Below are 57671 nucleotides of genomic sequence, written 5' to 3'. Positions count from 1 at the left end.
TTAGCACATATCTTGGCACACACAGAAGTGGCGATTGACCCGCATCGCTTCCCGGAAACTCCAGGAATCGTCATCAACGAGTTATTGAAGAAAACAGGCAAAACGCTCGACGACATCGATTTGGTGGAAATCAACGAAGCATTCGCAGCAGTAGCTTTGGCCAGTTCGCAAATTGCAAATCTGGATGCGGAAAAAGTGAATGTCAATGGCGGTTCTGTAGCCTTAGGTCACCCAATTGGGGCCAGCGGAGCACGCATCATTTTAACACTGGCATACGAATTGAAACGCCGCGGAGGCGGTGTCGGCGTCGCAGCTATTTGTTCAGGCGGCGGTCAAGGCGATGCAATTATGATCGAAGTTCCAAAACAGGAGGCAAACTGACAATGGCGATTCAAAACGTGATGGTGATCGGAGCCGGCCAGATGGGTTCCGGCATTGCACAAGTGTGTGCACAAGCAGGCTTTACTGTGAAATTAAATGATATGAAACAAGAAGCATATGATCGCGGCATCGCGGCAATCTCAAAAAATTTAACACGCAATGTGGAAAAAGGACGCATGGTGGAAGAAGAAAAAACGGCTGTTCTTGGCCGTATTTCTTCTTCCCTTAACTTGCAGGACGCTCATGACGCCGATATCGTCATTGAAGCGGCAGTCGAGAATATGGAAGTGAAACATACTATTTTCAAAACTTTGGACGAAGTTGCACCGAAACACGCGATTTTAGCATCCAATACATCATCGCTTCCGATTACGGAAATCGCCGCGGCAACAAACCGCCCGGAACAAGTGATTGGCATGCATTTCATGAATCCGGTGCCGGTTATGAAATTGGTAGAAATTATCCGCGGCCTTGCAACGACTGATGAAGTTTATAAAACCGTTGAAGAAATGACGGTGAAATTATCTAAAACTCCTGTGGAATGCAACGACTTTCCTGGCTTTGTTTCAAACCGCATTCTGATGCCGATGATTAACGAAGCGATTTTTACTTTGCAAGAAGGCGTAGCCACCAAAGAAGCGATTGATGACATCATGCGTCTTGGGATGAATCACCCGATGGGCCCGCTCGAATTGGCGGATTTTATTGGACTTGATACATGCCTTTATATCATGGAAGTGCTGCACGATGGATTTGGCGACAGCAAATACCGCCCAAGCCCTCTTTTGCGCCAATATGTGAAAGCCGGTTGGCTCGGCAAGAAAACAGGACGCGGATTCTATGAATACAGTTAAATTAGGAGGCACCACGATGGATTTGCGTTTTACTGAAGAGCAGTCGATGATGCGAAATATGGTCCGTGATTTTGCAAGAGAAGAAATCACTCCGTTTATCGACCGGATGGAACAAGGGGAATTTCCAAGAGAAATTATGAAGAAGATGGCAGAGTTAGGCTTGATGGGAATTACCGCTCCTGAAAAGTACGGAGGCTCGGAAATGGATTTTACTTCTTATATTATCGCGATTCATGAATTATCCAAGGCAAGTGCCGTAATCGGCGTAATTCTTTCAGTGCATACCTCAGTCGGGACTAACCCAATCTTGAATTTCGGAACAGAAGAACAGATCCGAAAATATATTCCGAAACTGGCATCTGGTGAATATTTGGGGGCTTTCGCTCTGACGGAGCCTTCGGCGGGATCGGATGCAGGAAGCTTAAAAACAAAAGCTGTTTTAAATGGTGACCATTATATTTTAAATGGCTCGAAAGTGTTTATTACCAATGGTGGTGAAGCTGATACATATATTGTGTTCGCTTCAACAAAACCGGAAGCGGGAACACGCGGGATTTCTGCTTTTATCGTCGAGAAAGACTTCCCGGGTTTAATCATCGGCAAAGATGAAAAGAAAATGGGGCTTCACGGTTCAAGAACGGTGCAGTTGACTTTTGACAACCTGAAAGTGCCGGTTGAAAATCTGCTGGGCAAAGAAAACAAAGGCTTCAGCATAGCGATGGCGAATTTAAATGTCGGCCGTATCGGAATTGCCGCACAGGCTTTAGGGATTGCAGAGGCAGCATACGAATATGCTGTGGCTTACGCAAAAGAACGCCAGCAATTTGGCAAATCGATTGCGCATAACCAGGGCATCGGCTTTAAACTGGCAGATATGGCGACGCAAGTGGAAGCGGCAAAACTGCTCGTCTACAACGCAGCCGACTTATATGCAAAAGGCAAAGACTGCAATAAAGAAGCATCTATTGCGAAGCTATTTGCTTCAAAAGCGGCAATGGACAACGCCATCGAAGCTGTTCAAGTATTCGGCGGCTACGGCTATACAGAAGATTATCCGGTTGAGCGTCTGTTCCGGGATGCCAAAATCACCGAAATCTACGAAGGCACAAGTGAAATACAGCGAATCGTTATCAGCAAGCAACTATTAAAATAATAGGGGGAAATGACAGATGAATTTTCAATTGAGCGAAGAACATGAAATGATCCGCAAAATGGTGCGCGATTTCGCAAACAACGAAGTGGCACCGACTGCTGAAGAACGTGACGAAGAAGAGCGTTTTGACCGCGAAATTTTCGATAAAATGGCGGAACTGGGCCTGACAGGAATTCCTTGGCCAGAAGAGTACGGCGGCATCGGCTCTGATTATTTGGCTTACTGCATCGCAGTGGAAGAATTATCACGCGTCTGCGCATCGACTGGTGTTACGCTATCAGCCCACACCTCACTTGCCGGATGGCCTGTTTATACTTTCGGTACAGAGGAGCAGAAGCAAAAATACCTGCGCCCGATGGCCGAAGGAACAAAAATCGGCGCTTACGGCCTGACTGAACCGCAATCAGGGTCTGATGCTGGCGGCATGAGAACGAACGCCAAAGAAGACGGCGACCATTACATTTTGAACGGTTCGAAAATCTTCATTACAAACGGCGGCATCGCCGATATCTACATCGTTTTTGCCGTAACAGATCCGGATTCAAAACATAAAGGCACGACAGCTTTTATTGTTGAAAAAGATTTTGAAGGCTTCTCAGTCGGCAAGAAAGAGAAGAAACTCGGCATTCGTTCAAGCCCGACAACTGAAATCATTTTTGACAATTGCCGCGTACCGAAAGAAAACGTGCTGGGTGAATTGGGGCAAGGCTTTAAAATCGCTATGCAGACTCTTGACGGCGGACGCAATGGCATTGCAGCCCAAGCGGTGGGCATCGCACAAGGCGCTTTGGATGCATCCGTGAATTATGCGAAAGAACGCGAACAATTCGGCAAGCCGATTGCAGCAAACCAAGGCGTTTCATTCAAGCTTGCGGACATGGCGACTTCAATCGAAGCTTCACGGTTACTCACGTACCAGGCGGCATGGCTTGAATCGAACAAACTGTCTTACAGCAAAGAATCGGCGATGGCAAAATTGATGGCCGGCGATACCGCGATGAAAGTGACCGTTGAAGCGGTTCAAGTTTTTGGCGGCTACGGCTATACGAAAGATTATCCGGTTGAGCGTTTTATGCGTGATGCGAAAATCACACAAATCTATGAAGGCACTCAGGAAATCCAGCGTTTGGTCATTTCCCGGATGGTCACTAAGTAACTGGAGGGATCTGCCCATGAGCAAAAAGCGTGAAATACAGTCATCCGTGAAAGACGAAAGCCTGATTGAGAAGCGCCGTGCGCAGATGATCCGGGGCGCTGTCACGCTTTTTAAAGAAAAGGGCTTTCACCGGACTACCACACGGGAAATCGCTAAAGCTTCGGGTTTCAGCATCGGCACTTTATATGAATATATACGCACAAAAGAAGATGTCCTGTACCTTGTTTGTGACTCGATTTACGATGAAGTCAATGCAAGGCTTGATGCTCTTGATATCGAAAAAGGAACGCTGGAAGTGCTCATAACCGCACTCGAACATTATTATGGTTTGATCGATGATATGCAGGACGAATTTGTGGTCATGTACCAGGAATCGAAATCTCTGCCGAAAGACGCGCTGCAGTATGTGCTGAAAAAAGAAATTGAAATGGTCTCTTTATTTGAGCGTCTGCTGACAGAATGCGCCGATAGCGGTGAAATAAAACTGACGCCGAAAGAAATCAAACTGGCAGCCCATCATTTATTCGTACAGGGCCAGATGTGGGCGTTTCGGCGATGGGCATTGCGGGATTTCACCATTCAGGAATTCACCCAGCTTCAAACTCAATTTCTGCTGCAGGGGATGGCAGGAGAAAAAATCACGATACAGGGGGCTTAATATAAAATGGCGATTTTACAAGAAGAAACAAAGTACAAGCCGAAAAACCACGTTCGCTTTGTAACCGCATCGAGTCTTTTTGACGGCCATGATGCATCGATCAATATCATGCGCAGAATTTTACAGGCTGCCGGAGCGGAAGTGATCCATCTTGGACACAACCGTTCAGTGGAAGAAGTCGTCAATGCGGCGATTCAGGAAGACGTCCAAGGCATCTGCATTTCTTCATACCAAGGCGGACACATGGAATACTTCAAGTATATGCATGACTTGCTAGAGGAAAGAGGCGCAGGCCATATCCGCATCTACGGCGGAGGCGGAGGCGTTATTTTGCCGCGCGAAATTCAGGAACTGGAAGAGTACGGCATCGCCGGCATTTTCTCTCCTGAAGACGGCCGGAAATTAGGCCTTGAAGGAATGATCCAGGAAATCGTCAAAGAATGCGATTTTTCTACGGTGAAAGAAAACCAGTCTTTTGAAGGGATCTCTGCAGACAAGCCGGTTGCCTTGGCAAATCTGATTACGGCTGCGGAAGAAGCCCATACACGTGACATTGATACGGATGACTTGCTTCAAGCTGTCCGTGCCCAGACGAAAAATACGCCAGTCCTTGGGATTACAGGGACAGGCGGAGCAGGAAAAAGTTCACTGACCGACGAGCTGATCCGCCGTTTCTTGTCGGAATTACCGGACAAGAAAATTGCCATCTTGTCAATCGATCCGACCAAACAAAAAACCGGCGGCGCGCTATTGGGCGACCGCATCCGCATGAATGCCATCTTCAATAAACGCGTTTTCATGAGAAGTTTGGCAACACGCGGATCTAGAACGGAAATTTCAGGCGCTTTAGGCGATGTTCTGGATGTGGTAAAAGCGGCAGGGTTCGACTTGATCATCGTGGAAACGAGTGGAATCGGGCAAGGGGATGCGGAAATCGCTAACTTCGCTGATGTATCGATGTATGTCATGACAAGCGAATTCGGTGCACCGACACAACTTGAAAAAATCGACATGATCGATTACGCAGATTTGATCGTCATCAATAAATTCGAACGCAAAGGCTCTGAAGATGCGCTTCGGCAAGTTCAGAAGCAGTATCAGCGCAGCCATTTGTTATGGAATAAAGAACTCGATGAGATGCCGGTATTCGGCACAATCGCCAGCCAGTTCAATGACAAAGGCACCAATTCCTTATTTGCGGCTTTGGTTCATACGGTAAATGAAAAATGCGATACAGAATGGACGACAACTTATGACCAGTTCATCAAAACGCAAAAAGAGAACTTGATTATTCCGAATGACCGCCGTTATTACTTGCGGGAAATCACGGATACTGTACGAGGCTACCATGCGAAGGCAAAAGAACAAGCCGCATTTGCACGCCGCTTGTTCCAATTGGAAGGAGCAATCGAAGCGGTCAAAGAAAAAGCGCCGGATGACGCCTTAGTGGCGTCTCTCCGATCACTTGCTTACGGCGTCCGCGATGAGCTGTCAGCTGAATCAAAACGCATTCTCGAAAACTGGAAAGCGCTGAAAGAAGCTTATGCCGGCGATGAATTCGTCACCACGGTACGAGAAAAAGAAATCCGGACGATTTTACGGACTGAAAGCCTTTCCGGCCTTAAGATCCCGAAAGTTGTCTTGCCGAAGTTTGAAGATTACGGTGAAATTCTCAAATGGGTTTATTTAGAAAATGTTCCTGGTTCATTCCCTTATACAGCTGGGGTATTCCCATTCAAGCGTGAAGGGGAAGATCCGAAGCGCCAGTTTGCTGGAGAAGGAACACCGGAACGGACAAATAAACGCTTCCATTACCTGTCGAAAGACGACGATGCAAAACGCTTATCAACAGCGTTCGACTCAGTGACGCTTTACGGGGAAGATCCGGATCACCGCCCGGACATTTACGGAAAAGTCGGCGAATCAGGCGTATCAATTTGCACACTCGATGACATGAAGAAACTGTATGACGGCTTTGATCTTTGTGCGCCTTCTACGTCGGTATCGATGACGATCAATGGACCAGCACCGATCATTTTGGCGATGTTTATGAACACTGCCATCGATCAGCAAGTGAAAATCAACGAAGAGAAATTCGGTCGTCCGTTAACGCTCGAAGAGTTCACGGAAGTGCGCGAATCGACGCTCCAAGTCGTGCGTGGAACGGTGCAGGCAGATATTTTGAAAGAAGACCAAGGGCAAAACACTTGCATCTTCTCAACGGAATTTGCGCTTCGCATGATGGGCGATATCCAGCAATACTTTATCGACCACAAAGTGCGCAATTATTACTCCGTATCGATTTCGGGCTATCATATTGCGGAAGCAGGGGCCAACCCGATTTCACAGCTGGCGTTCACTTTATCGAACGGCTTCACATATGTTGAATATTATTTGAGCCGGGGCATGCACATTGATGATTTTGCTCCGAACTTGTCATTCTTCTTCTCGAATGGCCTGGATCCGGAATATACGGTAATCGGCCGTGTAGCACGCCGCATTTGGGCAGTGGTGATGCGCGATAAATACGGCGCCAACGACCGCAGCCAAAAACTGAAATACCATGTACAGACATCCGGCCGCAGCTTGCACGCCCAGGAAATCGATTTCAACGATATCCGGACAACCTTGCAGGCATTGATGGCGCTTCAGGATAACTGCAACTCGCTTCATACCAACGCTTATGATGAAGCAATCACGACACCGACAGAAGAATCGGTGCGCCGCGCGATGGCCATCCAGATGATCATCACAAAAGAGCACGGCTTATCGAAAAACGAAAATCCGCTGCAAGGCGCATTCATTGTGGAAGAGCTGACTCAATTGGTGGAAGACGCAGTACTTGCAGAATTCGACCGCATCAACGACCGCGGCGGCGTTCTGGGAGCAATGGAAACCCAGTACCAGCGGGGCAAGATCCAGGAAGAATCGATGTTCTATGAAATGAAGAAACATACGGGTGAATTGCCGATTATCGGGGTCAACACGTATTTAAACCCGAATCCGCAAAGTGACGAAGATATCAACGCGATGGAAATCGCACGTGCTACCACTGAAGAAAAAGAAACGCAAATCGCTAATTTGCGCGCTTTCCAGGAGCGCAACGCTTCCGATGAAGCATTGGCTCATTTGAAACATGTAGCGAAATCAGGCGGCAACATCTTTGAAGAACTGATGGAAACCGTGAAAGTCGCAAGCCTTGGCCAAATCACCAGAGCTTTGTACGAAGTAGGCGGACAATACAGAAGAAATATGTAACTAGAAAAGCGGAGACGGCCATCTAGCTCCGACTCGAGAAAAGCGGAAGTGCCTGCTCAGCTCTGACAGGCAAGATATGGTCCAAACTGCATTTAGACCATATCTTTGCGACGAAGCGCAAAGCGCTGCAACGTACTTTTATGTCTCGAAGCTAGCGCAGCGATGCAGAGACAGGAGCAATAAGGTTTTAGACAGACCAATGGAGTGGCGGGTTTTGCCGCGAAATTGGGCGGGCCTATGTCTCGAAGAGCTAGGCACTGGAGGCCAGACAAGCGCATGAGGACTTGAGGAAATGGCGTTCTCTGCCATTTTCCGAGAGACCGGCGCGACCTCGAGGAGCTGGCCGCCGGAGCTGGACAAAGAAAAATAAAATCAGCCGTTTGTGGAGCTTCCGCAAACGGTTTTTTTCTGGAAATGGGAAGACCAATAAGCGATATTTTCGCAAATATGGCTTTAGCGGGCAGCAAAAGTGATTTTTGTCTGCGTTCAACCAGATCTGTTATCAAATCCACAATTTTGTCAGCGCAAATGTAAAAATCAAAACCCGGTGAGTCGCGTTAAACGTCAATTTTCTGTATAATAGAAGAAAGTTCAATGTAGCCACAGCAAAGGATGATTCTCCATGTCGAAATATATCCACTACATAATCATCATCCTCTGCATCGTACTTACTTTATTTCTGTACAATAAAGCACTTGCATCCATTCCTTTTTTGATCTTGTCGCTTTATTTATTTTATTTTGGCTGGACACAGCTTAGTGGCAGAAAAAAGAAAACACGGTAGCGGAGTGCACCTACTTTGTATATAATGAATAAAGTTGAAGATAGAAGAAGGGACGTGCACAGATTGAATATCCGTGAATTATCACAAGACGAATTAGTGGAAGAGTCGTTTGTCGACTTAGCCTATGCCATTTTAGAAGAAACACATGAAACTAAAACTTACCCGGAGATTGTTTCAGCAATTGAAGCCTTACTCGGTTTATCGAAAGAAGATATGAAAGCGCGCCTTGTCCAGTTTTATACAGACATGAATATTGACGGCCGATTCTTGATACTTGGCGAAAATCGTTGGGGCCTCCGTGAATGGTATCCGGTAGAGCAGATTGAAGAAGAATCTGCACCAACAGTTAAAGCACGCAAGAAGAAAGCGAAAGTATCCAGTGATGATGACTTTGATGACATGGATCTTGAACTTGAAGACGAATTGGAATTTGACGACTTTGATGAAGTGGATGACGAAGACGATGATGAAGACGACGATGACGAGGTATTGATCATTCCACCAGTCGAAGATGAAGAAGTGGAAGTCATTGATTTCGATGTTGACGTGGACGACGATGACGATGATGAGGTAGACGTAGATGTATTGGTTGAAGACCTGGACGGCAACATTATCGACGATGAAGAAGAAGAGGACGATTTAGAAGACGACCTTAAGTAGTCTGAACAATTTTTTACCTTGACTTATACGACTCGACTGGATAAGATTTTATTGGGCTCCTTAAAAATAGGAGAGATGAATCGTACAGTTTACGCGCTCCCTCTGCACAATGCAGACGGGGCGCTTTTTATTTTTTAAAATTGAAGGAGGAAACAAGCATGACTAAGTATATTTTTGTAACTGGAGGCGTTGTGTCGTCTTTGGGCAAAGGAATTACCGCAGCATCACTTGGCCGTTTATTGAAAAACAGAGGGTTGAACGTCACTATCCAGAAATTTGACCCCTATATTAATATTGACCCAGGCACAATGAGCCCATACCAGCACGGAGAGGTTTTCGTAACGGACGACGGCGCGGAAACGGATTTGGATCTTGGCCACTATGAGCGTTTCATCGATATCAATTTGAACAAATACTCTAACGTAACGACAGGGAAAGTTTACTCCACTGTTATTAAAAAAGAGCGCCGCGGCGACTATTTGGGTGGAACTGTCCAAGTTATTCCGCATATCACAAATGAAATCAAAGACCGTTTGCTGCGCGCTGGGAAAACAGCGAAAGCAGATGTAGTCATCACTGAAATCGGCGGAACTGTAGGCGACATCGAATCCCTTCCATTCCTTGAAGCTATCCGCCAAATGCGTTCAGACCTTGGCCGCGATGAAGTCATGTATATCCACTGTACGTTGATCCCTTATCTTGGTGCTGCTAAAGAAATGAAAACAAAACCGACACAGCACAGCGTAAAAGAGCTTCGCAGCCTCGGAATTCAGCCTAACTTGATTGTTGTCCGCACAGAGCACCCTGTACCTCAAGACATGAAAGATAAGATTGCTTTGTTCTGCGACATCAAGGCAGAAGAAGTAATCGAATCACGCGACGTTGATGTGATTTATGAAATGCCGCTTCGTTTGAAAGAACAGAACATGGACCAAATCGTTCTTGACCATTTTGGAATTGAAGCTCCGGAAGCCGATATGACAGAATGGACGCAATTGGTAGAAAAAGTTCAATCCCTATCTAAAAAAGTGCGTATCGGACTGGTCGGAAAATACGTTGAGTTGCAAGATGCTTATATCTCAGTTGTAGAAGCCTTGAAACATGCTGGATTCGCATACGATGCTGACATCGAAGTGAATTGGATCAACGCTGAATATATCAACGAGGAAAATGTTGCTGAGCAATTGGGCAACTGCGACGGCATCCTGGTTCCTGGTGGATTCGGAGACCGCGGTGTAGAAGGCAAAATTGTCGCAACGAAATATGCCCGTGAAAACAACGTTCCATTCTTCGGCATCTGCTTGGGCATGCAATTGGCTTCTGTTGAATTTGCACGCAGCGTCATGAACTTTGAAGACGCACATTCTTCTGAATTAAACCCGAAAACGTCTTATCCGGTTATCGACTTATTGCCGGAACAAAAAGATGTTGAAGATTTGGGCGGAACACTTCGCCTCGGTTTGTACCCTGCAAAACTGGAAATCGGTTCAAAAGCACATGAAGCATACGGTGAAGAACTGGTTTATGAACGCCACCGCCACCGTTATGAATTCAATAACGATTACCGTGAACAGTTTGAAGCAGCTGGCTTTAAATTCTCAGGCACTAGCCCGGATGGCCGTTTGGTTGAAATTATTGAGCTTGCTGACCACCCTTGGTTCTTGGCTTGCCAATTCCACCCGGAATTCATTTCACGCCCGAACCGCCCGCAGCCTTTGTTCAGAGAATTTGTGCATGCTTCATTGAAAAATGCAGAAGTGCCTGTTCAATCTTAATTCAGATTTTTAAACCAATGAGCTTTGCAATTGGATGATAAATAATCACGTTAAAAAACCTTCCTGCTATTATTGCAGGAAGGTTTTTCTTTTAGATTCAGCTTTGATTCATCGAGCGAAAGTGAATTTTAAATCACCTAAATTTTTAGGTCAGTTTGATAAAAACAAAAACCATTTACAGTTTCACTCTGTAAACGGTTTGCTAGAATTTCATTACTCAGCCAGCATTTCATCGATGGTCATTTTAACAGCATGGTAAACAAATAACGCGCCCATTGCATGGGGCACCACGGTTCGGCTGCCATCTTCTGCCGGCAGCAAGCCTTTATCGATGTTTAGTGAAATATAGGCATCCGCTTCCAGTTCATTATCACGGGCCTCGGCCACCAGCATAGCAAATGGCAAGTTGGCATCATTCAAACGTCCAGCAAGTTCATCGCCTTCATGATTTTTAGCGAGAATCCATACGCGGTCCGCACTGGTAATAATGCTTTCCGGCTGCCACGGGGCACAGCTTTGAAGCGGCTCAACTCCTTCAATGGCACTGGCAGCTACTGCTTTCATTTCGCCAAATCCGGCAATGAAAATAGTTCCTTCTCCGACAGCGGCTTGGGCAAGAACACGAGCTGTATCTTCAATGGCTTCTTCTTGCTTGGAAATCCGTTGAAATAAGCCGCTTAATTGTGTTGTTAACATCTTCATTTCCTTCACCTCATAAACAGATTATAGCAGAAGGCATTGAGATGTAGAAAAGAGTGCTATTGTCTAGTAGAATGAGAAGGTACGTTGAAGCTGGAAAAAAGAAGGGAATGGCTCCTCTTGAAAACGATTTTGATCGTAGATGACCAGATAGGCATCCGACTTTTATTAAATGAAGTGTTTAAAAAAGAAGGTTTTGACACCTTATTGGCTGCAAATGGCAAAGAAGCCATACAAAAAGCGGTGGAAGCACGGCCGGATCTGGTATTGCTGGACATGAGAATGCCAGGAATGGATGGCATTGAAATTTTGAAAAGCTTAAAGAAATTACAAAAAGAGATAAAGGTAATCATGATGACAGCTTATGGTGAACTCGATTTGATCGAGGAGTCCATTCTCAGCGGAGCAGCCCGTTACTTCACTAAACCATTTGATGTATTTGAAATACGGGATGCTGTAAAACAATTGTTAAGAGACTGATACACACGAAAGTAGCGAAAGCATACTGTTTTTGGTATAGTAAAAAGGATATTTGGGTAAGATATAGTTAAGGAGGAATTTTGTAATGCCGTTAGTTTCAATGAAAGAAATGATGATAAAAGGGAAACAAGAAGGATATGCAATCGGACAATTTAATTTAAATAATCTTGAGTTTACTCAAGCGATTTTACAAGCAGCACAAGAAGAAAATTCTCCTGTAATCTTAGGAGTATCTGAAGGGGCAGCTCGATATATGGGCGGATTCACTACAGTGGTACATATGGTGAAGGGCTTAATGCACGATTACAAAATTACAGTTCCAGTGGCCATCCATTTGGACCACGGCTCCAGCTTTGAAAAATGTAAAGAAGCAATCGATGCTGGATTCACTTCTGTCATGATCGATGCATCACATCACCCGTTTGAAGAAAATGTGGAAATTACAAAACAAGTTGTGGAATATGCACATAAACATAATGTGTCTGTGGAAGCGGAATTAGGAACTGTTGGCGGACAAGAAGACGACGTCATTGCAGAGGGCGTAATTTATGCAGATCCACAAGAATGCAAACAATTAGTGGACCAGACAGGAATTGATTGCTTAGCGCCAGCTTTGGGTTCTGTCCATGGACCATACAAAGGCGAGCCGAATTTGGGCTTTAAAGAAATGGAAGAAATTTCTCAGCTTTGCGACGTGCCTTTAGTATTGCACGGAGGAACTGGGATTCCATTGAAAGATATTCAACGTTCTGTTTCACTTGGAACAGCGAAAATCAACGTTAACACTGAAAACCAAATCGCTTCTGCAAAAGCAGTCCGCGAAGCTTTGGCAAAAGACGCCGAAATGTACGATCCACGCAAATACTTGACACCAGCTCGCGATGCCATCAAAGCGACAGTAATCGGCAAAATGCGTGAATTCGGAAGTTCAGGAAAAGCATAATAATTACAACAATAATGGATGAAAGAGAGAAGCGTCCGGTGGGTCTCTTCTCTCTTTTCCACATAACTAGGAGGAAAAAAGATGAAATTTTTTATTGATACAGCAAACTTCGAAGAAATCAAAGAAGCACACTCATGGGGTATCCTTTCAGGGGTAACAACAAATCCATCTCTAGTAGCGAAAGAGAAAAATGTTTCTTTCCATGACCGTTTAAAAGAAATCGCAGCACTTGTTGATGGCTCGATCAGTGGAGAAGTTATCGCACTTGATGCTGAAGGCATGATCAATGAAGGCCGTGAATTAGCAGCTTTGGCTCCTAACATCACAGTGAAATTGCCAATGACTCCAGACGGATTGAAAGCTTGTTCAGTTCTTGCAGCAGAAGGCACAAAAGTTAACGTAACATTGATCTTCAGCGCGAACCAAGCACTTCTTGCAGCACGTGCAGGTGCATCTTATGTTTCTCCTTTCCTTGGCCGGTTGGATGATATTGGACACAACGGTATGGACTTGATCGCGACGATTGCTGATATCTTCGCTATTCATGATATCAAAACAGAAATTATCGCAGCGTCAATCCGCCATCCTCAGCACGTAACAGAAGCAGCATTGAACGGAGCGCATATCGGAACAATGCCGATTAAAGTAATGCAGCAAATGTTCAAGCACCCATTGACTGACAAAGGAATCGAAGCATTCCTAGCAGACTGGGAAAAACGCTCTGTTGAAGAAGAAGTAAAATAATCATTTAACGTAGCTGAAAGCTAGTTGAACCAATCAGACTTTTAAAGACAGTAGACTTTCGCGAAAGCGGAAGTTGTACGGTCATTTAAAGTGGGATACAGTGAAACTGAGTTCAGCTTGGCTGAACACTAGTTGAACCAATCGGACTTTTAAAGACAGTAGACTTTCGCGAAAGCGGAAGTCGTACTGTCATTTAAAGTGGGATAAAGGAGAAATTAAATCGAATGGATGTATATAAAGTAAAAGGCGGTAAACGCTTATCCGGCACGATAAAAGTGAATGGAGCAAAAAATAGTGCGGTAGCATTGATTCCTGCATCCATTTTAGCGAATTCACCTGTGCAAATTGAAGGTTTGCCGGGAATTTCCGACGTCTGGACACTGAAAAGTATTTTGGAAGAAATCGGAGGCGAGGTGTCATTTGAAGATGGCACGATGAAAATCGATCCGACTCATATGATTGATATGCCATTGCCGAACGGCAACGTAAAAAAATTGCGTGCTTCGTACTATATGATGGGTGCAATGCTAGGCCGTTTCAAACATGCGGCAATCGGGCTTCCAGGCGGATGCTTTTTAGGACCTCGCCCTATTGACCAGCACATCAAAGGTTTTGAAGCGCTTGGCGCCAAAGTGACGAACGAACACGGAGCGATCTATTTGCGTGCGGATGAACTGCGCGGTGCTAAAATCTATCTGGATGTTGTCAGCGTAGGAGCTACCATTAATATTATGCTGGCGGCAGTTCTTGCTAAAGGCCAGACAGTCATTGAAAACGCAGCGAAAGAGCCGGAAATTATCGATGTGGCGACGCTTCTTACAAACATGGGAGCAAAAATCAAAGGTGCGGGTACAAACGTAATCCGTATCGATGGCGTTGAAGAATTGCATGGAACAAACCATACAATCATCCCGGATCGCATAGAAGCCGGAACGTTCATGATCATGGCAGCTGCAATTGGCGATGGCGTATTGGTTGATAACGTTATTCCATTCCATATGGAAGCTTTAACAGCGAAATTGCGTGAAATGGGCGTCGATGTTCAAGAAAACGAAGAATCCATTTACATCCCGAAATCGGGCCCGCTTCAGGCAATTGATGTGAAAACGCTGGTATATCCAGGGTTTGCGACAGATCTGCAGCAGCCATTTTCGGTATTAATGACCCAAGCGACTGGATCTTCGATGATTACGGACACGATTTACTCGGCCCGATTCAAGCATATTGATGAATTGCGCCGCATGAATGCAAGTGGCCGTGTTGAAGGGCGTGCAGCGGTAATTACCGGACCAACTCCATTGACGTCCGCAACTGTTGTGGCTTCAGATTTGCGGGCAGGTGCTGCTTTGATTATTGCCGGCTTGCTTGCAGAAGGTGAAACAGAAATCCGTGAAATTTATCACATTGAACGTGGATATTCAGATATTGTGCAAAAGCTCCGAGGGCTTGGTGCAGATATCCGAAGAGAAACCATCGATCCAGTCACTACTGCGAAGTCTGACCTTGGACATAGCGCAAACTGACTTCTTTTCAGCTCGTTGATATATGCTACAATTATGAAGGATAGATTTACAGCTGAACGGGAGGAAACAAACTATGGAACGAAGTTTATCAATGGAACTTGTGCGTGTTACAGAAGCGGCTGCAATTGCTTCTGCAAAATGGATGGGCCGTGGCCTAAAGATTGAAGCAGACGACGCGGCGACTACAGCCATGCGTACTGTCTTTGATACCATCCCGATGCGCGGTGTGGTAGTGATTGGTGAAGGTGAAATGGATGAAGCGCCAATGCTTTATATCGGTGAAGAGCTCGGGACTGGCCAAGGGCCTGAAGTGGATGTTGCGGTAGATCCTTTAGAAGGAACGAATATCGTAGCAGCTGGCGGCTGGAACGCACTTGCAGTTCTTGCAATTGCGGACCGCGGCAATTTATTGAATGCACCTGATATGTATATGGATAAAATTGCGGTAGGACCTGAAGCAGTCGGTAAAATCGACATCAATGCACCAGTAATTGATAATCTTCGTGCAGTCGCGAAAGCGAAAAACAAAGACATCGAAGACGTAGTAGCGACTATTTTGGATCGTCCACGGCATCAGCACATTATTGAGCAAATTCGTGCAGCTGGAGCTCGCATTAAATTGATCAATGACGGAGACGTGGCAGGAGCAATCAATACCGCTTTTGAAAAAACCGGTGTTGATATTTTATTCGGTTCAGGTGGAGCCCCTGAAGGCGTAATCGCGGCTGTTGGCCTTAAGTGCTTAGGCGGCGAACTTCAAGGGAAGTTGATGCCTCAGTCAGAGGAAGAAGCAGCGCGCTGCTTGAAAATGGGCTTGGATGTCAACAAAGTACTTAAGATGGAAGACCTTGTAAAAGGTGATGACGCAATCTTTGCGGCAACAGGCGTTACGGACGGTGAACTGCTTCGAGGCGTTCAGCTAAAAGGCGGTTTTGCAGAAAGCCATACATTAGTAATGCGTGCCAAATCAGGCACGGTCCGCTTTGTCGAAGGGCGTCACAGCATGAAGAAAAAACCAGATCTCGTTATGCATGATTAATGATCAAACTTCAAAATTGAGTCCGGTAGCTTTGCCGGGCTCCTTCTTTAAAGATCTTTCCAATCAAATCAACGACTGATCCTCAAAACACAAAACCCTAAAAAAAGAGTAAGAGTGGTGTCCAATAAATGACAACAATAACAATTTCCGCTTTGGAAAACATGACGCTAAGAGAGCTTTACACGTTGGCGAAGGAATATAAATTGACCAATTACAGCAAATTAACAAAAAAAGAATTGATTTTTGCTATTTTAAAAACCAGAGCTGAACAAGAAGGCTTTTTCTTCATGGAAGGCGTCCTTGAAATCATCCAATCGGAAGGTTTCGGTTTCTTGCGTCCTATCAACTATTCACCAAGTTCACAGGACATTTACATTTCGGCTTCCCAGATACGCCGATTTGATTTGCGGAATGGCGACAAAGTTTCAGGAAAAGTGCGTCCCCCAAAAGAAAATGAACGCTATTTCGGCTTGTTGCAAGTAGAAGCGGTAAATGGGGAAGACCCGGAAGTCGCCAAAGAGCGCGTCCATTTCCCTGGATTGACACCTCTCTATCCGGACCGTCATATTCGTCTGGAAACAACACCGAAACACCTGTCTGCACGCATCATGGATTTAGTGGCGCCGGTCGGATTTGGCCAACGCGGATTGATTGTTGCTCCGCCAAAAGCCGGTAAGACGATGCTGCTAAAAGAAATTGCCAACTCGATCACCACAAATCATCCGGAAGCAGAACTGATTGTTCTGTTAATCGATGAGCGGCCGGAAGAAGTGACGGATATTGAGCGTTCAGTTGACGCAGATGTCGTTTCTTCAACTTTTGATGAAGTACCGGAAAACCATGTAAAAGTGGCGGAACTTGTTTTGGAACGCGCCATGCGCCTCGTTGAGCATAAACGGGACGTCATTATCTTGATGGATTCGATTACACGTCTAGCCCGAGCATATAATTTGGTTATTCCGCCAAGTGGCCGTACACTATCAGGAGGAATAGATCCTGCAGCTTTCCACCGCCCGAAACGCTTTTTCGGAGCAGCCCGCAATATTGAAGAAGGCGGCAGTTTGACGATTTTGGCCACTGCTTTAGTCGATACCGGATCTCGCATGGACGAAGTAATCTACGAAGAATTTAAAGGGACCGGCAACATGGAACTGCATTTAGACCGCAGCTTGGCAGAACGCCGCATTTTCCCGGCATTGGATATTCGCCGCTCTGGTACAAGAAAAGAAGAATTGCTTCTTGATCCGGCTCAGTTGGAGAAACTTTGGGCAATCCGCAAAACCTTTTCGGATTCACCGGATTTTGGAGAGCGCTTCTTGAAAAAATTAGGTCAGACGAAGACAAACGAAGAGTTTTTCGAGCAATTGAACAATGAAATGAAGGCACATCGCAACAGCAAAAAGATGATTTAAATAGTTGCAATGCATCCTAAATTTTGTTATGATTATGAGAGTGAATTAAAACAGTGCTATTGCATATATGGCCTAAAGAGCCATGTAAGGCAATAGTAAAATAGATTATTAAACTCTGTTCCAGATGGTTCAGGGCGGGAGGAGAAAAAATTATGAAAACAGGTATTCATCCAGAGTACAAACAAGCGACAGTAACTTGCTCATGTGGGAATTCTTTCACTACAGGTTCTGTAAAAGAAAACATCAACGTTGAGCTTTGCTCAGAATGTCATCCATTCTACACTGGACGTCAGAAATTTGCTGCAGCAGATGGCCGCGTAGACCGTTTCAACAAAAAATACGGCATAAAAGAAGAAATTACGGAGTAATTGATAAATATACCTGCTTTGCGCGAAAACGCCAAGCAGGTATTTTTTCGTTTAATAGCCATTTAATTCATTTTACATATTAGAAAAAAGCAGTATTGCTGTCCGATTTTGGGTATGATTATAATGATAAAGCGTTTGAAAGGGGTCTCACTATGTACGTCATGAAACAGTCAGGCTGGGTAGAGCTGATTTGCGGAAGTATGTTTTCAGGAAAATCGGAGGAATTGATCCGCCGGATTCGGCGCGCTCAATTCGCGAAACAAAAAATTGCTGTATTCAAACCGAAAATTGACGACCGCTATAGCGAAGAAGCGGTTGTTTCCCATAATGGCACTACGGTTATTGCGTTGCCAATTGAGCGATCAGAGGAAATGTGGCAGTTCATCACAGATGAATATGACGTCATTGCCATTGATGAAGCTCAATTTTTTGATGAAGAAATTATAGACAATGTCCAAAAACTGGCGAACCACGGATTCCGTGTCATTGTAGCGGGCCTGGATCAAGATTTCAGAGGACGTCCTTTTGGCCCGATGCCGACGTTATTGTCCATTGCTGAACAAGTCACAAAACTTCAAGCGGTCTGCACCGTCTGCGGATCGCCTGCAAGCCGCACACAGCGTTTGATAGACGGCAAGCCAGCTGGCTCTGACGACCCGACGATTTTAGTAGGTGCCTCAGAAGCATACGAACCGCGCTGCCGCCATCACCACGAAGTTCCGGCCGGTGTGACGATTTCGAAATAAAGAAGTTCATTATATAGATTGGTTTGAGAAACTAACTTCTAATATCGCTTCGGCCGCTTTGGGCTTGGCTCCCGCAAGAAGCCAGGAAGACCGCCTGTCTTCTTGCTTCGCCTAGCCCCTGGACGCGCCTGCGCTGGATAGATTTTCTAAAAAAGAGAGGATCGTTGATATAGCTTTTTGATGGTTGCTTGCTTAGATATGGAGCCAAACAGCGAAGACGCCTGCGGGAAAGCGAGATAGCCGAGACCCCGCAAGACGCGAAGCGGCTGAGGAGGCTTGGCGCTCGCCCGCGGCAAGCGAAGCTGTTTGGCGGAATATCGACTTATTCAAAAGAAAACAGAAAAAAGAGGTGATATGGGAATGTTTGATCGATTACAAGCTGTTGAAGATCGCTATGACCGTTTAAATGAACTGTTGAGCGATCCTGAAATTGTCAGTGATACCAATAAACTTAGAGAGTATTCCAAAGAACAATCCGATTTGCAGGATACTGTGGAAGCTTACCGTGAATATAAAGAACTTACCTCGCAATTGAGCGAGGCTAAAGCGATGTTTGATGAAAAACTGGACCCTGAAATGCGTGAAATGGTCAAGGAAGAAGTAAATGATCTGGAAACGCAAGTGGCTGCAGTTGAAGAACGCCTTCGTATCTTATTGATTCCAAAAGATCCGAATGACGACAAAAACGTCATCATGGAAGTCCGGGGCGCAGCAGGCGGAGATGAAGCGGCATTATTTGCCGGCGACCTTTACCGCATGTACAGCAGATATGCTGAATCAAATGGCTGGAAAGTGACCATCATGGATTCCAATCCAACGGGCCTGGGCGGCTTTAAAGAATTGGTATTCATGATTGCAGGAAAAGGCGCATACTCGAAATTGAAATACGAAAACGGCGCTCACCGGGTACAGCGCGTTCCGGAAACTGAATCGGGCGGACGCATCCATACATCTACGGCAACCGTTGCGTGTTTGCCGGAAGTGGAAGAAGTTGAAGTGGAAATCCACGACAACGATATCCGGGTAGATACGTATGCTTCATCTGGAGCAGGTGGGCAATCCGTTAATACGACCATGTCGGCGGTGCGCTTGACGCATATTCCGACAAATACGGTCGTAACCTGCCAGGATGAAAAATCCCAGATCAAAAACAAAGCCAGTGCTATGAAAGTCCTGCGTGCACGCGTTTACGATAAATTCCAGCAAGAAGCGCAAGCTGAATATGATGCAGTGCGGAAATCAGCTGTCGGAACCGGGGACCGTTCTGAACGGATCCGGACGTACAACTTCCCGCAAAACCGGGTAACAGATCACCGCATCGGCTTAACAATCCAGAAACTCGACCAAATCATGCAAGGCAAAATGGATGAAATCATTGAAGCTTTGATTGTGGAAGAGCAATCTGCAAGAATGGAAAGCTTGAACAATGACTAAAAGCAGACGACTTTATGAGGCCCTTAACGGGGCTTCTTCTTTTTTAAAAAACAATGGCCGTGAAGAAGCTGTGGCGCGCATCCTATTGCAGCATGAACTGGGTTTATCACATGCAGGCCTTTTGTCGGCAATGCGTGATGAAATGGATGAGGCGGCATTTGATCGGTATTGGAGCAAAATTGAAGAACATGCAAAAGGAATTCCGGTTCAGCATTTGACCGGGGTTGAGGAATTTTATGGCAGAAGATTTCAGGTCAATCAAAACGTATTGATTCCAAGGCCGGAAACTGAAGAGCTGGTGGAGGAAACATTGGAGCTAGTGAAAAAAATGTTTCCTGGAAAACATCCGTCGATTGCGGATATTGGAACAGGAAGCGGCATCATTGCCATTACGATGAAATGTGAATTGCCCGAGGCGGATGTCACAGCGACTGATATTTCGGAAAAAGCGTTGGAAATGGCTGCACAAAATGCAAAGCAGCTAGGGGCGGAAATCCATTTTAAGCTGGGAGACCTGACTGAGCCAATCAATGACCGGAAATGGGATATCATTTTATCGAATCCACCTTATATCGGATATGAAGAAGCAATAGATTTAGCCGATACTGTCCGCGACTTTGAGCCGCATAATGCGTTATTTGCCGATAATAACGGCCTTGCCTTGTATGAAAAAATGATAGAGCAGCTGCCGGATTTATTGAACAAACCTGGGATTGTCGGTTTTGAAATTGGTTATAAGCAAGGGCCTGCTGTGGAGAACTTATTGAAAAATGCTTTTCCTGATGCAAAAGTTTATATTAAAAAAGATATCAACACCCAGAATCGCATGGTTTTTTGCATAATCAACTAACTTGCTAACAATTTGTGAGCGATTTATTTTGAATTATCCACAATTTGTGGATAAAATTATAAAAAAGAAGTAAAACTAGGAGATGTTCACATGGAAACGGAAACTATACTTGTGGATAGAAATGTGAATAAAGAAGAAACTTATTCACAGGCTGTGGAAATCCTCCGGAATGGGGACATCGTCGCCTTTCCCACTGAAACCGTTTATGGCTTAGGCGCTGATGCCACTAATCCGCAAGCCGTTGAAAAGATATTTATCGCAAAAGGGCGTCCATCGGACAATCCATTGATTGTCCATGTTGATTCTAAGGAAAGCGCCTTGAACTGGGTTCGGAACGTTCCTTCAAAAGCACTTCAATGCATGGATGTTTTTTGGCCGGGAGCATTAACCATCATATTGGAATCAAAACCGGGAGCGTTTGCTGATAACGTTACGGCAAACCTTCAGACTGTTGGCATTCGCGTGCCGAATCACCCAGTAGCTTTGGAATTGTTGAAACGGGTAAACGTGCCAATCGCTGCCCCAAGTGCCAATACAAGCGGGAAACCAAGTCCGACACTGGCAGAGCATGTCTACCATGATATGGCAGGCATCATTCCGCTGATTCTTGACGGAGGGCAGACTACCATCGGCCTTGAATCGACCGTTCTTGATATGACAAGTGAACCGCCGGTCATTTTACGTCCGGGAAACATCACTAAAGAAGATCTTGAACGTGTGATTGGAACGGTACGGCTGTCTTCTGAAATTCAGGGAAATGCGCCGAAATCTCCAGGGATGAAATATATTCATTATGCACCTGATGTGCCTGTTTACTTGATCGAGAACGATGAAGCTTTAGTTGGAAAAGCGATACAGCATGTACAAAAAGAAGGAAAGAAAGTAGCGGTTCTCAGCACAGCCGATTTTCCAGTGGCAGATTATCATTTTCCTTTATCTGCAGAAACTCTTTATGATAGTTTACGCAAATGCGATCAAACCGATGCCGATTTGATTTTGGCCACTGTTTCCACCGCTCCGAACCGGAGCGATGCCATGATGAACAGATTAGAAAAAGCGGCTGACCACAAATGGTTCAGCTAAATCATTCTGAGGGTGGGGATACAATGAAGATTTTCTTTGTATGCACAGGCAACACATGCAGGAGTCCGATGGCAGAAGCCATATTGTCAGCTAAAAAATTTCCGGGAATCGAAGTTCGGTCAGCTGGAATATTTGCTGGAGAAGCTCCTTTGTCATTCAACGCCCAAACCGTATTGGATGAAGAAGGAATTTCATTTGAACATACTTCTAAACAGCTATTGCCAGGAGATATGGAGTGGGCAACATTAGTTTTGACGATGACAGGATCACATAAACAATTCCTGCTGCAAAACTATCCGGAATATGCTGGCAAACTATATACGTTGAAAGAATTTGCCGGTGAAGCGTCAGCAGATGTCAGTGATCCATATGGCGGATCCTTGTTTACGTATCAACAGACATTCAATGAATTGAGAAGATTGATTGACCGGCTGGTGGAAAAGCTGGCTGAAGAAGAACAGGCAGAAAAGACATGAAAATTCTAAAAACCCATTTGCGGACACGCAAATGGGTTTTTTATAGATTAAAAAATATTGGCTTTTTTGGCTGGAAACCGGATGTATCTTTAGCATACAGCGGGTTTGTAGGATTTTTTGGGTATTGATGTTAGAATGAAAGAAAAGTGAATAATGCGTTTAGCACGCATTTCGCTTCATCAGAAAATAGGAAAGAGGGCTTTTCATGAAAATTGCTATTACATCAGATCACGGCGGGAATAACCTGCGTAAAGAAATCGTTAATTTATTAAATGAAATGGGAATGGATTATCAGGATTTTGGGCCACACACAGATGATTCTGTTGATTATCCGGATTATGCAAAACCGGTAGCAGAAGCAGTGGCAAAAGGGGAATTCGATCGTGGCATCCTCATTTGCGGAACGGGAATCGGTATGTCGATTGCCGCAAACAAAGTAAAAGGCATCCGTTGTGCATTAGTGCATGACGTATTCAGCGCTAAAGCGACAAGAGGCCACAATGATTCCAACGTATTGGCGATGGGTGAACGGGTAATCGGACCCGGTTTGGCCCGTGAAATTGCACGAACATGGTTGACTGAAGAATTCGAAGGTGGCAGACATCAGACGCGCGTACAAAAAGTGACAGACCTCGAACAATAATATAAGGAGTGGTCGACATGCAAACCTTATGGCAACTGCAGCTTGAAGAAACGTTAAGTGAATTGGAACAGCAAATTCAATTTAAAAAGGGCCAGGTGTTTGTAGTCGGCTGTTCTACTTCGGAAGTGGCAGGGAAACGGATCGGCACAGGCGGAGGCCTGGATATTGCAGAAAGCCTTTATGAACCGCTTGAAAAATTTGCGGCACGCCACCGTATTTTCCTGGCTTTCCAAGGCTGCGAACATATCAACCGGGCACTCACCATCGAACGCCAGGCAGCTGAAAAATACGGCTGGGAACCGGTTACGGTCATTCCAGTAGCTAAAGCCGGCGGCTCCATGAGCGCTTATGCCTTCTCCAATATGAAGGATCCGGTAGTAGTTGAAGAAATTCAAGCACATGCTGGAATCGACATTGGACAGACAATGATTGGCATGCATTTAAAAAGAGTCGCCGTTCCTGTGCGAACTTCTGTTAAACTAGTAGGTGAAGCGATTGTGTCAGCTGCAACTACCCGTCCGAAACTTATTGGCGGGAAACGCGCAAGTTACGATCGTGAGCTTGTCCAACTACAGGAGGGATACATTGATGGAATTGATTAAAACGCAGGACTCGGCAGTTTTTGAAGCAATTAAGGCAGAAAAAGGGCGTCAGGAAGCGAATATTGAACTAATCGCCTCTGAAAACTTTGTATCGCAGGCAGTAATGGAGGCACAGGGTTCAGTCCTTACTAACAAGTATGCTGAAGGCTACCCTGGAAAACGCTATTATGGCGGATGTGAATTTGTAGATGTAGTAGAAAACATTGCACGTGACCGCCTGAAAGAAATTTTTGGCGCTGAACATGCGAATGTCCAGCCGCACTCAGGATCACAAGCCAATATGGCAGTTTACACAGCAGTACTTGAAAAAGGCGACACAATCCTAGGGATGAATTTAAACCATGGAGGACACTTGACGCACGGCAGTAAAGTGAACTTCAGTGGAATGCAGTATAATTTCGTTGAATATGGAGTAAATGAAGACACGCAATTAATCGATTATGATATCGTGCGCCAAGTTGCGCTTGAGCATAAACCGAAAATGATTGTTGCTGGTGCTAGTGCATACTCCCGCGTTTTGGATTTCGCGAAATTCCGCGAAATCGCTGACGAAATCGGAGCTTATCTGATGGTTGATATGGCACATATTGCAGGATTAGTTGCTGCTGGAGCTCATCCGAATCCAGTTCCGCATGCACATTTTGTAACATCGACTACCCATAAAACGCTTCGCGGCCCTCGTGGAGGATTGATCCTTTGCAAAGAAGAATTTGCGAAGAAAATCGACAAAACCATTTTCCCTGGAATTCAAGGCGGCCCTCTAATGCACGTTATTGCTGCAAAAGCGGTAGCATTCGGAGAAGCGCAACAGCCGGAATTCAAGACTTATATTGACCAAGTCGTAAAAAATGCACAGGCGCTTGCTGAAGGATTGAAGGCAGAAGGCGTTGATATCGTTTCAGGCGGAACAGACAACCACCTCATGCTGGTTGATCTTCGTTCTCTAGACTTGACGGGTAAAGTTGCGGAACACGTACTTGATGAAGTGGGAATTACGACAAACAAAAACACGATTCCTTTTGATCCGCAAAGCCCATTTGTTACTTCAGGAATCCGTCTAGGTACACCAGCGGTAACTTCCCGAGGATTTAAGGAAGCGGAAATGAGAGAAATTGCTTCAATCATGGCCAAGCTGCTGAAAAATCCGGAAGACGAAAATGTGAAAAAAGAAGCTGCAGAACGGACGGCTAAGCTAACAGCTAGTTTTCCATTGTACAAATAAGGGAATACAGCTGCCAGAGGTTTAATCTAGGCAGCTGTATTTTTCTCGTATACATAAGAAATCTTGGGGGACCCGCGTATGCCAACATATCAATTAAGGAAAGAAAAGCGAATAATCATTAATTGGCTGCGCCGTTTGGGGGTAGAATTTCAGACTGGTTTTGTTGTTTTAAATCATGAGGCAGAAGACACGCCAATCATATATGCAAATCAGGCTTTTTATGAGTTAAGTGGCTACTCAGAAAAAGACATTATAGGGAAAAACGGAAGATTTATGCATGGTCTGAAAACAGATCCGGATATTGTCCGCAAAATAAGGGCCTGCATAGATTCCCGTTCGGCGTGTACATACGAACTTATTAACTACCGGAAAGACGGCAGCCCTTTTTGGAATGAAATTACCGTGCAGCCCATTAACGTCCGCCAACAAGAAGTGACTTATACATTGATGCTTCAGCGGGACATCACGGACCGAAAACGGACGGAAGCTCTGATTAAATTGCAACAGGAAACTTACAATGATATTGAAAAAGGGTATATGCTGAGTGTTCTTTTACAAAAAGCTTGTACAGCAGTTGAATCTTTTTTCCAAGATGGCGCTAAATGTACAGTCATGCTGGTGGATGACAGCGAACGCTTCCGGATCGGCGCAGGAAACTCTATGCCAAAAGAGTTCTATGAAAAAGTAGACGGGGTTTTAGCAGAAGAAACTATCGGAACTTGCGGAGCAGCTTTTTATCGCGATAAACCTGTAGTGGTGGAAGATATGATGACCGACCCTTTATGGGAGAGCCAACGGGAACTGGTGAAATCTTTGGGCCTGGTTTCAAGCTGGTCCGTCCCAATTCATGACCTTGAAGGCAAAGCCATCGGTACGTTCGGCATTTATTTTCCAACACGCACTCTTCCAGCTCCCGAAGAACTGGAATTCATAGAACAAATGGCGCCTGCAGTGGCGTTGATCATCAAATATTCCCAGCAGCAAACCGACATTCTGGCACTGGCTTATACAGATAAGGAATCGAATTTGCCGAACCGGAACTTCTTTATTAATGAAATAAAAGAAATGCTAAAAGAGCAAAAAGAAGGTTTTATAGCCTTTCTGTCGGCTGATGAATATGTAAAAGTGGTGGATCGGTACGGACATCGGGCAGGAGATTCACTTGTCCGTGAAGTCGGGAAACGATTTCTTCGGGCGAAACTGCCGTCAGATCATGTGATTGCCCGTTTTTCTGATTCGACCATTGCGTTGTTTTGCCTGACTCCACTCGCCAAAGTGCCGGATTATTTAGAGATGCTGGTCCAGCTGGATCCTGTCAGCATTCAAGACATGGAGCTGTTTCTGACCTTGAAAATGGGAGTAGCTCTCATTACGCCAAATCAGCAAAACCCTGATGAGCTGATTCGCCATGCAGACAGCGCTTTGTCCAAAGCGAAACTGCGGGCAGGGGAGTCTATCTGTTATTACGAGAACGAACATGATGAATCGATGATGAAAGATTTGCGGATTGCCAATGAGTTAACAGCAGCAATCAAGCGTGAAGAAATTGATGTTTATCTGCAGCCGAAAGTAGAATTACAATCCGGGAAGATCTTAAGCTTTGAAGCTTTGGCCCGTTGGTCTTCTCCAGAGCTTGGCGTTATTGCACCCGATGTTTTTATTCCTGTTGCCGAAAAAAACGGCAAAATAAGGGTCTTGGAGCAAGTGGTGCTGAAACGAGTTCTGTCATGGCTGAAAAAACGGCAAGACCAAGGCCTCGAATTAAGCCAAGTGGCAATCAATATTTCTACCGATCACTTTTTCCATCATTCCTTTATTCCATATCTTGTCGATAAGACGGCTGAATATGGCATTGAACCGAAGTGGCTTCAATTGGAAATTACGGAACGCATCGGATTTGTCGATATTGACACAGCCTATAAAGTTTTCAAGCAGCTGAAGAATTATGGTTTTACTAGTTCAATTGATGATTTCGGCACAGGCTATTCTTCTCTGAGTTATTTGCAGAAATTGCCTGTGAGCGAAATCAAAATTGATCGATCCTTTATTTCCAATATGCAAGAAACTCAAACTTTAGCAATCGTACGCACAATCGTGCAGTTGGCAGATAACTTGAATGTGCGTGTCGTAGCGGAAGGGATCGAAACGGATGAGCAGCGAAGGGTGCTGATATCGCTCGGATGCCGGATCGGCCAAGGCTATTTCTATTACCGTCCAATGTCACTCGATGAAGCGAATTTACTATAAACCGAAGCCACTGAGCTTCGGTTTTTTCGTTCCCTGATTCTTTTGCAGGAATGAAAAAACTGAAAAGTCGCAATGCTATCTACAGCAACTTTCAGCAGAAAAATTCTGTTATACTATATAAGATAAATGTATGAAAAGGAGAGATATGCCTTGGGGAAAGTATATGTATTTGATCATCCGCTGATTCAGCATAAATTGACGTATATCCGCGATAAGTCGACGGGAACGAAAGAATTCCGTGAATTGGTCGATGAAATTGCAACGCTGATGGCTTTTGAAATCACTCGGGATTTGCCGCTAAAGGAAATTGAAGTGGAAACGCCGGTTCAGATGGCGACTTCCAAAGTGCTGGCAGGCAAAAAATTGGGCATCGTGCCAATTCTGCGCGCGGGCATCGGCATGGTCGATGGCATTTTGAAATTGATTCCTGCTGCTAAAGTGGGCCACATCGGTTTGTACCGGGACCCGGAAACTCTGCAGCCGGTTGAATATTACTTGAAATTGCCATCCGATGTACAAGAACGTGAGTTTATCGTAGTAGACCCGATGCTTGCGACAGGTGGATCAGCGATTGAAGCGGTCAACTCCTTGAAGAAGCGCGGTGCAACGAAAATTCGTTTTATGTGCATTATTGCAGCACCGGAAGGCGTAGAAGCTTTCCAAGCAGTTCATCCGGATGTAGATGTGTATATCGCGGCATTGGATGAAAAACTGAACGAACATGGATATATCGTTCCTGGTCTCGGTGACGCAGGGGACCGGTTATTCGGAACAAAATAAGGAATAAAAGCAGGCAATCTAACTCTTGGATATAAGCCGTTCTGAGGGTTTTCGCCAGAGTCTAGATAAATAAGAAGTGAGGGATTAGTTTGTCGAAGAAGTGGAAAGTGATGACAATTTTTGGCACGCGGCCTGAAGCGATTAAAATGGCGCCGCTTGTACTCGAACTCCAAAAGTATCCTGAAACCATTGAGCCTCTTGTTGCGGTTACCGCCCAACATAGAGAAATGCTTGATCAAGTGCTGGAAACGTTTCAGATTACACCGGATTTCGATTTGAATATTATGAAAGACCGCCAAACATTAAGTGACGTCACTACTCGGGCACTTATCGGATTGGATGGCATCATGAAAGAAGCAAAACCGGACATCGTACTTGTACACGGGGATACGACAACGACTTTTGTAGCAAGCCTTGCCGCTTTCTACAATCAAATTGCTATCGGCCATGTAGAAGCTGGGTTGCGTACGCATAATAAATATTCTCCATATCCGGAAGAAATGAATCGTCAGTTGACAGGTGTCCTTGCTGACATTCACTTTTCACCGACGGAAAAATCCGCCCAGAACTTGCGGTTGGAAAACAAACAGGAAGCAAGTATTTATATCACGGGCAATACGGCCATCGATGCATTGAAAACGACCGTACGTGAGACTTACAGCCATCCGATTATTGAAAAAATCGGTTCAGACCGCATGATTTTGCTGACTGCCCATCGCCGTGAAAACTTGGGGCAGCCGATGCGCAATATGTTCCGGGCCATCAAGCGCCTTCTTGCTGAACACGACGATGTCCAAGTAGTTTATCCAGTCCACATGAATCCGGCAGTGCGTGAAGTTGCGGATGAAATCCTTGGGCGCGATCCGAGAATCCACTTGATCGAACCCTTGGAAGTTCTGGACTTCCATAATTTCGCTGCCCGTTCATTCATTATTTTGACGGATTCTGGCGGGATTCAGGAAGAAGCGCCATCACTTGGCAAACCGGTCCTTGTATTGCGGGACACGACTGAGCGGCCTGAAGGCATTGAGGCCGGAACGCTTAAGCTGGCAGGGACAGATGAAGAAACAATTTATGGCCTGGCAAAAGAATTGCTAACCAATGATGAGACTTATAAAGCGATGTCTCAAGCTTCTAACCCGTACGGTGACGGACAGGCTTCCCGTCGAATTGTTGAAGCTTTAATTGAATATTTTTCTGCTAAGTAAAGAATTAAGTAAGTGGTGAGAAAAAACTTTTTGGAAATTTGTCGACAATATGACAGATGAAAATCGCTTGTGAACAATTTCACTTCTAGTAATTGACATGATTTTACCCCTATTGTATGCTTACAAAGGGTATGCATGAGAAGGTTTTCATACATAGAAGATGTTGTTCTGAAAGCCTGATGCGACTGCTCTTTTTAGGGGTAAAATGTCAAATCAAACGAAACTCGAGGGGTTTATCATGCGCCCAACAAAAAGTCCCTTACAAGCGATGGCACTCTACAGCGCCATCCTCTCACAACTTGTCGGGTCCGTACTCATCGGTACATTCACAGGTATGTGGCTCGATGAACAATTCGGAACCGCCCCGCTTTTCTTGATCATTTGCCTATTTACAGGATTAGCCGCCGGTATATGGGCAATGCTTCAAACTATCCGAAAATTCGACTCAGGAGACTAGTAAAAAATGGATGGACTAAGGGAGATTTATACAAGGCTTAAAAAGATGATGTATTTCATCCTTGCGGCATTCGTTATTGGTTGGGGGTTTACCTCTTATCAAGAAGTTTTCGCAGGCCTGATCATCGGTTCCTTGTTCGGCATTTATAATATGTGGATTCTGGTTCGCCGGATGGAAGGATTTGACCGGGCGGTGGCAGAAGGCTCGAAAGTTCGTTCGCTTGGAACGGCATTACGGTTTGCATCAGGTGTTGCAGCGGTGGCGATAGCAATTCTTTTCGCTGAGTACATTCACTTGGTCAGTACGGTAATTGGGTTGATGATCCCCTATGTTCTGTTATTGGCAGAACGGATTGTTTATCATGTGAAACACCATTAATAAAGTGGAAAGAGAGGTGAAACTATCGTGGATCATGGCGCACCAATGTATGAATTGTTCGGGATTTGGTTTAACTTATCGAACGTTATGATGCTTCTTGTAGCAGCTCTTATCGTTTTCCTAATTGCATTTATCGCTACTCGGAATCTGCAGCTTAAACCAACGGGCATGCAAAATTTCATGGAATGGATCATGGATTTCGTTAAAGGTCTGATAAAGAGCAATATGGACTGGAGAGATGGCGGACGATTCCATGTTCTTGGAATTACGTTGATCATGTTCATCTTCGTGTCGAATATGCTGGGATTGCCTTTTGCAATAGTTGTCAACGGAGATCTTTGGTGGAAATCACCAACTGCTGATCCAACGGTAACTATGACATTGGCTGCCACAATCATCGTTCTAAGCCATTATTATGGCATTAGATTGAAAGGATTGGGCCAGTATAGCGCAGGATATTTAAAACCGATGCCATTTTTATTCCCGCTTAAGGTTATTGAAGAATTTGCAAATACGCTGACACTCGGTCTGCGTCTTTACGGTAACATCTATGCAGGTGAAATCTTGCTGACTTTACTAGCAGGGCTTGCATCAGCAAGTGTATTTGGATTTGCGGCCGCTATCCTTCCAATGATGGCATGGCAAGGGTTCTCGATCTTTATCGGGGCAATCCAAGCGTTTATTTTCGTTATGTTAACGATGGTTTATTTATCGCATAAAGTTGCCGACGACCATTGAGTATAAATTGCTCATCTTGAGCAAAAAAACAAAAAAACAACTATCCTGAGGAGGACATATCAAAATGACAGGTTCATTAGGTTTATTAGCAGCAGCAATCGCAGTAGGTTTAGCAGCACTAGGCGCAGGTATTGGTAACGGTCTTATCGTTTCAAAAACAGTTGAAGGAATCGCTCGCCAGCCAGAAGCACGTGGCGTTCTTCAAACAACTATGTTCATCGGGGTAGCATTGGTTGAAGCATTACCGATCATCGCAGTAGTTATCGCGTTCATCGTAATGAACCAATAGTATCGTCTCTTATACATTAGGCAGAATGGCGGGAATGCTTCGGCAGGTTTTTCGCCATTTATGTTTGTAAAGACCTTATGATTTCGAAAAACTATTCTTTTACATTAAAAGATCTTATTATAGAAGAAACTGAACTTTAAGCTCTTGAAGGGAGTGAAACAATCGTGTTTTTTGATCACCTCGTACTCGGCGCGGCCGGGGAATTTTTAAACATCGGAGATATCTTGGCAACTCTCGTAATTTTCATCTTATTGATGTTGCTATTGAAAAAATTCGCATGGGGCCCATTGATGGGCGTAATGCAACAGCGTGAAGATTTGATCGCCAGTGAAATCGAAACGGCTGAACATAGCCGCCAGGAATCACAGAAATTGCTTGAAGAACAGCGCAGCTTGTTAAAAGAAGCTCGTACTCAAGCACAGGAAATCGTAGAAACAGCTAAAAAGCAAGGCGAAGTTTCGCGTCAGGATATTATCGCGACAGCGCGTACTGAAGCTGGCCGCATGAAAGATTCTGCAGTTCAAGAAATCGCTAACGAGAGAGAAAAAGCTCTAGCGGCAGTACGCGAAGAAGTTGTGGCATTGTCAATGCTCGCAGCATCTAAAGTACTGAACAAAGAAATCAGTGAAGAAGACAACCGCCAATTGATTAATGAAACGATTGCGAAGGCAGGCGACATACAATGAGCCAAGCTTCGGAACGTTATGCATTAGCATTATTTGAAATTGCAAACCAGCATGGCACTTCTGAAGAAGTGGAAGCGGATTTGCGTGAAGTTAAAAAAGTTTTCGTTGAAAACCCGGAATTGCTGAATCTTTTAGGTTCACCAAAATTGGCAGCTGAAAACAAAAAAAATATTATTTCCGAACTTTTCGGCCAAGGGAATGGATATGTCGTCAACACATTGCAGTTGCTGACAGAACGCGGACGCTTAGAGGAAGTCACGGACGTAGTAGACCAATATATTGGATTAGCTAATGAAGCCAAAGGAATTGAAGATGCAAAAGTATATTCGGTGAGTCCATTGACTGAAGAAGAACGTGCATCCATTTCTGCTACATTTGCCAAGAAAATCGGTAAACAATCTTTACGAATTGAAAACATCATCGATCCATCTTTGATCGGCGGATTGCGTCTTCAAGTCGGAACCCGTATTTATGACAGCAGCATTTCTTCTAAATTGGAGCGTTTGCAGCGTCAATTGATCGGTTAATTTACGAAATTATGAGAGGGTGACACACATGAGCATCAAAGCTGAAGAAATCAGTGTCCTGATTAAACAGCAGATTGAAAACTATCAATCTGAATTGAAAGTAGATGATATTGGTACGGTAATCACAGTCGGTGACGGTATCGCTCGTGTTCATGGCCTCGACAACGTCATGGCTGGAGAACTTATTGAGTTCTCAACTGGTGTATTGGGTATGGCGCAAAACTTGGAAGCCAACAACGTTGGTATCATCATCCTTGGGCCATTCACAGATATCAAAGAAGGCGATGAAGTACGTCGAACTGGCCGTATCATGGAAGTGCCAGTAGGACCAGAACTAATCGGACGCGTAGTAAACCCACTTGGACAGCCAGTTGATGGTTTAGGTCCAATCAACACAACAAAAACACGCCCAATCGAAAGCCCTGCACAAGGGGTTATGGCCCGTAAATCGGTTCATGAGCCACTTCAAACAGGAATCAAAGCGATTGACGCTCTAGTGCCAATCGGCCGCGGACAGCGCGAATTGATCATCGGTGACCGCCAGACAGGTAAAACTTCTGTAGCGATCGATACAATCTTGAACCAAGCTGACCAAGATATGATTTGTATCTATGTTGCAATCGGGCAAAAAGAATCTACAGTACGTAACGTAGTTGAAACTTTGCGCAAAAACGGTGCACTTGATTACACAATCGTTGTTACAGCTTCTGCATCACAACCAGCTCCATTATTGTACCTAGCACCTTACGCTGGTATCTCTATGGCTGAAGAATTCATGTTCGAAGGCAAGCACGTCTTGATCGTCTATGATGATTTAACAAAACAAGCATCTGCTTACCGCGAACTTTCACTATTGCTTCGTCGTCCTCCAGGCCGTGAAGCTTATCCAGGGGATGTCTTCTACTTGCACTCACGCTTGCTTGAACGTGCTGCGAAGTTGAACGAAACTCTTGGAGCAGGATCAATCACAGCATTGCCGTTCGTTGAAACGCAAGCTGGCGATATCTCTGCATATATCCCAACAAACGTAATTTCGATCACTGACGGACAAATCTTCCTTCAGTCAGATCTATTCTTCTCGGGTGTACGTCCAGCAATCAACGCAGGTCTTTCTGTATCACGCGTAGGTGGTTCAGCACAGATTAAAGCAATGAAAAAAGTTGCGGGTACTTTGCGTCTTGACTTGGCTGCATTCCGTGAGCTTGAGTCGTTCTCCCAATTCGGATCAGACCTTGATGCAGCGACTGCAGCAAAACTTGAGCGCGGGAAACGTACTGTTGAAGTATTGAAACAAGATTTGAATAATCCGATTAAAGTTGAAAAACAAGTTGTTATTTTCTATGCATTGACTCGCGGATTCCTTGATGATATTGCAATCGAAGACATTCGCCGTTTCGAAGCGGAATTGACAAGCTGGCTGGATTCCAACCACACAGAAATTTTGGACACTATTCGCAAAACTCAAGGTTTGCCTTCTGATGAAGCATTTGGAGCAGCAATCAACGATTTCAAACGCACATTCGCAAAATCAGAGTAAGAGAAACTGGATTCAATGGGGTTTCTTAATCCCGTTGAATGCAAGTTGACCTAACCTGTCACTAAGGCAGGGCAAGAACTTTGTTCGAATATGAAGAAAAAATAATAAGGTGGTGAAATACCAGTGGCATCTTTACGCGATATAAAAAACCGAATTACGTCAACCAAGAAGACAAGCCAAATCACACGGGCCATGCAAATGGTTTCTGCATCTAAGCTGAGCCGTGCGGAATTGAATGCGAAAGCATTCGTCCCTTACATGGATAAAATTCAGGATGTCGTAGCTTCTATTGCACAAGGTTCCAATGAAACTCATCCAATGATGACGACACGCCCTGTTGCTAAAACAGCTTATCTAGTGATTACATCGGATCGCGGTTTAGTCGGCGGATACAATAGTAATATTCTTCGTACAGTAATGGCGAGAATCCGTCAGCGCCATACATCCAATGACGAGTTTGTTATCCTCAGCGTTGGTCGTAAAGGTCGGGATTTCTTTGCTAAGCAGGGAATGACGATTCTTGAAAGTGCGATTGCACTGCCGGATCACCCAACTTTTGCTGATATTAAAGAAATTACGCGCAAAGCTGTTGGTATGTTCTCAGATGGTACGTATGATGAAGTTTATATGTACTACAATCACTTTGTCTCAGCTATTCAGCAAGAAGTTACTGAAAAGAAAGTTTTGCCATTAACGGATATTCAAGCGACTGGAGCAACTGCTTCTTACGAGTTCGATCCATCAGCTGAAGCGATTTTGCAAGTGCTTCTTCCGCAATATGCAGAAAGCTTGATTTTTGGTGCCGTTCTTGATGGCAAGGCAAGTGAACACGCTGCGTCCATGACCGCAATGAAGAGCGCAACCGACAATGCGTCTGACTTGATCGATGGATTGACACTTTCATACAACCGGGCACGCCAAGCTGCGATCACTCAGGAAATCACTGAAATCGTCGGCGGGGCAGCGGCTCTTGAATAGAAATTATAAGTTGAATTAAAGAATTATCTTTTTACACATCGCTTCGGCCGCTTTGGGCATGGCTCCCGCTAGAAGCCGAGAAGAACACTCGTCTTCTAGCTCCGCCTAGCCCTTGGTCGCGCCGGCGCTAAGAGATCTCTTGATATGGAGCAAAACAGCGGAGAAAAACTTGTGCTCCTGCAGCGCTATGCGCTTCGTCGCAAAGCTTATTGACCGAAGTAACTTCGGCCAATAGCTTCGCAGCTGTTTTGCGGAATATCAACGTTATATAGTAAAAACAGTAAGACAGGAGGGAACAGCATGAACACAGGACACGTTCTTCAAGTTATGGGTCCGGTTGTAGATGTTAAGTTTGCCAATGGCCATCTTCCAGAAATCTACAACGCCCTAACTGTACTCATTGATCGTCCAGGCCAACAACAAGTGAAATTAACACTTGAAGTGGCTCTACACCTAGGTGATGATTCCGTTCGCACAATTGCAATGGATTCCACTGACGGATTGCAACGCGGTTCAGAAGTAACCGACTTGGGCAGCGCTATCACTGTTCCAGTTGGAGATGTAACATTAGGCCGTGTATTTAACGTACTCGGAGAAGTAATCGACTTAGGTGAAGAAATTCCATTGTCTGAACGCCGTAACCCGATTCACCGTTCGGCTCCGACATTTGAACACCTTTCCACAGAAGTTGAAATTCTTGAAACAGGTATCAAAGTTGTTGACTTGCTTGCCCCTTACATCAAAGGCGGTAAAATCGGTCTCTTCGGTGGTGCCGGTGTAGGTAAAACAGTTCTTATCCAGGAATTGATCAACAACATCGCTCAAGAACACGGTGGATTATCCGTATTCGCTGGTGTTGGTGAACGTACACGTGAAGGAAATGACTTATTCCACGAGATGAGCGATTCTGGCGTTATCAAGAAAACATCAATGGTATTCGGACAAATGAACGAGCCGCCTGGCGCACGTATGCGTGTAGCTTTGACTGGTTTGACGATGGCTGAATATTTCCGTGACGAACAAGGCGCAGACGTTCTTTTGTTCATCGATAATATCTTCCGTTTCACTCAAGCAGGATCTGAGGTATCAGCACTTTTGGGCCGTATGCCATCAGCGGTTGGTTACCAGCCGACACTTGCTACTGAAATGGGTCAATTGCAGGAACGTATCACAACAACTAGCACAGGTTCAGTAACTTCAATCCAAGCGATTTATGTACCAGCCGATGACTATACGGATCCGGCTCCGGCTACAACTTTCGCTCACTTGGACGCGACGACTAACCTTGAGCGTAAACTTTCTGAGATGGGTATTTACCCTGCGGTGGATCCTCTTGCATCGACTTCACGCGCTTTGTCGCCTGAAATCGTGGGAGAAGAGCATTATGCAGTTTCCCGTCAAGTTCAAGAATCGCTTCAGCGCTACCGTGAACTTCAAGATATCATTGCAATCCTAGGGATGGATGAGTTGAGTGATGAGGACAAGCTAACGGTTAACCGTGCGCGCCGCATCCAAAACTTCCTATCTCAAAACTTCCACGTAGCTGAACAGTTTACGGGCCAAAAAGGTTCATACGTTCCAGTACAGGAAACAATCAAAGGATTCAAAGAGATTCTTGCAGGTAAATACGACCACTTGCCGGAAGATGCTTTCCGCTTAGTTGGCCGCATTGAAGATGTAATTGAAAAAGCTAAAAGCATGGGCGTAGAAGTCTAAAACAAGGGACCAGGAGGGAAAAAAATGAAGACCATTACAGTCAATATTGTCACTCCCGACGGCCCTGTATACGATTCAGAAGTTTCTATGGTAATAGCAGTTACAGCAACAGGCGAGATGGGAATCCTGCCTGGCCATATTCCGACAGTAGCTCCTCTTGGAATCGGCGCAGTCCGATTAAAGAAAGAAAACTCGACGGAATTAGCAGCTGTAAGTGGCGGATTCTTAGAAGTTCGTCCTGACAAAGTAACAATTCTAGCCCAATCAGCAGAGCTAGCGACAGACATTGATTTGGCGCGTGCACAAGAATCTGCAAGACGTGCAGAAGCGATGCTTCAGGCGAATAAAGATGAAGTGGATTATCAACGAGCAGAACTAGCGTTAAGACGTGCGAAGAATCGTATCAACGTTTATGAGGGTAACATTTAAAGAGAATAGCGAAAACGGCCGTTCAGCTCCGGCAGACTTAAGATGGACTTCCGAAGCGGCGTTCTTTGCCGCACAGGAGGGGCAGCTTAAGGCCGAGGAGCTGGCCGTTGGAGTCTGGACAGTGAAAAGCGCAAGCGCCCATCGAATCTACACGGGCGCTGGAGCTGGACACTAAATGAAACGATAAAAAATATCTTTAAAAACGGGCAGAAGGGCAATTGACTTTTGCCCGTTTTTTTTACTAAAAGGAGTGAGCTGCATGGAAGCTATGATTGGCCAGACTGCCTTAATTTCGATTTTCAGCCATATCTTTTTTACCGGTGTAGCATTTTATGCGCTGCGGGCAGTGATGTTTGAAAAATGGATCCGCAAACAGCACGTGCTTCAGGCACAGATTTTATATATTTTCCTTAGCATTGCGATAGGCACAGGAGTCTCTACATTCTTTTTGAATATCTCCTCGTGGTCCAGACAATTGCCATATTTATTCTAATTTGCTTTTTTGCCATGAGAACGATTTTCGTGCACATGGCAAAAGGGCAAATTTTTTTGCCTGAATTCTGCTCTTTAAACAGCTGGTTTAATTGGAAACTGACAGCTGAGAATCCAATAGGCAAAAGAAAGTTTTTCGGCTGAAAACTAGGCTGGAAATAGAGCTTAATTTTTTTATTTCCCGGGAAATAAAGTTGAGTTTCCAGGTTTACCAGTGGTAAAAAAGGGAAAATTAAGTCTGTAATGAAAATGTAATATAAAGTTATACATACAGCGAGACTAGACAGTTATACTTAAAAATAGGTCCAACGGACATAAATTGTGAACTTCTTTCGAAACATATAGCAGCAAAAAGAATAAAATAATAGAAAACATTGGATAGATACTTGTTATATTAGTATAAAACAGGTATTATTAAAAAGGTTTTGTTTCTAATTTATGACATTGGACTTTAAATTTTGAAATTACATATAGATGTATGAATACTTAACAGATGGAGGGCATATCAGTGGATCAGATTATAGTAAGAGGCGGCCAAAAATTAAAAGGGAAAGTAAGAGTAGAAGGGGCTAAGAACGCGGTGTTACCCGTTCTTGCCGGATCACTTCTCGCTTCAAACGGAAAGAGCATTATTAAAGATGTACCTAACTTGGCGGATGTTTATACGATTCAAGAAGTACTGAAAAGTTTAAATGCTACGGTTGAATACTTCCCGGAAAAAAATGAAATGGTGATTGATTCATCACAGACATTATCAAGCGAAGCGCAGTTTGAATACGTCAGAAAGATGCGCGCATCAATCTTGGTAATGGGGCCGTTGCTTGCACGTAATGGATTCGCTCGTGTTGCTTTGCCAGGGGGCTGCGCAATTGGGTCACGCCCAATTGAACTGCACTTAAAAGGATTCGAGGCAATGGGTGCAAAAATTACTTTCGGGAACGGTTTTGTAGAAGCGGCAGTTAATGGCCGTTTACGCGGTTCGAAAATCTATTTGGATTTCCCAAGTGTCGGAGCTACTGAAAACATTATGACAGCTGCAGCCTTGGCTGATGGAGTAACTATTATCGAAAATGCTGCAAAAGAACCTGAAATTGTTGATTTGGCGAATTACATCAATGAAATGGGCGGCCGGGTTGTCGGTGCTGGAACAGACACATTGCGCATTGAAGGCGTCAAAGAATTAAACGGAGCTGAACATTACATCATTCCGGACAGAGTCGAAGCTGGCACATTTATGGTAGCAGCAGCTATTACCCAGGGAGATGTGGTCATTGAAAATGCAGTGCCTGAACATATGACGGCATTGATTTCTAAAATGGGTGAAATGGGTGTAGACATCAAGGAGACGGAAGAAGGGCTTCGTATCCGCTCAAACCATCCATTGCGTTCTATTGATATCAAAACAATGCCACATCCAGGATTCCCGACAGATATGCAATCGCAAATGATGTCATTGATGCTGACGGCTACTGGAAACGGGATTTTAACTGAAACGGTTTTTGAAAACCGCTTTATGCACGTCGAAGAATTCCGTCGCATGAATGCTTCTGTTAAAATTGAAGGACGCTCAGTGATCATGGAAGGCCCTTCTAAGCTGCAAGGAGCTGAAGTGTCAGCAACGGACCTAAGAGCGGCTGCGGCGCTGATTTTAGCCGGTCTGGCAGCTGAGGGCATTACACGTGTCAATGAATTGTATCACTTGGATCGCGGTTATGTGGACTTCCACTTGAAACTGGCTTCATTAGGTGCTGATATCGAACGTATCACCACTGCAGAAACAGAAGTTAAAGAAGAACAAATGGCCTAATATCATAATTCCAAGCCTGCCAGCAATATTTGGCAGGCTTTTATATTGTCTGCCGATCGGGAAAAGAAGAAGAGGGCCATATGATAGGAATAAAGCGAACAAGGCGTAAGCTGCGCCATTAAAGAAGATATAGCACTAGGGTATATTCTTTGAAAATTGCAAAACAGGTCTTTTATCCCTTAGAATTCTTTTTCTTTTCTACTCGTACTATGCTAAAATGTTCATTTAGGAGAGTGTATTTACAACTCGCATATTTTGTGTGTTATTGGTGGAAGGGGAAACGGATAAATGTTCTCAAAAGATATCGGGATTGATCTCGGGACAGCTAATGTCCTGATTCATGTTAAAGGAAAAGGAATCGTCTTGAACGAGCCGTCGGTGGTCGCACTGGAGCGAAAGACAAACCGGGTTATAGCAGTTGGGGAAGAAGCAAGAAAAATGATTGGCCGTACACCCGAAAACATTGTGGCAATCCGTCCACTTAAAGATGGAGTAATCGCTGATTTCGATGTTACAGAAATTATGCTTAAATACTTTTTGGATCGTTTAAAAGTAAAAGGCTTTATGACCAAACCTCGTATTTTAATTTGCTGCCCGACAAACGTCACAAGCGTTGAACAAAAAGCGATACGTGAAGCAGCGGAAAAATCAGGCGGTAAAAAAGTATTTTTAGAAGAAGAACCAAAAGTGGCAGCAATTGGCGCTGGCATGGATATTTATCAGCCTAGCGGCAATATGGTGATTGATATCGGCGGAGGAACCACGGATGTTGCTGTCTTATCAATGGGGGATATTGTCACAAGCGAATCCATCAAAGTAGCGGGAGATGTCTTTGACAACGATATCCTTCAATACATCAAACGCCAATATAAACTAATCATCGGTGAACGTACTGCTGAGACCATTAAAATAAAAATCGGTTCGGTTTACTCAAACGGAAGAAAAGAGGAAATGGAAGTGCGCGGGCGTGATATGGCCACTGGGCTGCCGCGTGTCATTACCGTCCATTCTGCAGAAATTGAGGAAGCATTAAAAGAATCCGTTAACATGATTATTGCTGCTGCTAGAAATGTATTAGAAAAAACCCCTCCGGAACTTTCTGCGGATATAATCGATCGCGGCGTGGTGCTGACAGGTGGAGGAGCAATGCTAAGTGGCATTGATCACCTTTTAGCGGATCATTTGAAAGTTCCTGTGATGGTGGCAGAACAGCCGATGAACAGTGTCGCTCTTGGAACAGGAATCTTGTTGGATAATATGGACAAACTATCTTCCCGAAGACAAGGATTTTTAAAGAATTTCCAAACGCAGGCCAGTGAAGAGAAAAAGATCACCACCGAGTGAACTTGTTTTACTATATGACGATTGGCATATGGCATTGATAAAATTATTTAGTATAATGACAACTAATGCAGATGCAAGTTCAGTTCAGCGCCAATAGTTGATTTCCGGGCAATAAGCAAGAAGCTTTGGCCACGGGAATCTTCTGTTGTTCGCTGATTGATCTATTCTATTCAGGCTTTACTGCCGGTGAACTCCCAATTGGCGTTGCGGGAGCTTATTGACCGTTAAAGTGTGATAAAACTTGGTTCAATAAGCGGCTTGCATCGATGGAAAGGTTGACTGAACGAATGGTTGATTCAAAAAAAAAGGTAAGTCTTCGGCAACAGGAGCGCGAACAAAAAGAAAATGCTGAAAAAACGGAGCCGAAACAGCGCAGATGGGTACAAATCCGTCTGTTTCCGATTTGGCTTCGGATTTTGATTGTCACTGCTTTGTTAGCCTTAGCAATAGTTGTGGGAGTCATGGTCGGATATGGCGTTATTGGAGACGGAAATCCGAAGGATGCGCTGAAATGGGAGACATGGCAGCATATTATTGATATTATTAGTGGAAAGAAATAACTTCTTTCTGTTTTGATTATCATTTTAAGGAGCTGAAACGATGTTAACGGTTGAACAAATTCAAGCGATTTTGCCGCACCGCTATCCGTTCTTAATGGTAGATCGGATTTTAGAAATTGAAGAAGGCAAAAGAGCAGTCGGATTAAAAAATGTAACGGCAAATGAAGAATTCTTTAATGGCCATTTTCCAGGCTATCCGGTTATGCCAGGAGTATTGATTGTTGAAGCACTTGCACAGGTAGGAGCTACGGCGGTTCTGCAAATGGAAGCAAACAAAGGCCGTTTGGCATTTTTTACAGGAATCGACAATTGCCGCTTCAAGCGCCAAGTGGTTCCGGGTGATCAGCTAAGGCTGGAAGTTGAATTGACGAAAGTCCGCGGTTCCATGGGCAAAGGGCATGCAATTGCTTCTGTGGACGGAGAATTGGTTTGTGAATGCGATATCCTTTTTGCATTAGGGCCAGTAGCAGCAAAATAACAGAATGATGGTAAAAGAGTTTCAGTCATTGGGTATTATTTAAAGAAGAGTGGTAAAGTTATTACTGCTTTTCTTGCAAATGCAGGAGGAATTGAATGTATAAAACATTACCAGCCGGTATTAAAAGCAGCATAACTAGATCCATATCTAAAATGTTCGAAAAATACATGGCAGACATTGAGTGGAAGGAAGACCGCTTTAGTCTGGAAGGTTTCATGAAGGTTTGGCAAGATTATATTCAGACAAGCGCGCCATGGTATGACAAAGTTCCATTAGAAGTAAAATTAAGTCCCGACTTTCATAAAGAACTGGCAGACAAGATAAATGACATTATCGAAAAGATTTTAACGGAAGCGCCTTCAGAGGAACAAATCGACCGTATTGAAAAAATGCAGCGATCTCTTGGGGTAGATTTCTCTTATTCTTGCAGAGCTGAAGCTACATACATAGAAAAAAAGCTTTTAGAAATGAAATAGCAGCAGGAACAGCTGAAGCAAGCCGGAAAGTATATTTCAAAACATAATAAATAGCCATCAAAACAAAAACAGACAGAGCCACCATGGCTCTGCCTGTTTTTTGTTTTGTGTACTATGATTTGGCTTCATCTTTCCGGAGGCCTGGGCGTGTCCGCATATCCTGTTCAAAGCGTTCCAGCAACTCCGCACCTTCAAAGCCGTCTTCCAATAGCTCAGATAGCAGTGATTCCGCGTATTTGCGGCGTACCCGTTTCAAGGTGCCTTTCATCAGCACCGAAATTTGGTCACCCATGACTTTGACGCCGTAAATGGCGACTTCGAATGTAGCAGGCTCGTTGTCCGGATAGGAGATGACCACTTTCACATCGTATATATCACCGGTGTTCATCATTTTTTGGAAAGTTTCCAGATACTCGAGGTCCATCAGCATTTCGAGCACCCATGAACGATGGCTATTTTCCTGGTTAATGATTATGCCGTCCTGTAATGGATAATTAATCACTTCTTGGCCGTTTACAACGCCCAATGACAGCATTTTAAATGTCTTCACGGAAATCCCTCCAAACATCGCTTTTTTACAGTATATCATAGCCATAATTTCTCAGGCTATCAGCGCAAAAAAATCTAAAAATATGCGAAAAACTATTTTTCAATGCATGGAGAAAGCGTGCCAAGAGTGTAATTGGTCCTGTTGCGTGAATGAAAAAAATATTGTAAGCCATCCAAAAATAAAATATTATGGGCAAAAATCGGGCAAATTTAATTTTTCGATGTTTGCGCACTATTTACTTTCCTTAGTATGCTGTCTGTAATTCCAAAGGAGGTGAATAAATGAACCAAGTCGGAATTGTAGGGCGTTTAACAAAAGATCCAGTAAGCCGGGCAATGAGTGAAGGCCGCGTACATACTTCTTTTATTGTAGCGGTGTCCCGGAATTACAAAAACCAGAAAGGAGAAGTGGAAACAGATTTTGTGCTGTGCTCCTCGTGGGGACGGCCAGCCCAGAACATTTCAAAATACTGCGTAAAAGGGTCTCTTGTCGCTGTAACAGGCAGACTGCAGTCGCGGCATTACGACAAAGAAGATGGCACGCGAGTGTACGTAACGGAAGTATTAGGTGATCAAATCCGTTTTTTGGATAAAAGGAAAGAAAAAGAAGAATCCGTCCACAAGCAGCCGGAGCCTGAGTCTGAAGCAGACTTTGACTTTCAGCCGCCTGGGACGGATGGAGTAAACGTATAGCAATAAATAAAGGAGGCACTTAGGAATGCCAAAAGACGCGCAGTTGCAATTGGAAGTGCATATGGAGCAATTGATCAAAATGACGGCTCAGCTTCATCGGCGATTGGCAGAGGCGGAGCGGGAACTAAGTGAATTGAAAGCAATTTTCCGTTCCGTCCAAAAGGATGATGGCGTTTCCGTCTAAAAAGGGAATTCGGCCAGGTGGGGGCCTGGCCGAATTAGTTATAAATTATACGAGAACAATTCTTTTAGTTCGTGATCTGACAGTTCCGTCATCCACTGGCTGGATTGGATAAACTGTTCGGACATCGCTTGCTTCTGTGTCAGCAGCGAGTCAATTTTCTCTTCGATGGTTCCAATGGTCACAAATTTATGGACATGGACAAATTGCGTCTGTCCAATGCGGTAGGCACGGTCGGTTGCCTGGTTTTCAACGGCAGGGTTCCACCATCTGTCGGCATGCAGAACATGAGTGGCAGCGGTTAAGTTAAGTCCGGTGCCGCCTGCTTTCAATGACAGGATGAATATCGGGAACTTACCTGCTTGGAAAGAAGCGACGAGTGAATCCCGCTGATTTTTTGGCATGCTTCCCGTCAAGAACGGAACTTCGTGGCCATACAATTCATTGATGGCTTGCTGCAGCAAATGGCCCATTCCAATGTATTGCGTAAAAATCAAACACTGTTCCCCGCGCTCTGCAATTTCCCCGGCGAGAGTCACAATACGCTCCAGCTTCTGAGATCTAGGCAGTATTTCTTCAGCGGAACTATAAGGTTCTTTCAAATACAACGCTGGATGATTGCATAGCTGCTTTAATTTGCTGAGCATTTTCAGCACTAATCCTTTTTTCTCGAAGCCTGTGAGCGTCTCCATTTTCTGCACGGTATCTTGGACCAAACCTTCGTATAGAGCGGCTTGTTCCGGCGTCAGCGGGCAGTATTCCAATTGCTCTTGCTTTTCCGGTAAATTCAGCTGCAAATCAGGATCTTTTTTCGTCCGTCGCAATAAGAAAGGCTGAATGCGTTTTCGCAGTTTTTCCTTATGTTCTTCTGAATCATCGCGTTCAATTGGAATCATGAAGTTTTCCTGGAATTGTTTGATGCGATACAAATAACCTTTATTGATAAAGTCGAAAATCGACCATAATTCCGATAGCCGGTTTTCAATCGGTGTACCAGTCAGCGCAATATGATGGTCACCTTTAAATTTACGGATGGTCCGCGACTGTTTCGTGTACATGTTTTTGATGTTTTGGGCTTCGTCGAGAGTGATGCTGGTCCAATGGATCGCTTGTATTTCAGCAGCATCAGATGAAGCGATGCCGTAAGTCGACAGCACGACATCCGGCTTTTCTTCCTTCAAGAAGTGTAAGAAATCCGCTTCTTTCGGGCGTGTGCTGCCGTAATGAGTGACAACTTTCAAATCAGGGGCAAAACGCTCCAGCTCTTTTTGCCAGTTGCCAAGTACGGAAGTCGGGCAAATGATCAGTGACGGCTGCCCTGGATTTTTTTCGTGGACATGAAGAAGATAAGCGATCAGCTGCACCGTTTTCCCAAGCCCCATATCGTCAGCCAGGCATAGGCCAAATCCTTCTTCTCTCATAAAGACCAAATAATCGAATCCGGTTTTTTGGTACGGTCGAAGTTCTGTTAATAAATTCGAAGGAATCGGCGTTTCCGGCAAGTCGCGCTTATCAAGCAGCTTATCAAGCAGCAGGCGAAGCGACTTGTTCAGATGGAATTCAACCAATGGGTCGTCATCTTCTTCGGCTCCTTCATCCATCATGATTTCCGGCACATTCTGGAACAGCATATCTTTGATGGTCCATTCCGCATCATCGGCTTCTTCAATCATTTTCCGCAATTGCATCAGCAAATTGGAATCCACACGAACCCATTCATTGCCGATGCGGATAAATTCTTTGTTTTCAGCGACAAGCTGCTGGAAATCCTGCATGCTCAGTTCATGGCCGTTCAATGAAAATTGCCAATCAAAACGGACAATCTGATCCAGTCCCACCACCGACGCTTTTTTGACAGGGGAGTGGATATTTGCCCGTACTCGGACTTTTGATTCCTGGACAGCTTTCAGCCAAGATGGAATGGAGACTTCGATGTTGAATGCCTGCAAGATTTCGGCGTCATTGCGCAAAAACTCAAGCACCTGGGCATCTGTCCATTCTGCATGGTAAAGACGGCTTTCATCATAATTCTCCACCGATGGACATAGGCTCAGCAACAGCGTCTGCTGTTGGCCGATTTCCCGGGAATAGGCTTTCCATTTCTCCGGAAGGACCTTTTCAATCGGTTCATCTGCACGGCGTTTTGAAGGAGACCAGTAGACAGTGCCGCGTTTTGAGCGGAGCACCACTTTAAAAGACCAGAAAGCATCTGTATCCGGTTCGCTCAATTGGGCAGCTAAGACGTAATCGTCAGCAACAGGGAGTCCCTGCCACCCGGCATGCTGAACAAAATGCTGGATAAAAGGCAACTGTGCTGGAGTTAAGCCCTTTTGCCGTAATTGATGGTGGATGGTATCGGTAAGAAACGCTTGAATCTCCGGATCGCCATAACTGGAATCGAACAGTATATCTTCACCATCCACTGATACATGGTTCCATAAATCCGGATCGTTCAGCGAATCCGCCACTTTCCCGGCTAATTTCAGCCATGCCTCATCTTCGGCACGCTGTCCCAAAAATGAAACATAATGATGGGGTTCCTGTTGAAACAAACGGACAAATTCAGCTGGCGTCAAAAGCAGGTCCAAGCCATCGATTCGCGCCGTCAATCCATAAAAGCTTTCTTTATCAAGGAAATACAAATAAGGTTTCCAAATTTCCGGAGGTATACGGTTTCCCAGTTCATTTGTTGCCTGAATGCGAAAATCTTCTGTGCGGTTAATTTTCAAGTAATAAGTGCGGCTTCCTTCTATTTGGAACTGATTCATACAAGATGTCCTTTCTCGATCTCTTCCTGGAGTGCCCGCAGACGTTTGTTTTGTGTACGTATCTCAGTCATATAGGCTTTCCAAAACTCCATTTGACCGCTTTTTTTACAGGCGGCTTTCATTCTCTTCCAAATCCGGACCGCTTGTTTATAGCCGGGCCGGGTGCGTTCTTCCAAGTAATCCATCGCATACCGGTGGAAAAGCGGCAATACGTAGTCTGGAGAAGCTTCCTGAACTTCCTTCAGTCCGCATTCTTCAGCAAAATACAGCGGCGAATTATGGAGATGATGCAATTCCGCCCATTGCTTATAAAGCTGTTTCTCAATGAGGTAAGTTGAATAAGCAGGCAGCCCGTAATGGCCGAATTGCTTGAACAAATCTTCCCAATCCGCTTCGCTCAAATGGATTTGTGAGAAAAGGCGGCTCAAAACGCGGACATATTGATGGCGGTATTGTGTGTATAACCCGTCGAACAGGAAGGTTTTCACATTCGGTTTTACGGCCATTAAAATGGCGGCCAACGCCTGTTCATGCTGTTCTTCTTCTGCCAGGATGGCCAGCTGCACCCAATCCGGCGTCTCATCAGGCGAAATTTTCTTCACGGAGACATCGTCATGCAGAAGGATGGCGAAAAATGCCTCGATCCGGTTTTCAGGCCGGTCAAAAGCGGATATTTCTTCCACCCGCAGTTTATTCGTTGTGAAAAGAGTGGTCCAAAACAAGCGGTAAACAGTAAATCGCTGCGAAAACGAACCGTCTTTCACTTGCACAAAAGAACGGACCAGCATCCGCAGATGTTTCAAGAAATCATCGGCTTCGAATGTACGGTGCTGGACACGCAATTGTTCGAGCAGATCACGAATCGCGTGCAGTTCATCTTCAAACCAAGTTTTGAAGAAAGAATGATGCACTTCTGTCGTGCCGGCAATATAGGTATTCCAGACTTCCATAAGCGAAATCAGATGGGCGTAAGTGCGGTAAAACACTTTCCATTCCCGTTCCAGGGGCACAAAGGAAAGCGCATTTTTCAGGCGTCCTTCATACATTTGTTCAAAATAAAAATAATTGCGTGTCGTGTAATCCGGAACCGGATCACGCCATGCATTCCGGATGAGCTGTGTCCATTGGGCAGGAGAGCGTTTGCCAGTGAGGAGACTGAGGGAATCAGAAGGGCGGGAACGCCAGTCGGCTACCCATTCTGAAAGAGAGCCGATTTTCTGATAAAGCGCAAAAATCACGGCCAATTTGTGGCGGCACATCTCTTCCTGCGGACATGCGCATGCAGCGTTTAATTTATCAAAATTCAATAGGACTTTGACTGTATGGGCATCTTTGACGATTGCTTCAAGCAATAGCCGTTCTTCGTTGAACGACAAAATCTGCACTCCGTCATGGCGCACTAAAAAGACTGCTTTTCGAACCATTTCCTCATCCTGCTCACGCGATGGATTGAGTGATTTTTCGATAGCAGCCATATAATTGTGAATCGTATCATCGAACCGTTTTGCTAGGGATTGAACCGTAGCCATATGCATCGCTCCAAAATAAAAACTTTCCTTCTATTATACGGGTTTGAGAGAGCCCCGTAAACGTTGAAGAAAATTTAATGCCATTTTTGATGAATCTATTTGGTTTATTTCGCTATTTTCATTTGCCGTTTTCATAAATAGGCTTGTTTATTGAATTAAATAAGAGGGATTGAAGAACTATCCTTTCACATACCGCTGCAGACGCTTTGGCAAGAGGGAGACGATTGCTCTTGTCTCTGCAATGCACCTGTCTATGTCTTGGCACCGCTGGGCTAGATTTCCTCCAAACTCAGCTACAGAGCTGTTTTTCGGTAGATCGAATGCAATCACTCACTGCGTTTAATAAACCTGAAATTTAGATTGAAAGGAGAATGAATTTAATGGAATCATATGTTTTAGAAATTCCTGATTTAGGGTATGTAATTACTCCAGAGTCAATTAGCCAGTGGGAAGTTTGTCTTCGCCAAACAGATAGCAGCTTCCAGAAAGTTGAATGGCAAGCCACTTCGTCGCATAACCGTGTCGTGTTCGAGAATAAGCGGTTTCCTCAGATGCCTTTAAGAGAAGCCCAGATTGATTTCAACTCCAATTGCCTGATCTTCCGAAAAAGCGAAGCAGAAGCGCAAGAATTCGAAACTTATCTCCACTCCTTAATGACTTCCTTGCTAATTCGAATCCACTCCAGCCACATGCATTTTATCGTGTTGCGCAGATAATTTCCCTGTCACAATTTCGGCATATGGCTTGAATAATCCTTGTGCTTTTTTGTATCAGAAATGAGAGATATATGATATTATAAATGTAGTAAGAATATTCTAATTTTTTGAAAAGGGGGGGAGTGTCATGCTGCATGTTAAATTGATGAAACCTTTTTATACAAAGAAAGAAGATCATCTTGTAAGGTTTGTTTTTGCCTATCAATACTTCTCAATTCTTAAAGACGATGAACTGTTTCATTTTATTCCAGTAGAAGGCAAAGAGATAGTCGTCAATTTAAACACATTTCAAGTAGAGAACCTATCTGAAGTGTTCGTTTTCCAAAAAGGCAATAGATTTATCCGGCTGCCATTGTATCAGCTGCTGCTAGTGTCCGATATTCACATGCACCTGCAAGCAATACTGCAGGAAGAGAGAGAAGGGCTGCTTGAAGTGAACGACCAGGCAAAACAAGAAGCGGAAGAAGCCATTCATTTTCTGGAACAGGAAAACTTTAACCGCATGATTGACTATGCTTTGTCCATACACGATGAAGCGATGTTCAATGATTTGATCAAACAACAACAACAAAATGGAGGTTTGTAAAGTGAATTTAGCCTATGGATAAAACGCCTGCCCGGATTAATTGAGAGCAGGCGTTTTTGTATGCAAAAAAACGCTTAAAAGCCCTTTTCCAGCTATCCGGAAAAGGGCTTTTAATATACTCCGATATGCATAAGTCACCTCTTACATTAAAGTAAAGAAATTCAGGAACAACATTAAGGCTGTTGAACCGGCTAACCCGATGGCAAGATCTTCCCACTCTAGTTCCAGTACTTTGTCAAAATTCATACCTATCCACTCCTTAAGCATTCAGTTTGTATAAAAGAAGATCTTACTTATTAAGTTATAAGAATTTGGCCAGCCGTTTTATAACTTGTTTTCAATCATAAAGCAATATCAGATTCTTATCATGGACCAAAATAACTAAAAATTCTAAATTTTATACCGATAAATCTTTAATTATCATTTTTAACTTGGTAAAGTCTTCTGTGAATGAAGCGGTTGCTATTAAGAAAGTATATTGCTAGATTAAATTTAAAGAAGTTTCCGAAAACAAAAGAAGAAAGGAAAATAGCGGATATGAAAATTTATTTGTCCATGGACATGGAAGGCGTTACCGCTTTGCCGGATTATACATATGTAGATTCAAAAGAATTGAATTACGAACGGGGACGCCGCTTGATGACCGAGGACGCTAACGCCATCATTAAAGGCGCATTTGAACAGGGAGCGGGGGAAATTCTGGTCAACGACAGCCACTCCAAAATGAATAATCTGATTGTGGAAGAATTGCATGAAGAGGCTTTGCTGATCAGCGGTGGAGTAAAGGCGCTTTCCATGGTGGAAGGGCTTGACTCTTCTTATGAAGGGGCAATTTTTGCCGGTTATCATGCAAGAGCGGGACAAAAAGGCGTAATGTCCCATGCCATGGTTTTTGCGGTACGTTCAATGTGGATCAACGAAACAGAAATCGGGGAATTGGGTTTTAACGCGTATGTTGCCGGTTTTTACGGAGTGCCCGTTATAATGGTGGCGGGAGACGACGGTGCATGCCGGGAAGCCGAAGCGCTCATTCCGAATATCGTGACGGCTGCTGTCAAAAAATCACTGACACGGTCGGCTGTCCAAACGCTGCATCCGAAAAAAGCGCAGCAGCTGTTGAAGGAAAAAACCAAACAGGCGATTGTGAACCGTGCAAATGTCCAGCCGCTCGTTCCGCCGGATGCGCCGCTCTTAAAAATCGAGTTTACCAATTACGGCGAAGCAGAACTTGCAGCACTCATGCCTGGCTGTGAGATAGAAGAAGGAACAACAATTGTCCGTTACCAGGCGAAGGACATTATCGAGGCTTACCGTGCCATGCTGGTGATGACGGAGCTCGCCATGACCGCAAAATTCTGCTGAAGTTTTACTTTCCAGCATAAAGCGGTATGCTTGAGTATATGGACTAAAGTTGAAATAGGAGTGAATATATGTGCGAAACAGACCAAGGCGTTTGAAAAAAGGGGATACGGTAGGAGTGATTTCACCGTCAAGCCCGCCAAATTTAGAGAACTTGAAAAAAGCCTTGCCATTTTTGGAGCAGCTTGGGCTGAATGTGAAAATGGGAAAATCCGTTGAAGCGAAAAATGGCCATTTGGCTGGAACAGATGATGAGCGGCTCGCAGATTTGCATGCCATGTTCGAAGACCCGGAAATTTCAGGCATTATCTGTGCAGGCGGAGGATATGGAGCAGCACGTTATGCCGAAAGCATCGATTTTCAAATGATTAAAGAAAACCCGAAAATTTTCTGGGGATATTCCGATATTACGTTTTTACATACAGCAATCGGCCAATACTCGGATTTGGTGACATTCCATGGCCCTATGCTTGCATCAGATGTAGGGAAAGAGGAATTCCATGAACGCAGCGCACGGATGTTCGGCCAATTGTTCGGGCCTTTCGAATTGCATTATTCCGAAGAAATTTCTCCGCTGACAGCGCTCAGCGGGGGAGTGGCGCAAGGGGAACTGGTCGGCGGCAATTTATCGCTGCTGCGCAGCGCCGTCGGCACGAAATTCGATTTAGATGTGAAAGGCAAGATTCTGTTGATCGAAGATATCGACGAAGAGCCGTATCAAGTGGATGAAATGCTGAATCATCTGCGGATGGCACGAAAATTTGACGAAGTGGCCGGAATTGTCATCGGTGATTTTAAAAATTCGGAACCGAAGAAAAAAGAACGGTCGTTAACATTGGACCAAGTATTTGATGATTATTTCAGCGACTTGAAAGTTCCCGTTGTCAAAGGCTTTAAAATCGGACATTGTGAACCGCATTTTTCGGTTCCGCTTGGAGTGGAAGCCCGGCTGGATGCAGATGCGAAAACCTTGACCATTTTGCCGGGAGTCGAATAAAAACCATTGGGCGAATGAAGATCCTAGGGAAGAACATGCTATCAGATGCTGGTGCCATTACTGATAATTGCTCATGAAATCTGTGCAGCTTAAGAGGTGAAACTCTGTCTTATTTGTGATATAATAAATAGATATTGTTTCTACTAAGGAGAGGCGAGGATAACGATGGCATTTCAACCGCATGAAAAAGAAGTATCGGAATTTGTAGCAGCCCGCAGAATTGGTGAATGGATTTCTTTCACTCGCAACGGAGTGGAAGTCAACGGAACTATCTTTAAAATTATGGACAACTCGGTGATTGTTGAAATCTCACCGGAAGATGCAAAAGAAATTGGTGCAGCATCCAACATGACCGTAATTTCACATAAGAAATATAAAATCGTTTAATACAGAAACAAGAGCTGTCCCCTAAGTCATCCTCAATGACTTGTAGTGGCGGCTCTTTTCTTTTACTCAAACGGTTTGAACGATTGCCTATGGGCAGGCGCTTTTCAGGGAGAATGGATGAAAAACCTTTGCTTCTTATGGACGCTTCAAACGATGAAAAAAACTAAAGTGATAATTTTCTGCTTTATTTCATACGGAATAAACTTGCGTCTTTTGACCCAATGATGTAAATATTGAAAAATGTGGTAGCTTTACCGTTTCAAAGCTTTGTTTTTTTTGGTAAAGTAAAGAAAGCAGAACCATCATTTGCGCCGAAAGGAAATTACATACATGATATTTGACTTTAAATTCTGGCGTTATTTTACTCGCCAAGGAGAATTAATACATAAAATACAAGAAAACGAAATGCGGAAATTTAACCAGCGGCTTGCCTGGATTTTTGCTCTGGGCGTGCTGCTTTTTGCGCTGCGCGAAATTTGGGGAATGAATACACGATCGCTGACTCCTTACTTAGCAGAACCGTCTTGGGATGCCTATACGCTTGCCCGCTGGACGTCTCTTTTTGGCACCTTGATTTGGGCGGGATTTTATTTGGCATTCCATTCGTATGGAGTGGCTTTTTTATTCAGCAAATTGACGAAAATGACTTTTCGGGCAGCGCTCGTCATGCAGGCATATGTAGTGGCTGTATTGCTCATTGAAAAAGCGTTGACGTTTTTCCTGTTCGCCGTAGCAGGCTACACGATGCCAGTATCGCTTTTCTCGTTTGGTCCTTTGGCCATGACTTTTTTGGACGACACCTTAATGAACCACACTTTCTTGATCTTTTTCTTTAATCAATTAACTATTTTCACGTCATTGGTCATTGCCATTCAATATCGTTTTGTCCGCAGCTTTACCGAATTCTCACCCAAACTGATTTTATTGCTGCTGATTTTGATTCATCTTGCGGTGGCAGTGGTTATTGGCTTATTCAGCGCTTATGTGCCGCTTGATGAGATGCTGAGCGATTTTACGAGAGGGGGAGCTTCCATTGAATAGATTCTTTTTCATCGGCCTCTCCATCGCATTAACTGCTTTTATCGCCGCCAATGCCTTATTGCTGTTCGGGGAGAAAAGCATCGTCTATAAAAACGTCTATGTCAGTGAATACGAAAAGGCGTATGCCAATACCTATACAAAAGAATTGCCAAAAGAGTCCATCGTGGCTCCTCGGCTCAGTACACAAATTTATGTACAGGATTCAGATGCGATTGAGCAATGGACGGTCAACGAAGGCGACACTGTACAAGCCGGCTCTGAACTTGCCTTGCTGAATGAAGCGGAATCTGAAGGGCAACGGATGATTTGGGAATCCGAGAAAAGCGCATTAGAAGCTGAAAAAAGCGAAGTGCAAAGTTCGTTGAGCGCACTTGAATCGGCCCGAGCCAGCCAAGGCGGCAAGGAATCTGAAAATACTAAGGACCGCTCAACCGAGACCAATGAAGACGGCGACGTCATTGAATACAATTTCGATTTTTCTGTTGGCGTGCAAGTGCCTCAAGACGGTTCATTTGCCGCAGGAATTGCCCAAGCCGAACAGCGCCTGGCAGCAATCGAATCCCAATTGGCTGTCATCAATGCCCAATTGAATCAGAGTTTGGCAAACCCAGCACTGATTAGTCCGGTAGAAGGAGTAATAGCTAAAGTTAATCGGGATTCTTCACCGCTCAGTGTTGAAATTTATTCGGAAGAAAAAATATTTGTCACGTATGTAAAGGAAGATGAGTGGCAGGACGTCGCTGCCCAGGACCGTGTAATGGTCCAGGCGAAAGGATTGGACCAAGCCGTTCCCGGAACAGTCATGAGCGTTTCACGAATTCCGGCTGGAGATTCCAGATGGCTGGAAGCTTACAAGGAGCTTGATCCGAAAGAGCAGGCCAATCCGATTGCATTTTATGAAGTTCAAATCATGGCAGACGAGCCGTTCAGCGGCGAACTGCCATTTGGCAGTTCGGCGAATGCGGAAGTGATCACCAATGAAGCTGCCGACGCAGTCGCAATGCCAAATCCTTGGATTTTCGACCGCTACGACACCACCGGATCCGCCTATGTCTTAGCTGAACAAGGCAATGCGGCAATGGTTCCGGTCACGATCGATTTTGAAGTGAATGGCAAAGCTGTCTTAAGCGAAGGCATTGCACCAGGATCCTTGATGCTGAAAGATGATACATTGAGGGACTTCAAATCAGCTCCAAAAGTCTTTGTGCCTTTCCCGAGCGAACGTCCGGATTACGAATTTGCTAAAAATACCAATTGGCGCAAGTATGTCGAGTTTTTACTGGCAAGATAGTAATTGACATAATCAACCTGGAAGCTGCTGCTTCCAGGTTTTTTTGTGGCCAAAAGCCGGTCACGTAATTTGTAAGAGTGACAGTTCACTGTTCAATTGATAGGATTAAGAAAAACTCAATCAGTAGAATCATGAGAATAAAACAAGTGGAGATTAATGGAAAGGAGTGAAAACAGATGAAAGAAACGGACTGGCGTTTTAGAATCGCCAATCGGGAAGCGATGATCGGGCTCGGACTGGCACTTTTCAATTTTGTCTGGTGGTTTGGCTTTGCTTATGGAATGGGCTCACGCCCTGTAGAGGAATACACGTATATTTGGGGGTTGCCGGACTGGTTTTTTTATAGTTGTGTATTGGGCTTTTTGCTGACTGTGGTGCTGGTGATCGTCATTGTGAAGTTTTTCTTTGTGGAAGTGCCGTTTGAAGAGGAGGAAGACGAACGATGAATATAGCAGTAATCATCCCGATGATCGTCTTTTTGCTGATCATTTTTGCAATCGGCTATTGGTCCAGCACCAAACTGGCTGCTCACTCTAATTTCATCAATGATTATTTTCTGGGAAGCCGGGAACTCGGCGGGTTTGTGCTGGCGATGACGATGGTTGCTACATACGGCAGCGCCTCCAGTTTTCTCGGCGGACCCGGTACGGCTTATACACTGGGCTTCGGCTGGGTGTTGCTGGCGATGACGCAAGTCGTGACCGGTTATTTTGTGCTGATGATTTTAGGGAAGAAATTCGCCATCATGGCACGCCGTTATGAAGCCGTGACGATGATCGACTTTTTAAAAGCTCGCTATAACAGCACTTGGGTCGTTATTTTGTCTGCACTGAGTATCATCATTTTCTTATTCTCCGCAATGGCAGCACAGTGGATCGGCGGTGCGCGGCTTGTGGAATCGCTGACGGGCCTGCCTTACAATACGGCTTTGTTTATCTTTGCGGTCAGCGTTCTCGTTTATGTGACAATCGGAGGGTTCCGCGCGGTTGCCGTGACAGATGCAGTGCAGGGGGCCGTCATGTTTATCGGTACCTTGGTCTTGTTGATTGCGGTTATTATCGCCGGTGGCGGAATTCCGAATATCATGGCCGATTTAATCAATGAAAACCCGAGACTCGTGACACCTTTCGGAGCGGATGGCAGTTTAAGTGCTGCCTATATATCTTCTTTCTGGATTTTGGTGGGAGTCGGTGTGGTCGGGCTGCCGCAAATTGCAGTGCGGGCGATGTCATATAAAAATTCCCGTTCGATGCACCGGGCACTGATCATCGGCACAGTGGTGACCGGGTTTATAATGCTGAATATGCATTTGATCGGCATTTTCGCACGCCCTATCTTGCCGGGCATCGACATCGGAGATAAAGTCATTCCGATGATCGCATTGGAGACCTTGCCGCCATGGGCCGCCGGGATTGTCCTTGCCGCACCGATGGCCGCCATCATGTCGACGGTGGATTCATTGCTGATCCTGGTGTCATCGACGATTGTGAAAGATGTTTACTTGAATTACATAAAACCGGATGCCGATATAAAAACCATCAAACGGATTTCCTTTGGCATCACCGGCGCACTCGGGGTTATTGTTTTCCTGCTGGCGCTTGATCCGCCGGAACTGCTGATTTTCCTGAATCTGTTTGCTTTTGGCGGATTGGAAGCGGCATTTATCTGGCCGGTAGTGCTCGGGCTTTATTGGAAATGGGGCAATAAATACGGCGCCATCGCTTCCATGATTACGGGCATCAGCAGCTATGTCGCATTGCATTTCTATAACAATGCAAACGGCATGCTGTTCGGCGTCCATACGGTGACGCTTCCAGTGATCATGTCATTGGCAGCATTTATCATATTCAGCTTAGTGATCAACCGGAAAGCCTACGATTATAATGTAAGAGCTGCTAAATAGCCGCAGAGGCGTTTACTTTTCATTGGAACCGGCGTAAGATAAATGGGTAATTCGGAACTCGAAAGAAGGCTTGACCTGATTGAAACAATGGAAAATTTATATCATCTTAACGCTTGTTATGCTCGTCTGGGGCTTCAATTTGCCTTCAGTGAAATACTTGGTTAAATTTGTCGACCCCGTGACTTTGACGACATTCCGTATACTGACGGCCGGCATTACCGTTTTCATCATACTTGCCGGCATGAAATTGCTTCGTTTGCCAAGGAAACATGAATGGTCGTTTATTGTGCTTGGCGCACTACTAAACGTTGTGGGACATCATTATTTCCTATCCAGCGGGCTGGCCATTACATCCGGTTCAAACGCGGGGCTGATTTTAGGGACAGGGCCGATGCTGACAGCAGTTCTCGTTTCATTGATCCTTAGAAGCTACCCTTCAAAACTGCAATGGCTCGGCGTGGTGATCGGGCTTGCCGGCGTATCAGCGACGGTGATGGTAGGAAGCGGGGCGGCAACCGGCATGAATATCGGCGACGTTTTCGTCTTTCTTTCAATACTCGCCCAAGTACTCAGCTTTCTCGTCATTTCAAAATCGGTGAGCTCCATGGACCCCCGCTTGCTGACAGCTTACATGTTCATCGTAGGAGCTGCTATTTTATTCATCATTTCCCTCATCCAGGAGCCAGGGGAAATTAAGGCTTTCGCAGAGGTGCCGTCTAATTTCTGGCTGGCGTTCTTCTTTTCTGCTGTACTGGGCACTGCTGTCGGGCATATGCTCTACAACTATTCCATCGGACAGGCCGGACCGACAAAAGCAGCGATTTTCATGAATTTGAACACGTTTTTCTCTCTGGTCGGCGCCGCGGTCATTCTTGGTGAAGTCATCACATCCCGTCATATATTCGGGCTTGTGCTGATTGTAATCGGGGTATTGTTCGGATCCGGTGCGGCGGAAGATTTATTGAAGAAGCGGAAAAAGCGGCTCAGCGTTTGAGCCGCTTTTTTGTCTATGCCGGGTTTATTTTCCGGATATTTGCAATATAATAGAAAAAAGCCGAAAATAGATATAAGTCGAAATATGAAACGGAGTTTTAATTCATGCCATTAACATTGAATCCACGTGCAGAAGCGCTAAAAATCTCAGGCATCCGCCAGTTTTTCAATCAGCTGCCCAACTATCCGGATGCCATCAACCTAACAATCGGCCAGCCTGATTTTCCAACGCCAGAAAAGGTGAAAGAAGCCGGAAAAGCTGCCATTACTGCTAACCTGACCGGCTATTCCCATAATGCAGGGCTGATTGAACTGCGGCAGGAAATCTCCGCATTTTTCAAAGATACTTATAACCTGACATATAATCCGCAAACTGAAATTATTGCAACGAACGGGGCAAGCGAAGCGCTTGATGCCGTTTTCCGCACCATCCTGCAAGAAGGTGACGAAGTGATTCTTCCTGCACCTTGCTTTGCCGGATATGAACCGATCATTGAACTGAATGGCGGAAAACCGGTTCTGCTCGATACATCCGCTACTGGTCTTGTGCCGACAGTAGAAGCGATCAAAGCGTTGATTACCAATAAAACCAAAGCGATTTTATTTAA

Annotated in this window: 59 protein-coding genes (2 of these 59 cut by a window edge); 55 read left to right on the top strand and 4 right to left on the bottom strand. The window is 44.7% G+C overall.

Translation table 11 applies throughout. The features are described 5' to 3' along the window. The 8 genes from AC3AQ9_RS08685 to pyrG form a co-directional block, all read left to right on the top strand. Window positions 1-381: the final stretch of an acetyl-CoA C-acetyltransferase gene (locus tag AC3AQ9_RS08685; protein WP_488307067.1), read on the top strand. Its footprint begins 816 nt before the window's first position; only the last 381 of its 1197 coding nucleotides appear in the window; its start codon lies beyond the left edge, outside the window; it ends in the stop codon at window positions 379-381. A gap of 2 nt (window positions 382-383) precedes the next feature. Further along, a complete protein-coding gene (locus AC3AQ9_RS08680; protein ID WP_488307066.1) occupies window positions 384-1235 on the top strand; it encodes a 3-hydroxybutyryl-CoA dehydrogenase in 852 nt (283 codons plus the stop codon). Between the two features lie 16 nt (window positions 1236-1251). Continuing rightward, on the top strand, window positions 1252-2388 hold the full coding sequence (locus AC3AQ9_RS08675) for an acyl-CoA dehydrogenase (RefSeq protein ID WP_488307571.1): 1137 nt from the start codon (window positions 1252-1254) through the stop codon (window positions 2386-2388). 16 nt (window positions 2389-2404) lie between these two features. Further along, a complete protein-coding gene (locus AC3AQ9_RS08670) occupies window positions 2405-3544 on the top strand; it encodes an acyl-CoA dehydrogenase (protein ID WP_488307065.1) in 1140 nt (379 codons plus the stop codon). A gap of 16 nt (window positions 3545-3560) precedes the next feature. Next, a complete protein-coding gene (locus tag AC3AQ9_RS08665; protein WP_488307064.1) occupies window positions 3561-4202 on the top strand; it encodes a TetR/AcrR family transcriptional regulator in 642 nt (213 codons plus the stop codon). Between the two features lie 6 nt (window positions 4203-4208). Then, window positions 4209-7460 carry a fused isobutyryl-CoA mutase/GTPase IcmF gene (icmF, locus tag AC3AQ9_RS08660; RefSeq protein WP_488307063.1) on the top strand — a complete coding sequence of 1084 codons (3252 nt, stop codon included), beginning with the start codon at window positions 4209-4211 and terminating at the stop codon, window positions 7458-7460. Window positions 7461-8307: 847 nt separating this feature from the next. After that, complete coding sequence (gene rpoE / locus AC3AQ9_RS08655) at window positions 8308-8904, top strand: DNA-directed RNA polymerase subunit delta (protein ID WP_488307570.1); 597 nt, start codon at window positions 8308-8310, stop codon at window positions 8902-8904. A gap of 158 nt (window positions 8905-9062) precedes the next feature. Beyond that, window positions 9063-10679 carry a CTP synthase gene (gene pyrG / locus AC3AQ9_RS08650; protein WP_488307062.1) on the top strand — a complete coding sequence of 539 codons (1617 nt, stop codon included), beginning with the start codon at window positions 9063-9065 and terminating at the stop codon, window positions 10677-10679. Window positions 10680-10892: 213 nt separating this feature from the next. Here the strand turns inward: pyrG and AC3AQ9_RS08645 are convergent, their stop codons facing one another. Continuing rightward, entirely contained in the window at window positions 10893-11381 is a 489-nt protein-coding gene (locus tag AC3AQ9_RS08645) for a DUF2529 family protein (protein ID WP_488307061.1), read from the bottom strand. A gap of 117 nt (window positions 11382-11498) precedes the next feature. Here AC3AQ9_RS08645 and AC3AQ9_RS08640 point away from each other — a divergent pair, with 117 nt between their 5' ends. The 34 genes from AC3AQ9_RS08640 to AC3AQ9_RS08475 all read left to right on the top strand — a co-directional run bounded on the left by AC3AQ9_RS08640 (window position 11499) and on the right by AC3AQ9_RS08475 (window position 42070). Then, window positions 11499-11858, top strand: coding sequence for a response regulator (locus AC3AQ9_RS08640; protein WP_488307569.1), 360 nt, complete (start codon window positions 11499-11501; stop codon window positions 11856-11858). A gap of 85 nt (window positions 11859-11943) precedes the next feature. Further along, window positions 11944-12801 (top strand): class II fructose-bisphosphate aldolase, encoded by an 858-nt coding sequence (locus AC3AQ9_RS08635; protein ID WP_488307060.1) that lies wholly within the window; start codon window positions 11944-11946, stop codon window positions 12799-12801. 81 nt (window positions 12802-12882) lie between these two features. After that, window positions 12883-13545: a fructose-6-phosphate aldolase gene (gene fsa, locus AC3AQ9_RS08630; protein WP_488307059.1), complete on the top strand. Its 663-nt coding sequence runs from the start codon at window positions 12883-12885 to the stop codon at window positions 13543-13545. Window positions 13546-13769: 224 nt separating this feature from the next. Further along, window positions 13770-15068 carry a UDP-N-acetylglucosamine 1-carboxyvinyltransferase gene (murA, locus tag AC3AQ9_RS08625; protein WP_488307058.1) on the top strand — a complete coding sequence of 433 codons (1299 nt, stop codon included), beginning with the start codon at window positions 13770-13772 and terminating at the stop codon, window positions 15066-15068. A gap of 73 nt (window positions 15069-15141) precedes the next feature. After that, window positions 15142-16107, top strand: coding sequence for a class II fructose-bisphosphatase (gene glpX / locus AC3AQ9_RS08620; protein WP_488307057.1), 966 nt, complete (start codon window positions 15142-15144; stop codon window positions 16105-16107). Window positions 16108-16235: 128 nt separating this feature from the next. Next, entirely contained in the window at window positions 16236-17519 is a 1284-nt protein-coding gene (gene rho / locus AC3AQ9_RS08615) for a transcription termination factor Rho (protein ID WP_488307056.1), read from the top strand. A gap of 152 nt (window positions 17520-17671) precedes the next feature. Continuing rightward, window positions 17672-17887, top strand: a complete 216-nt coding sequence (rpmE, locus tag AC3AQ9_RS08610) for a 50S ribosomal protein L31 (RefSeq protein WP_488307055.1) — start codon at window positions 17672-17674, stop codon at window positions 17885-17887. Window positions 17888-18039: 152 nt separating this feature from the next. Continuing rightward, a complete protein-coding gene (locus tag AC3AQ9_RS08605) occupies window positions 18040-18633 on the top strand; it encodes a thymidine kinase (RefSeq protein ID WP_488307054.1) in 594 nt (197 codons plus the stop codon). A gap of 360 nt (window positions 18634-18993) precedes the next feature. Continuing rightward, entirely contained in the window at window positions 18994-20067 is a 1074-nt protein-coding gene (prfA, locus tag AC3AQ9_RS08600; RefSeq protein WP_488307053.1) for a peptide chain release factor 1, read from the top strand. Then, window positions 20060-20917, top strand: a complete 858-nt coding sequence (gene prmC / locus AC3AQ9_RS08595; protein WP_488307052.1) for a peptide chain release factor N(5)-glutamine methyltransferase — start codon at window positions 20060-20062, stop codon at window positions 20915-20917. Before prfA ends, prmC begins: the two co-directional genes overlap by 8 nt. A gap of 90 nt (window positions 20918-21007) precedes the next feature. After that, window positions 21008-22000: an L-threonylcarbamoyladenylate synthase gene (locus tag AC3AQ9_RS08590; protein ID WP_488307051.1), complete on the top strand. Its 993-nt coding sequence runs from the start codon at window positions 21008-21010 to the stop codon at window positions 21998-22000. Window positions 22001-22023: 23 nt separating this feature from the next. Continuing rightward, a complete protein-coding gene (locus tag AC3AQ9_RS08585) occupies window positions 22024-22476 on the top strand; it encodes a low molecular weight protein arginine phosphatase (RefSeq protein ID WP_488307050.1) in 453 nt (150 codons plus the stop codon). A gap of 205 nt (window positions 22477-22681) precedes the next feature. Then, window positions 22682-23119: a ribose 5-phosphate isomerase B gene (gene rpiB / locus AC3AQ9_RS08580; protein ID WP_488307049.1), complete on the top strand. Its 438-nt coding sequence runs from the start codon at window positions 22682-22684 to the stop codon at window positions 23117-23119. A 17-nt stretch (window positions 23120-23136) separates the two neighbouring features. Next, complete coding sequence (locus AC3AQ9_RS08575) at window positions 23137-23721, top strand: TIGR01440 family protein (protein WP_488307048.1); 585 nt, start codon at window positions 23137-23139, stop codon at window positions 23719-23721. Beyond that, entirely contained in the window at window positions 23708-24943 is a 1236-nt protein-coding gene (glyA, locus tag AC3AQ9_RS08570; RefSeq protein WP_488307047.1) for a serine hydroxymethyltransferase, read from the top strand. Before AC3AQ9_RS08575 ends, glyA begins: the two co-directional genes overlap by 14 nt. A gap of 78 nt (window positions 24944-25021) precedes the next feature. Next, complete coding sequence (locus AC3AQ9_RS08565; RefSeq protein WP_488307046.1) at window positions 25022-27190, top strand: putative bifunctional diguanylate cyclase/phosphodiesterase; 2169 nt, start codon at window positions 25022-25024, stop codon at window positions 27188-27190. Between the two features lie 150 nt (window positions 27191-27340). Beyond that, window positions 27341-27970 (top strand): uracil phosphoribosyltransferase, encoded by a 630-nt coding sequence (gene upp / locus AC3AQ9_RS08560; RefSeq protein WP_488307045.1) that lies wholly within the window; start codon window positions 27341-27343, stop codon window positions 27968-27970. A gap of 110 nt (window positions 27971-28080) precedes the next feature. Beyond that, window positions 28081-29178, top strand: coding sequence for a non-hydrolyzing UDP-N-acetylglucosamine 2-epimerase (gene wecB, locus AC3AQ9_RS08555; protein ID WP_488307568.1), 1098 nt, complete (start codon window positions 28081-28083; stop codon window positions 29176-29178). Between the two features lie 238 nt (window positions 29179-29416). Next, window positions 29417-29635, top strand: a complete 219-nt coding sequence (locus tag AC3AQ9_RS08550; RefSeq protein ID WP_488307044.1) for an AtpZ/AtpI family protein — start codon at window positions 29417-29419, stop codon at window positions 29633-29635. Window positions 29636-29641: 6 nt separating this feature from the next. Continuing rightward, complete coding sequence (locus AC3AQ9_RS08545; RefSeq protein ID WP_036809798.1) at window positions 29642-30013, top strand: ATP synthase subunit I; 372 nt, start codon at window positions 29642-29644, stop codon at window positions 30011-30013. A gap of 27 nt (window positions 30014-30040) precedes the next feature. Next, window positions 30041-30751 (top strand): F0F1 ATP synthase subunit A, encoded by a 711-nt coding sequence (gene atpB / locus AC3AQ9_RS08540; RefSeq protein ID WP_488307043.1) that lies wholly within the window; start codon window positions 30041-30043, stop codon window positions 30749-30751. A gap of 64 nt (window positions 30752-30815) precedes the next feature. Further along, the gene (atpE, locus tag AC3AQ9_RS08535; RefSeq protein ID WP_006829234.1) at window positions 30816-31040 is read left to right on the top strand and encodes a F0F1 ATP synthase subunit C; all 225 of its coding nucleotides are present in this window, start codon (window positions 30816-30818) and stop codon (window positions 31038-31040) included. Between the two features lie 164 nt (window positions 31041-31204). Then, window positions 31205-31726, top strand: coding sequence for a F0F1 ATP synthase subunit B (atpF, locus tag AC3AQ9_RS08530; RefSeq protein ID WP_488307042.1), 522 nt, complete (start codon window positions 31205-31207; stop codon window positions 31724-31726). Then, window positions 31723-32253, top strand: a complete 531-nt coding sequence (locus AC3AQ9_RS08525) for a F0F1 ATP synthase subunit delta (RefSeq protein ID WP_488307041.1) — start codon at window positions 31723-31725, stop codon at window positions 32251-32253. Before atpF ends, AC3AQ9_RS08525 begins: the two co-directional genes overlap by 4 nt. Before the next feature lie 28 nt (window positions 32254-32281). Further along, entirely contained in the window at window positions 32282-33790 is a 1509-nt protein-coding gene (atpA, locus tag AC3AQ9_RS08520) for a F0F1 ATP synthase subunit alpha (protein ID WP_488307040.1), read from the top strand. Between the two features lie 123 nt (window positions 33791-33913). After that, entirely contained in the window at window positions 33914-34768 is an 855-nt protein-coding gene (gene atpG / locus AC3AQ9_RS08515) for an ATP synthase F1 subunit gamma (protein WP_488307039.1), read from the top strand. A gap of 300 nt (window positions 34769-35068) precedes the next feature. Next, window positions 35069-36484: a F0F1 ATP synthase subunit beta gene (atpD, locus tag AC3AQ9_RS08510; RefSeq protein WP_488307038.1), complete on the top strand. Its 1416-nt coding sequence runs from the start codon at window positions 35069-35071 to the stop codon at window positions 36482-36484. A 24-nt stretch (window positions 36485-36508) separates the two neighbouring features. Next, window positions 36509-36913: a F0F1 ATP synthase subunit epsilon gene (locus AC3AQ9_RS08505; RefSeq protein ID WP_488307037.1), complete on the top strand. Its 405-nt coding sequence runs from the start codon at window positions 36509-36511 to the stop codon at window positions 36911-36913. Between the two features lie 259 nt (window positions 36914-37172). Beyond that, window positions 37173-37406, top strand: coding sequence for a DUF1146 family protein (locus AC3AQ9_RS08500; RefSeq protein ID WP_300990108.1), 234 nt, complete (start codon window positions 37173-37175; stop codon window positions 37404-37406). 507 nt (window positions 37407-37913) lie between these two features. Beyond that, window positions 37914-39212 carry a UDP-N-acetylglucosamine 1-carboxyvinyltransferase gene (gene murA, locus AC3AQ9_RS08495; protein ID WP_488307036.1) on the top strand — a complete coding sequence of 433 codons (1299 nt, stop codon included), beginning with the start codon at window positions 37914-37916 and terminating at the stop codon, window positions 39210-39212. A 288-nt stretch (window positions 39213-39500) separates the two neighbouring features. Beyond that, window positions 39501-40556 (top strand): rod shape-determining protein, encoded by a 1056-nt coding sequence (locus tag AC3AQ9_RS08490; RefSeq protein WP_488307035.1) that lies wholly within the window; start codon window positions 39501-39503, stop codon window positions 40554-40556. Between the two features lie 287 nt (window positions 40557-40843). Then, window positions 40844-41116: a DNA-directed RNA polymerase subunit beta gene (locus tag AC3AQ9_RS08485; protein WP_488307034.1), complete on the top strand. Its 273-nt coding sequence runs from the start codon at window positions 40844-40846 to the stop codon at window positions 41114-41116. Window positions 41117-41156: 40 nt separating this feature from the next. Next, complete coding sequence (gene fabZ, locus AC3AQ9_RS08480; RefSeq protein WP_488307033.1) at window positions 41157-41594, top strand: 3-hydroxyacyl-ACP dehydratase FabZ; 438 nt, start codon at window positions 41157-41159, stop codon at window positions 41592-41594. A gap of 95 nt (window positions 41595-41689) precedes the next feature. Continuing rightward, window positions 41690-42070, top strand: coding sequence for a hypothetical protein (locus AC3AQ9_RS08475; RefSeq protein ID WP_488307032.1), 381 nt, complete (start codon window positions 41690-41692; stop codon window positions 42068-42070). A gap of 112 nt (window positions 42071-42182) precedes the next feature. Here the strand turns inward: AC3AQ9_RS08475 and AC3AQ9_RS08470 are convergent, their stop codons facing one another. Then, window positions 42183-42620, bottom strand: a complete 438-nt coding sequence (locus tag AC3AQ9_RS08470) for a YwpF family protein (protein ID WP_488307031.1) — start codon at window positions 42618-42620, stop codon at window positions 42183-42185. Window positions 42621-42901: 281 nt separating this feature from the next. Between AC3AQ9_RS08470 and AC3AQ9_RS08465 the strand changes: the two genes are divergently transcribed. Next, window positions 42902-43312 carry a single-stranded DNA-binding protein gene (locus AC3AQ9_RS08465; RefSeq protein ID WP_488307030.1) on the top strand — a complete coding sequence of 137 codons (411 nt, stop codon included), beginning with the start codon at window positions 42902-42904 and terminating at the stop codon, window positions 43310-43312. Between the two features lie 25 nt (window positions 43313-43337). Beyond that, the gene (locus AC3AQ9_RS08460; protein ID WP_488307029.1) at window positions 43338-43496 is read left to right on the top strand and encodes a hypothetical protein; all 159 of its coding nucleotides are present in this window, start codon (window positions 43338-43340) and stop codon (window positions 43494-43496) included. Between the two features lie 38 nt (window positions 43497-43534). Here the strand turns inward: AC3AQ9_RS08460 and AC3AQ9_RS08455 are convergent, their stop codons facing one another. Together AC3AQ9_RS08455 and AC3AQ9_RS08450 are read right to left on the bottom strand one after the other, a co-directional pair. After that, a complete protein-coding gene (locus tag AC3AQ9_RS08455; RefSeq protein WP_488307028.1) occupies window positions 43535-46261 on the bottom strand; it encodes a DEAD/DEAH box helicase in 2727 nt (908 codons plus the stop codon). Next, window positions 46258-47790 (bottom strand): hypothetical protein, encoded by a 1533-nt coding sequence (locus AC3AQ9_RS08450; protein WP_488307027.1) that lies wholly within the window; start codon window positions 47788-47790, stop codon window positions 46258-46260. The genes AC3AQ9_RS08455 and AC3AQ9_RS08450 overlap by 4 nt, the downstream gene beginning before the upstream one ends. A 380-nt stretch (window positions 47791-48170) precedes the next feature. Between AC3AQ9_RS08450 and AC3AQ9_RS08445 the strand changes: the two genes are divergently transcribed. The 11 genes from AC3AQ9_RS08445 to AC3AQ9_RS08395 all read left to right on the top strand — a co-directional run. Beyond that, the gene (locus AC3AQ9_RS08445) at window positions 48171-48506 is read left to right on the top strand and encodes a hypothetical protein (RefSeq protein WP_488307026.1); all 336 of its coding nucleotides are present in this window, start codon (window positions 48171-48173) and stop codon (window positions 48504-48506) included. A gap of 127 nt (window positions 48507-48633) precedes the next feature. Next, entirely contained in the window at window positions 48634-49092 is a 459-nt protein-coding gene (locus AC3AQ9_RS08440; protein WP_488307025.1) for a transcriptional regulator, read from the top strand. 537 nt (window positions 49093-49629) lie between these two features. Beyond that, entirely contained in the window at window positions 49630-50454 is an 825-nt protein-coding gene (gene dppA / locus AC3AQ9_RS08435) for a D-aminopeptidase DppA (RefSeq protein WP_488307024.1), read from the top strand. Between the two features lie 70 nt (window positions 50455-50524). Continuing rightward, on the top strand, window positions 50525-51448 hold the full coding sequence (locus AC3AQ9_RS08430) for a S66 peptidase family protein (RefSeq protein WP_488307023.1): 924 nt from the start codon (window positions 50525-50527) through the stop codon (window positions 51446-51448). Between the two features lie 165 nt (window positions 51449-51613). Continuing rightward, window positions 51614-51835: a DUF2187 family protein gene (locus AC3AQ9_RS08425; RefSeq protein WP_135501577.1), complete on the top strand. Its 222-nt coding sequence runs from the start codon at window positions 51614-51616 to the stop codon at window positions 51833-51835. A 330-nt stretch (window positions 51836-52165) separates the two neighbouring features. Beyond that, window positions 52166-52876 (top strand): hypothetical protein, encoded by a 711-nt coding sequence (locus tag AC3AQ9_RS08420; RefSeq protein ID WP_488307022.1) that lies wholly within the window; start codon window positions 52166-52168, stop codon window positions 52874-52876. Next, a complete protein-coding gene (locus AC3AQ9_RS08415) occupies window positions 52869-54167 on the top strand; it encodes an efflux RND transporter periplasmic adaptor subunit (protein WP_488307021.1) in 1299 nt (432 codons plus the stop codon). Before AC3AQ9_RS08420 ends, AC3AQ9_RS08415 begins: the two co-directional genes overlap by 8 nt. 176 nt (window positions 54168-54343) lie before the next feature. Beyond that, window positions 54344-54613 (top strand): YhdT family protein, encoded by a 270-nt coding sequence (locus AC3AQ9_RS08410; protein WP_488307020.1) that lies wholly within the window; start codon window positions 54344-54346, stop codon window positions 54611-54613. Next, on the top strand, window positions 54610-56070 hold the full coding sequence (panF, locus tag AC3AQ9_RS08405; protein WP_488307019.1) for a sodium/pantothenate symporter: 1461 nt from the start codon (window positions 54610-54612) through the stop codon (window positions 56068-56070). Before AC3AQ9_RS08410 ends, panF begins: the two co-directional genes overlap by 4 nt. A gap of 79 nt (window positions 56071-56149) precedes the next feature. Beyond that, window positions 56150-57064, top strand: a complete 915-nt coding sequence (locus AC3AQ9_RS08400; RefSeq protein ID WP_488307018.1) for a DMT family transporter — start codon at window positions 56150-56152, stop codon at window positions 57062-57064. 104 nt (window positions 57065-57168) lie between these two features. Then, window positions 57169-57671, top strand: the 5' end (the start) of a protein-coding gene (locus AC3AQ9_RS08395) for an aminotransferase class I/II-fold pyridoxal phosphate-dependent enzyme (RefSeq protein WP_488307017.1). It continues 664 nt past the right edge of the window; the window shows 503 of its 1167 coding nt (coding positions 1-503); its start codon is at window positions 57169-57171; its stop codon lies off the right edge, out of view.

The organism is Planococcus sp. VCh962 (assembly GCF_057748275.1).
Note: the sequence above shows the minus strand (reverse complement) of the source record. Positions and strands in the feature narration are given on the sequence as shown.

Excerpts from the sequence above, each read along its gene's own strand:
- AC3AQ9_RS08410 (WP_488307020.1), top strand. The coding sequence starts at position 54,344 with ATGAAAGAAACGGACTGGCGTTTTAGAATCGCCAATCGGGAAGCGATG.
- murA (WP_488307058.1), top strand. The coding sequence starts at position 13,770 with ATGGATGTATATAAAGTAAAAGGCGGTAAACGCTTATCCGGCACGATA.
- AC3AQ9_RS08525 (WP_488307041.1), top strand. The coding sequence starts at position 31,723 with ATGAGCCAAGCTTCGGAACGTTATGCATTAGCATTATTTGAAATTGCA.
- fsa (WP_488307059.1), top strand. The coding sequence starts at position 12,883 with ATGAAATTTTTTATTGATACAGCAAACTTCGAAGAAATCAAAGAAGCA.
- AC3AQ9_RS08460 (WP_488307029.1), top strand. The coding sequence starts at position 43,338 with ATGCCAAAAGACGCGCAGTTGCAATTGGAAGTGCATATGGAGCAATTG.
- AC3AQ9_RS08605 (WP_488307054.1), top strand. The coding sequence starts at position 18,040 with ATGTACGTCATGAAACAGTCAGGCTGGGTAGAGCTGATTTGCGGAAGT.
- AC3AQ9_RS08490 (WP_488307035.1), top strand. The coding sequence starts at position 39,501 with ATGTTCTCAAAAGATATCGGGATTGATCTCGGGACAGCTAATGTCCTG.
- AC3AQ9_RS08670 (WP_488307065.1), top strand. The coding sequence starts at position 2,405 with ATGAATTTTCAATTGAGCGAAGAACATGAAATGATCCGCAAAATGGTG.
- panF (WP_488307019.1), top strand. The coding sequence starts at position 54,610 with ATGAATATAGCAGTAATCATCCCGATGATCGTCTTTTTGCTGATCATT.
- AC3AQ9_RS08485 (WP_488307034.1), top strand. The coding sequence starts at position 40,844 with ATGGTTGATTCAAAAAAAAAGGTAAGTCTTCGGCAACAGGAGCGCGAA.
- AC3AQ9_RS08635 (WP_488307060.1), top strand. The coding sequence starts at position 11,944 with ATGCCGTTAGTTTCAATGAAAGAAATGATGATAAAAGGGAAACAAGAA.
- AC3AQ9_RS08505 (WP_488307037.1), top strand. The coding sequence starts at position 36,509 with ATGAAGACCATTACAGTCAATATTGTCACTCCCGACGGCCCTGTATAC.
- rho (WP_488307056.1), top strand. The coding sequence starts at position 16,236 with ATGACAACAATAACAATTTCCGCTTTGGAAAACATGACGCTAAGAGAG.
- AC3AQ9_RS08575 (WP_488307048.1), top strand. The coding sequence starts at position 23,137 with ATGCAAACCTTATGGCAACTGCAGCTTGAAGAAACGTTAAGTGAATTG.
- glyA (WP_488307047.1), top strand. The coding sequence starts at position 23,708 with ATGGAATTGATTAAAACGCAGGACTCGGCAGTTTTTGAAGCAATTAAG.
- AC3AQ9_RS08545 (WP_036809798.1), top strand. The coding sequence starts at position 29,642 with ATGGATGGACTAAGGGAGATTTATACAAGGCTTAAAAAGATGATGTAT.
- icmF (WP_488307063.1), top strand. The coding sequence starts at position 4,209 with ATGGCGATTTTACAAGAAGAAACAAAGTACAAGCCGAAAAACCACGTT.
- AC3AQ9_RS08585 (WP_488307050.1), top strand. The coding sequence starts at position 22,024 with ATGAAGATTTTCTTTGTATGCACAGGCAACACATGCAGGAGTCCGATG.
- AC3AQ9_RS08475 (WP_488307032.1), top strand. The coding sequence starts at position 41,690 with ATGTATAAAACATTACCAGCCGGTATTAAAAGCAGCATAACTAGATCC.
- AC3AQ9_RS08465 (WP_488307030.1), top strand. The coding sequence starts at position 42,902 with ATGAACCAAGTCGGAATTGTAGGGCGTTTAACAAAAGATCCAGTAAGC.
- AC3AQ9_RS08665 (WP_488307064.1), top strand. The coding sequence starts at position 3,561 with ATGAGCAAAAAGCGTGAAATACAGTCATCCGTGAAAGACGAAAGCCTG.
- AC3AQ9_RS08680 (WP_488307066.1), top strand. The coding sequence starts at position 384 with ATGGCGATTCAAAACGTGATGGTGATCGGAGCCGGCCAGATGGGTTCC.
- glpX (WP_488307057.1), top strand. The coding sequence starts at position 15,142 with ATGGAACGAAGTTTATCAATGGAACTTGTGCGTGTTACAGAAGCGGCT.
- dppA (WP_488307024.1), top strand. The coding sequence starts at position 49,630 with ATGAAAATTTATTTGTCCATGGACATGGAAGGCGTTACCGCTTTGCCG.
- AC3AQ9_RS08440 (WP_488307025.1), top strand. The coding sequence starts at position 48,634 with ATGCTGCATGTTAAATTGATGAAACCTTTTTATACAAAGAAAGAAGAT.
- AC3AQ9_RS08455 (WP_488307028.1), bottom strand. The coding sequence starts at position 46,261 with ATGAATCAGTTCCAAATAGAAGGAAGCCGCACTTATTACTTGAAAATT.
- prmC (WP_488307052.1), top strand. The coding sequence starts at position 20,060 with ATGACTAAAAGCAGACGACTTTATGAGGCCCTTAACGGGGCTTCTTCT.
- prfA (WP_488307053.1), top strand. The coding sequence starts at position 18,994 with ATGTTTGATCGATTACAAGCTGTTGAAGATCGCTATGACCGTTTAAAT.
- AC3AQ9_RS08445 (WP_488307026.1), top strand. The coding sequence starts at position 48,171 with ATGGAATCATATGTTTTAGAAATTCCTGATTTAGGGTATGTAATTACT.
- AC3AQ9_RS08420 (WP_488307022.1), top strand. The coding sequence starts at position 52,166 with ATGATATTTGACTTTAAATTCTGGCGTTATTTTACTCGCCAAGGAGAA.
- AC3AQ9_RS08425 (WP_135501577.1), top strand. The coding sequence starts at position 51,614 with ATGGCATTTCAACCGCATGAAAAAGAAGTATCGGAATTTGTAGCAGCC.
- AC3AQ9_RS08450 (WP_488307027.1), bottom strand. The coding sequence starts at position 47,790 with ATGGCTACGGTTCAATCCCTAGCAAAACGGTTCGATGATACGATTCAC.
- AC3AQ9_RS08500 (WP_300990108.1), top strand. The coding sequence starts at position 37,173 with ATGGAAGCTATGATTGGCCAGACTGCCTTAATTTCGATTTTCAGCCAT.
- atpA (WP_488307040.1), top strand. The coding sequence starts at position 32,282 with ATGAGCATCAAAGCTGAAGAAATCAGTGTCCTGATTAAACAGCAGATT.
- AC3AQ9_RS08550 (WP_488307044.1), top strand. The coding sequence starts at position 29,417 with ATGCGCCCAACAAAAAGTCCCTTACAAGCGATGGCACTCTACAGCGCC.
- rpiB (WP_488307049.1), top strand. The coding sequence starts at position 22,682 with ATGAAAATTGCTATTACATCAGATCACGGCGGGAATAACCTGCGTAAA.
- AC3AQ9_RS08565 (WP_488307046.1), top strand. The coding sequence starts at position 25,022 with ATGCCAACATATCAATTAAGGAAAGAAAAGCGAATAATCATTAATTGG.
- atpE (WP_006829234.1), top strand. The coding sequence starts at position 30,816 with ATGACAGGTTCATTAGGTTTATTAGCAGCAGCAATCGCAGTAGGTTTA.
- fabZ (WP_488307033.1), top strand. The coding sequence starts at position 41,157 with ATGTTAACGGTTGAACAAATTCAAGCGATTTTGCCGCACCGCTATCCG.
- rpmE (WP_488307055.1), top strand. The coding sequence starts at position 17,672 with ATGAAAACAGGTATTCATCCAGAGTACAAACAAGCGACAGTAACTTGC.
- AC3AQ9_RS08645 (WP_488307061.1), bottom strand. The coding sequence starts at position 11,381 with ATGAAGATGTTAACAACACAATTAAGCGGCTTATTTCAACGGATTTCC.
- AC3AQ9_RS08590 (WP_488307051.1), top strand. The coding sequence starts at position 21,008 with ATGGAAACGGAAACTATACTTGTGGATAGAAATGTGAATAAAGAAGAA.
- pyrG (WP_488307062.1), top strand. The coding sequence starts at position 9,063 with ATGACTAAGTATATTTTTGTAACTGGAGGCGTTGTGTCGTCTTTGGGC.
- atpD (WP_488307038.1), top strand. The coding sequence starts at position 35,069 with ATGAACACAGGACACGTTCTTCAAGTTATGGGTCCGGTTGTAGATGTT.
- wecB (WP_488307568.1), top strand. The coding sequence starts at position 28,081 with ATGACAATTTTTGGCACGCGGCCTGAAGCGATTAAAATGGCGCCGCTT.
- AC3AQ9_RS08675 (WP_488307571.1), top strand. The coding sequence starts at position 1,252 with ATGGATTTGCGTTTTACTGAAGAGCAGTCGATGATGCGAAATATGGTC.